The sequence below is a fragment of the Streptomyces sp. NPDC005820 genome (assembly GCF_040630255.1).
Classification (GTDB): domain Bacteria; phylum Actinomycetota; class Actinomycetes; order Streptomycetales; family Streptomycetaceae; genus Streptomyces.
Genome location: NZ_JBEXXE010000008.1, coordinates 169,862 through 227,532, shown reverse-complemented (window position 1 = coordinate 227,532; position 57,671 = coordinate 169,862). Strand labels below are relative to the sequence as shown.

Here is a 57,671-nt window from a genome sequence, read left to right as displayed (position 1 = left end):
CGCCCCCAGGAATCGGGGGAGACCGACGTCGTCGGCCTCCAGGTCGTCACCGTCGGCTCCCGCATCGGCGAGGAGACCGCCAAGCTCTTCGCGTCCAACTCCTACCGCGACTACCTCGAGCTGCACGGCCTGTCCGTCCAGCTCGCCGAGGCCCTCGCCGAGTACTGGCACGCGCGCGTGCGCTCCGAACTCGGCTTCGCCGGCGAGGACCCCGCCGAGATGGAGGACATGTTCTCCCTGAAGTACCGGGGCGCCCGCTTCTCCCTCGGCTACGGCGCCTGCCCCGACCTGGAGGACCGCGCGAAGATCGCCGACCTGCTGAAGCCCGAGCGGATCGGCGTCCACCTGTCCGAGGAGTTCCAGCTCCACCCCGAGCAGTCCACGGACGCCATCGTCATCCACCACCCCGAGGCGAAGTACTTCAACGCACGGTGACACCCGTGTCACTGAGCACACTGATCCGATAAGTCGTACACTGGTCGGTCCACTGCAGGCCGGTTCCCCAGCGGGAACCGGCCTGCTCGTCCCTCAAAGGAGGTATGTGGATGACCAGCACGGTTCCCGCGCCCCTGACCCGTACGGCCGAAGGCTCGGCACTCCAGGCGGTGCTCCTCGACATGGACGGCACCCTGGTGGACACCGAGGGCTTCTGGTGGGACGTCGAGGTGGAGATCTTCGCCGGCCTCGGCCACGCCCTCGACGACGCCTGGCGCCATGTCGTGGTCGGCGGCCCCATGAGCCGCAGCGGCGGGTTCCTGATCGAGGCGACCGGGGCCGACATCACCCTCGCCGAACTCTCCGTCCTGCTCAACGAGGGCTTCGAGGACCGCATCACCCGCGCCCTGCCCCTGATGCCGGGAGCCGCCCGGCTGCTGGCCGAGCTCGCGGAGCACGAGATCCCCACGGCCCTCGTCTCCGCCTCCCACCGCCGCATCATCGACCGCGTCCTGGCCTCGCTCGGCCCCCAGCACTTCGCGCTGACCGTCGCCGGCGACGAGGTCGCCCGCACCAAGCCGCACCCCGAGCCGTACCTCTTCGCGGCCGCCGGCCTCGGCGTGGACCCCGCCCGGTGTGCCGTCGTCGAGGACACCGCGACCGGGGTCGCCTCGGCGGAGGCGGCGGGCTGCCATGTGGTGGCGGTGCCCTCCGTGGCCCCGATCACCGCCGCCGCCCGGCGCACCGTGGTGACCTCGCTGGAACAGGTCGACCTGCCTTTTCTCCGCGGTCTGATGCCCCTGTGACTCCGCTCCGATGATCACCGCCGCGATCATGGGTGATCCGCTCGATGACGGAATTCGCAGCACTCGTTCACCGAGCGTGCACCGCCGATAGCAAGTAATTCGGCGGATGTGCGCACGGGGGAATCGCACGGCGGAATTCCGATCTTCGGTAACGGTTGAATTTCGGACCGGCGCAGACTGTTGACGGTGTGACCTTCCCCACGTCAGGCGCGGCCGACGGGGGGTCCCCTCTGTGCCCGGACGCCGTGTAAGGGGTGTTCTGCCGCGCCTTTGTGTCCCGATTGATGGACAGCTGCGCCGATCGTTCCGCTCGTGATTTTTCAATGCGTTCGCATACGGTTTCGCTGCGTGATGGGCTTTCAACTCCGGTCGCGGCGAACCCTCGTGCCGGTCCGGACTAATCTCGTCGCGGAACATCACCCCTATCCCCGTGATCCGCTGCGACAACCTTGCATGCCGGGTACACGGACCGACAGCTCTGGAGAAACTCGAGCATGAACCGCAAGACTTTGGTGCTGCCGGCCGTGGTCGGTCTGCTCGCGCCCGTACTCGCCGCCTGCGGCGGGGCCGACAGCGGGAGCGGCGGCGGCGACGCCATCGTCGTGGGCACCACCGACCGGTTCACCGCCACGAAGGCCGAGCCCGCACCGCTCGACCCCGCCTACGCCTACGACGTCGGCACCTGGAACATCCTGCGCCAGACCGTGCAGACCCTGATGATCGTGCCCAAGGGCGACGGCGACCCCGTCCCCGAGGCGGCGCAGTCCTGCGGATTCACCGACAGCGGCAACGAACGCTACGCCTGCAAGCTCCGTGACGGCCTGAAGTTCGCCAACGGCGACGCCATCACCGCCGCGGACGTCAAGTTCTCCATCGACCGCGCCCGCGCCATCAAGGCCGACACCGGTGTCTTCGCCCTGCTGTCCACCATCGACACCGTCGAGACGCAGGGTGACAACGAAGTCATCTTCCACCTCAAGACCGCCGACGCCACCTTCCCGTACAAGCTGTCGACCCCTGTCGCCGGCATCGTCAACCCCGACGACTACGAGAAGGACAAGCTCCGCGACGGCTTCGAGGTCGACGGCTCCGGCCCGTACACCCTGAAGGCCGAGACCGACGGCGACGCCATCACCAAGGCCGTGTTCACCAAGAACCCCACCTACAAGGGGACGCTGAAGGTGAACAGCGACGAGGTCGACATGGTCTCCTACGACGACGCCGACGCCATGGACACCGCCCTCGAAAAGGGCGACATCGACCTGATGACCCGCACCATGTCCCCGGAGCAGATCAAGAAGCTCTCCGAGGCCTCCGCCGACAGCGACATCGACATGGTCGAGCTCGCCGGCCTCGAGATCCGCTACCTGGCCTTCAACACGGACGCCCCCGTCGTGAAGACCAAGGCCGTGCGCCAGGCGATGGCCCAGGTCATCAACCGCAACGAGTTGGTCTCCCAGGTCTACGGCTCCCAGGCCGAAGCCCTCTACTCGCTCGTCCCGGCCTCCGTCACCGGACACTCCAACGCCTTCTTCAACAAGTACAGCGACCCGAGCGTCACCAAGGCCAAGGCCCTGCTCGCCGCCGCCGACATCACCACCCCGGTGAAGCTCACGCTGAACTACACGACCGACCACTACGGTCCGGCCACCAAGCAGGAGTTCGAGCTGCTGAAGAAGCAGCTCAACGACAGCGGCCTGTTCGACGTCACCATCAAGGGCACCGCCTGGGACACCTTCGCCCCCGCCGAGCGCAAGGGCAAGTACGCCGTCTACGGCATGGGCTGGTTCCCCGACTTCCCCGACGCGGACAACTTCCTCGCGCCGTTCCTGGACAAGGACAACACCCTCAACTCCCCGTACAGCAACAGCGACATCATCAACAACCTGATCCCGCAGTCCCGCCGGGAGGCCGACCGCGTCAGCGCCGGCAAGAGCCTCACCGAGATCCAGGACATCGTCGCCGACGACGTCCCGATCCTCCCGCTGTGGCAGGGCAAGCAGTACATCGCCGCCAACACCGACATCACCGGCACCGCGTACGTCCTCAACTCCTCCGCCACGCTCCAGCTGTGGGAACTCGGCCGAGGCGTGAGCAACTGAGGGAACCCTTCCGGTCGAGTGATACGTTCGTTCGCGGCCGGGGCCCGGGACGGTGCCCCGGTGTGACGGGACCAGACGACAAGGTATTTCGTGAATATCCGTAACCAGTGGCCGGTCCTGCCCATCGTGGCGGGACTGGCCTCCGGCATGTTGACCGGCTGCGGCACCCAGACCGGGGGCTCGGACGGCGACGGCTCCACCGTGGTGCTCGGGATGTCGGACGACGTCCTCGCCACGGACCCGGCCTCCGGCTACGACCCCGGATCCTGGATGCTGTTCAACAACGTCTTCCAGTCGTTGCTCAGCTTCCCCAAGGGCGGCACCGAACCCGAGCCCGACGCGGCGAAGGAATGCTCCTTCACGGACCGGCAGACCAAGGTCTACCGCTGCACCCTCAAGGACGGCCTGAAGTTCTCCAACGGTGACGACCTCACCTCCGAGGACGTCAAGTTCTCCTTCGACCGCATGCTGAAGATCAACGACGACAACGGCCCCGCCGTCATGTTCCCGATGCTCGACAAGGTCGCGACACCGGACGCCAAGACCGTCGTCTTCACCCTGAAGGTCCCCGACGCCACCTTCCCCAGCAAGCTCGCCTCCGGCGCCGGCTCCATCGTCGACCACAGGAAGTACGACGCCGACGGCCTGCGCAAGGACGGCGGCGCCGTCGGCTCCGGCCCCTACACCCTCGACTCCTTCGACGAGGACCAGGCCGTCTTCTCCGTCAACGAGAACTACCGCGGCACCGCGGGCGACCCTCAGAACAAGGGCGTCACCCTCAAGTTCTTCGGCGGCGACCAGAAGGCCCTCAAGAAGGCCCTCCTCGACGGCGACATCGACATCGCCTACCGCGGCCTCACCGCCGCCGACATCGCCGACATCGACGCCGGCACCGGCGAGGGCGCCGAGGTGGTCGAAGGCAGCAGCGCCGAGGTCCAGCACCTCGTCTTCAACACCGCCGACCCCGTCACCGGAAAACTCGGCGTCCGCCGGGCCATCGCCTACCTCATCGACCGCGAAGCCCTCATCAGGGACGTCTACGAAGGCACCGCCGACCCGCTCTACTCGATCATCCCGGCCGGCATAGCGGGCCACAACACCGCCTTCTTCGACCGCTACGGCGCCCGCCCCTCCCGGGCCAAGGCCGCCGCCGCACTCCAGGACGAGGGCATCACCGGGAAGGTGAAACTCACCCTCTGGTCCACCCCGTCCCGCTACGGCCCCGCCACCGACCAGGAACTCAAGACCGTCGCCGCCCAGCTCAACGCCAGCGGCCTCTTCGACGCCGACGTCAAGTCCGTCCCCTTCGACCAGTACGAGAAGGACATCGCCGACGGCAAGTACGGCGTCTACGTCAAGGGCTGGGTCCCCGACTTCCCCGACGCCGACAACTTCACCGCGCCCTTCTTCGGCGACGGCAACGTCCTCGCCAACAACTACACCAACAAGACCATCACCGGCACGCTCATCCCGCGCACCGCCGCCCAGAGCGACCGCACCGCCACCGACGCCGACTACTCCACCCTCCAGGACATCGTCGCCGAGGAACTCCCCGTCCTCCCGATCTGGCAGGCCAAGCAGTACGCCGTCGTCGGCGAGAACGTCTACGGCCTCGAGAACTGCCTCGACGCCTCCACCGTGTTCCGCTTCTGGGAACTCAGCAAGGGCTGACCCCCGGCAGACACGACGAAGGGCGCCCCCGCTCGGCAGGGGCGCCCTTCACGTCGTACCCTCGCGCCCTACTGCTGCGCGCCGGGCCGCACCAGACCGCTCTCGTACGCGTACACCGCGGCCTGCACCCGGTCGCGCAGCCCCAGCTTCGTCAGCACATGCCCCACATGCGTCTTCACCGTGGTCTCACTGACGAACAGATCGGCCGCGATCTCCGCGTTCGACAACCCCCGCGCCACCAGCTTCAGCACCTCCACCTCACGGTCCGTCAGCGTGTGCAGCGTGTCCGGCACCGGCTCGTCGCCCGACGGCAGATGCGTGGCGTACTTGTCCAGCAGCCGGCGCGTGATGCTCGGCGCCAGCATCGCCTCACCCGCCGCCACCACCCGGATCGCCTGCACCAGTTCATGGGCGGGCGCGTCCTTCAGCAGGAACCCACTGGCCCCCGCCCGCAACGCCTCCACCACGTACTCGTCGAGGTCGAACGTCGTCAGCACCAGCACCTTCGCCGGCCCGTCCCGCCCCGGTCCGGTGATCTGCCGGGTCGCCTCAACCCCGTCCATCCGCGGCATCCGGATGTCCATGAGCACCACATCGGGCTGCAACGCCCGCACCTGGTCCAGGGCCTGCAGACCGTCTCCGGCCTCACCGACGACCGCGAGGTCCTGCTCCGCCTCCAGGATCATCCGGAAGCCGGTACGCAGCAGCGGCTGGTCGTCGACCAGTAGGACGCGGATGGCCACGTGAGTCTCCTTCGCTAGTCCGGCCCCATTCTGCCCTGCTCGGTGTCACCGGACGCCGCCGCCCTCACCGGCAGCGGGTACGGCGGGGGAGTACCGCCGAACTCCGGACAGTGCGCCTGGTGATCGCACCAGCCGCACAGCTTCGTCGGCCGTGGCCGCCACTCACCCGTCTCGGTCGCCTCCCGGATCGCCTCCCACAGCGCCAGCAGCCGACGCTCCACCCGCTCCAGATCGGCGAGATCGGGATCGTAGGTCAGCACATCCCCGCTCCCGAGGTAGACCAGCTGGAGCCGCCTCGGCAGCACGTTCTTCAGCCGCCACACCACCAGCGCGTAGAACTTCATCTGGAACAACGCGCCGTCCGCGTACTCCGCGCGCGGCGCCTTGCCCGTCTTGTAGTCAACGATCCGCACCTCGCCGGTGGGCGCCACGTCGACCCGGTCGATGATCCCGCGCAGCCTGAGCCCCGACTCCAGCTCCGCCTCCACGAACAGCTCCCGCTCCGCGGGCTCCAGACGCGTCGGATCCTCCAGCGTGAACCAGCGCTCCACCAGCGCCTCCGCCTCGGCCAGCCAACCCGCCATCCGCACACCGTCCGGATCGTCGGCGAACAGCTCCACCACCTCCGGCCGCGTCTGACGCAACCGGTCCCACTGCCCCGGAATCAACGCCTTCGCCCGCGGCGCCGTCCGCTCCGCCGCCGGCGCGTCGAACAACCGCTCCAGCACCGCGTGCACCAGCGTGCCCTTGGTCGCCGCCGGACTCGGCTTCTCCGGCAACCGGTCAATCACCCGGAACCGGTACAACAACGGACACTGCATGAAGTCCCCGGCCCGAGAGGGCGACAGGGAGGCCGGCGCCACGGCGGGCCTGACCGGTACGGGTGCGGGCGCAGCTTCGGGCGAGGGCGAGGGCGAGGGCACGAGGCCCGATGCGCCCTGGCCCGAGAGGGCCGGGCCGGCAACAGCTTCGGGCCCGTCGGCCGCCGCGTCATTGCCGGACACCGTGGCCGGCGTGCCCGCATCGGACGCGCTGGCTCCCGGCGCCGGTTCGGGCCCGTCGGTCGCCGCGTCACTGTGGGACACCTCGGCTGGCGTGCCCGCTTCGGACGCGCCGACCCCCGCGACCGGTTCGGGCCCGTCGGTCGCGGTGCTTCTGCCGGACGTCCTGGCTGCCTCGCCCCCGCCGGACGCAAGCCCGGCCCCCGCCCCGGCCTCCGGCGCGGCCACCCCCGCCCCCACCTCCGGTCCGGCCTCGGCGCTCGCCTCCGCCCGGGCCGACTCCTCCGCGTCCCCGCCCTCGACGCCCGCCCCGCCGGCGCCCTCGCTGCTGCTGTCCATGCCTCAGACCATACGGCCCGCCACTGACAGTCACCCAGCCCCGGCCCGCCCACCCGGCGACGAGCGGGGAAACACGGGGGGTGCCGGGGCGGAACGCGTCACGACGGCCGCATACCATCGGTCACAGACCCTTCCGCCCGGCAGGAGCGGGAGACGCTTCGAACGAGGGGACATCGTGGTGGAAAGCGGCGGGAGCGGGCGGCCGCGGCCGGACAACGAAGAGTCGGCCGAGCACCCCGTCACACCAGCCCCCCAGGCCACCGCCCCGGAGCCCGAGGGCCCGGCCCCTTCCACGCCTCCCACGGAGCCCGCACCGGCCCCGTCCGAGGGGCAGAGGAGCGGAGCCGAGCCGCCCTCCGACGCGTCGGCGCCGGAAGCACAGCCTTCGAACGGGCGAGCGGAGGGGGAGCAACCCTCCGCCGAGCGGACGGGCGACGCGGAGTCGCCGGACACCCCGACCGCCGACGCCCCACCCGCCGCCGCTCCGACCACCGACGCACCCACCACCGACGCACCCACCACCGACGCCCCACTCACCGCCGCCCCCACCACCGACGCCCCACCCACCGCCGCCCCGCCCTCGGCCTCCGCGCCCACCGAGCCGCCCGCCGCGCCCGCGCCGCAGAGCCCCGACGCGGGAGGCGCCGGCCACGACGCACGCGCCGCCGCCCCCGGCGACGAGCCCGCCTCCCACGACGTACCCCCCACAACCCCCGCACCCCCGCACCCCACCCAGAACAGCGACCACGTCCGGGCCCACGCCCACGCGCACGCCCACGACTCCGGCGCCGCCCAGCCCCCCGCCCCCGTCGGCATCAAGGGCCCCCCGCCCCAGCGGCCCCCGGAGCAGCCCCGAGGCGGACTGCTCATGGGGCGGCCCTTCGGCGTGCCCGTCTACGTGGCGCCCAGCTGGTTCCTCGTCGCCGCCCTGATCACCTGGGTGTTCGGCGGACAGCTCGACCGCGTCCTGCCCGAACTCGGCGCCGCCCGCTACCTGGTCTCCCTCTTCTTCGCGGTCGCCTTCTACGCCTCCGTCCTCATCCACGAACTCGCCCACACCATCGCCGCCCTCCGCTTCAAACTCCCCGTCCGCCGCATCCAGCTCCAGTTCTTCGGCGGCGTCTCCGAGATCGAGAAGGAAGCCGAGACCCCCGGCCGCGAGTTCTGGCTCGCCTTCGTCGGCCCCCTGCTCTCCCTCGTCCTCGCCGGCGTCTTCTACGCCGCCATGCAGCCCGTCGAACCCGGCACCGTCCCCGGCGTCCTCCTCGCCGGCCTGATGATCTCCAACCTCATCGTGGCCGTCTTCAACCTCCTCCCCGGCCTCCCCCTCGACGGCGGCCGCATGCTCCGCGCCGTCGTCTGGAAGATCACCGGCAAACCCATGACCGGCACCATCGCCGCCGCCTGGGTCGGCCGCGCCCTCGCCGTCTCCGTCCTCATCGGCCTCCCCCTGCTCACCCAGTCCGGTGCCCTCGGCTCCAGCGCCGAGGACAGCGTCGGCATGGACACCGTCACCGACGCCCTGCTCGCCGCCATCCTCGCCGCGATCATCTGGACCGGCGCCGGCAACAGCCTGCGCATGGCCCGGCTCAGGGAACACCTCCCGGAACTGCGCGCCCGCACCCTCACCCGCCGCGCCGTACCCGTCGAGACCGACACCCCCCTCTCCGAGGCCCTGCGCCGCGCCAACGCCGCCGGCGCCCGCGCCCTCGTCGTCGTCGACGCCCACGGCGAACCCCTCTCCCTCGTGCGCGAGGCCGCCATCGTCGGCGTCCCCGAACACCGCCGCCCCTGGGTCGCCGTCAGCGGCCTCGCCCAGGACCTCACCGACGGCATGCGCGTCTCCGCCGAACTCGCGGGGGAGGACCTCCTGGACGTCCTGCGGGCGACCCCGGCCACCGAATACCTCGTCGTCGAGGAGACCGGCGAGATCTACGGCGTCCTGTCCGCCGCCGACGTCGAACGCGCCTTCGTCAAAGCCATGGCCCGCCCCTCCTAGAGCACCCTCCCACCCGTGGTCGGCGGCCCCGCCAAACGCCGGTAGGCTGTTCACATGTCCGAACCGACCGGTGCCGCCCGCAGGCGCGGGCCCTTCAAGGTCGGGGACCAGGTTCAGCTGACCGACCCCAAGGGCCGCCACTACACGTTCACGCTCGAGGACGGGAAGAACTTCCACACCCACAAGGGTTCCTTCCCGCACGACGAGCTGATCGGCGCTCCCGAGGGCAGCGTTGTCCGCACCACCGGTAACGTCGCCTACCTCGCGCTGCGCCCCCTGCTCCCCGACTACGTCCTGTCCATGCCCCGCGGGGCAGCCGTCGTCTACCCGAAGGACGCGGGGCAGATCCTCGCCTTCGCCGACATCTTCCCCGGCGCCCGCGTCGTCGAAGCCGGCGTCGGCTCCGGCTCGCTCAGCAGCTTCCTGCTGCGCGCCATCGGCGACCAGGGCATGCTGCACTCCTACGAGCGCCGCGAGGACTTCGCCGACATCGCCCGACAGAACGTCGAGCGCTACTTCGGCGGCCCCCACCCCGCCTGGCAGCTCACCGTCGGCGACCTGCAGGACAACCTGAGCGACACCGACGTCGACCGCGTCATCCTCGACATGCTCGCCCCCTGGGAGTGCCTCGAGGCCGTCTCCAAGGCCCTCGTCCCCGGCGGCATCCTCTGCTGCTACGTCGCCACCACCACCCAGCTCGCCCGGACCGTCGAGTCCATCCGCGAGATCGGCTGCTTCAACGAGCCGACCGCCTGGGAGACGATGATCCGCAACTGGCACATCGAGGGCCTCGCCGTCCGCCCCGACCACCGCATGATCGGCCACACCGGCTTCCTGCTCACCGCCCGCCGCCTCGCCGACGGCGTCGAGCCGCCCATGCGCCGCCGCCGCCCCGCCAAGGGCGCCTACGGCGAGGACTACGCCGGCCCCAACGCCGACGGAGGCAACGGCCGCTGACCCGGCCTTCGCACCACGGACAACGACAGGGCGCCGTGGCCGAGTTCCCGCAACCATCCGGGAACTCGGCCACGGCGCCCTCACCTTGACCCCGCACCATTGCCGTTCGGCATCCCGCACCCCGCCGTTCCGCCGCCCTGTGACGTGTGGCACGATGCTGGCCACCCCCCACCTCCACCGGCACAGCCACCCCAGGAGACGCTCCTAGTGCAGCAACCCGCCGTCCCGGAATTGGCACACACCCACACCCGGCCCATCCACTGGGTCGCCACCGCCACCGCGGTGGCCGGCGTCGTGGCCCTCTCCTCGATCCTCCAGCCCGGACCCGCGACGGCAGCCCAGGCCTCCCCGCCGCACAGCGGCACCACCCCCGCCCCCTCGGCCACCGCCCCCGCCACCACCGGCGTCGACTTCCCCCTCGACTGCGGCCCCACGGTCAAGCCGATCGTCATGCGGAAGGCCGACGGAGACCTCGACGGCGACGGCAGGCCCGAAACCGTCGCCGCCGTCCACTGCGACGCCCCCATGGGCACCCCGCCCGACGGTGTCTACGTCCTTGCCCAGGCCGCGGGCAGCACCCACGCGCGCGTGGTCGCCACCCTCGTCGACCCCAAGGACCGCACCAACGTCACCACCCTCACCGTCACCGACGGTGCCGTCCTCGCCACCCTCCTCGGCTACTCCTCGGCGGACGTGCCCAGTTGCTGCCCCGACCTCAAGGACAGCGTCAAGTGGCAATGGAAGGACGACAGGTTCATCCGCTCGACACCCGCCGGCGCCCACAGCGTCTGAATCAGGCCAGTACGCCCTGTGAGAAATCAGACAACCCTCACGGCCCGTACCTGAACGGTCACTCCGCGTCCGGGCCGTACACCTCGACCCTGTCCGAAACGCGACGTACATGAATGCACTCGCCCGGACACTCCCGCACCGAGTCCACCACGTCCGTCAACAGCGGCAACGGCACCGGCACCGTCGCCCCCTTGGCCTGCAGCAGCTCGTCCTGCGCACTCTTCACATACGCCAGCCCGTCGATGTCCAGCTCGAACACCTCCGGCGCGTACTGCGCGCAGATGCCGTCACCGGTACAGAGATCCTGGTCGATCCAGACCTCCAGCGTCTCCGCGCCGACACCGGCCTCCTGCTGCACGCTCATCTCTCCTGCCGTTTAGTGCCGAGCCGTACGGGAACGATGCAGGCTCTGACGGGTGTTGAACACTTCGACCCTACCCCCGCCCGCTTCCCAATCATGTTCGGTGGGTATTCCCCTGGCGTGAGGGAGAGCGCAAGGGTGAAGATCGGACACACCCCGACAGTCTTTGTGATCTAGGGGTTTCAATCGACACCCGCCCAGGTAGGGTCTGGAAGCGTCCAGCTCCCCTTGGAGGAGGTGAGGACCGTGGCAGCCCACGACGACGACATGAACCGCGGCATCCGCCCGGGACGAGGGTCCGACGACCCGTCCGGGCAGATTGCCTACCTTGAGCAGGAGATCGCCGTCCTGCGCCGCAAGCTCGCCGACTCTCCGCGACACACGAGGATTCTCGAAGAGCGGATCGTCGAGCTGCAGACCAACCTGGCCGGCGTGTCCGCACAGAACGAGCGACTCGCGAACACGCTCCGTGAGGCCCGCGACCAGATCGTGGCCCTCAAGGAAGAAGTCGACCGGCTCGCACAGCCCCCGGCCGGCTTCGGCGTCTTCCTCGTGGCGAACGAGGACGGCACGGCCGACATCTTCACCGGAGGCCGCAAACTCCGCGTGAACGTCAGCCCCAGCGTCGAGCTCGACGAGCTCCGACGCGGCCAGGAACTGATGCTCAACGAAGCGCTCAACGTGGTCGAGGCCATGGAATTCGAGCGGGTCGGGGACATCGTCACCCTCAAGGAGATCCTCGAGGACGGCGAGCGCGCCCTGGTCGTCGGGCACACCGACGAGGAACGGGTGGTCAGGCTCGCCGAGCCGCTGTTGGACGTCACCATCCGCCCCGGCGACGCCCTCCTGCTCGAACCCCGCTCCGGCTACGTCTACGAGATCGTCCCCAAGAGCGAGGTCGAGGAACTCGTCCTCGAAGAGGTCCCCGACATCGGGTACGAGCAGATCGGCGGCCTCGGCGGCCAGATCGAGGCCATCCGGGACGCCGTCGAGCTCCCGTACCTCTACCCCGACCTGTTCAAGGAGCACGAACTGCGCCCGCCCAAGGGTGTGCTCCTCTACGGGCCCCCCGGATGCGGCAAGACGCTCATCGCCAAGGCCGTCGCCAACTCGCTGGCCAAGAAGGTCGCCGAGGTGACCGGAGTGGCCGCCGGCAAGAGCTTCTTCCTCAACATCAAGGGCCCCGAGCTCCTGAACAAGTACGTCGGTGAGACCGAGCGCCAGATCCGCCTCGTCTTCCAGCGAGCCCGCGAGAAGGCCAGCGAGGGCACCCCTGTCATCGTCTTCTTCGACGAGATGGAATCCCTCTTCCGCACCCGCGGCTCCGGCGTCAGCTCGGACGTGGAGAACACCATCGTCCCCCAGCTCCTCGCCGAGATCGACGGCGTCGAGGGCCTGCAGAACGTGGTCGTCATCGGCGCCTCCAACCGCGAGGACATGATCGACCCCGCCATCCTGCGCCCCGGCCGCCTCGACGTGAAGATCAAGATCGAGCGCCCGGACGCCGAAGCGGCCAAGGACATCTTCGGCAAGTACCTCACCGAACGCCTTCCGCTGCACTCCGACGACGTCGGCGAACACGGAAACGACAAGACCACCACCGTCCAGAGCATGATCCAGACGGCAGTGGAACACATGTACGCCGAATCCGAGGAAAACCGCTTCCTGGAAGTCACCTACGCCAACGGCGACAAGGAAGTCCTCTACTTCAAGGACTTCAACTCCGGCGCCATGATCGAAAACATCGTGGGCCGCGCCAAGAAGATGGCGATCAAGGACTTCCTCGAAAAGAACCAGAAGGGCCTCCGCGTCTCCCACCTCCTCCAGGCCTGCGTGGACGAGTTCAAGGAGAACGAGGACCTGCCCAACACCACCAACCCCGACGACTGGGCCCGGATCTCCGGAAAGAAGGGCGAACGGATCGTCTACATCCGTACCCTCATCACCGGAAAGCAGGGCGCGGACACCGGACGCTCCATCGACACGGTGGCGAACACCGGACAGTACCTGTAAAAGAACAGGGCGGCTGCGGGTGCCCTCCACGGGTACCCGCAGCCGACTGCTTTTCAGGCCACGGCTGGAGCAAGGCAATGACGCAAATGATCTCCCCACCGGCACAGAGGCGTTCTAGGCTCTTTCCTACCGCCGGGTTGCGCAGTGCGGAGAGGACGGGCACCGCACCCGCACCGGAGCACCACCGGTATCTGAGCGGCGCCCACGACCGAGGGTGCCGCCGGGCAAGGAGGGCCGCATGACCGTACGGCGAGTAATGGGCATCGAGACGGAGTACGGCATCTCCGTCCCCGGCCACCCCAACGCCAATGCCATGCTCACCTCGTCCCAGATCGTCAACGCCTACGCCGCGGCGATGCACCGGGCCCGCCGGGCCCGCTGGGACTTCGAGGAGGAGAACCCGCTACGGGACGCCCGAGGCTTCGACCTCGCCCGCGAGGCCGCCGACGCCAGCCAGCTCACCGACGAGGACATCGGCCTCGCCAACGTGATCCTCACCAACGGCGCCCGCCTCTACGTCGACCACGCACACCCCGAATACAGCGCCCCCGAGGTCACCAACCCCCGCGACGCCGTCCTCTGGGACAAGGCCGGCGAACGGATCATGGCCGAGGCCGCCGAACGCGCGGCACAGCTCCCCGGCGCCCAGCCCATCCACCTCTACAAGAACAACACCGACAACAAGGGCGCCTCCTACGGCACGCACGAGAACTACCTGATGAAGCGGGAAACCGCCTTCTCCGACATCGTGCGCCACCTCACGCCCTTCTTCGTCTCCCGCCAGGTCGTCACCGGCGCCGGCCGCGTCGGCATCGGCCAGGACGGCCATGAACACGGCTTCCAGCTCAGCCAGCGCGCGGACTACTTCGAGGTCGAGGTAGGCCTGGAGACGACGCTGAAGCGCCCGATCATCAACACCCGCGACGAGCCCCACGCCGACGCCGAGAAGTACCGCCGCCTCCATGTGATCATCGGCGATGCGAACCTCTCCGAGATCTCGACCTACCTGAAGCTGGGCACGACGGCCCTGGTCCTCTCCATGATCGAGGACGGCTTCATCGCGGTCGACCTGGCCGTCGACCAGCCCGTACGCACCCTCCACCAGGTCTCCCACGACCCGACGCTGAAGAGGCTGGTCACCCTCCGCAGCGGCCGCACACTCACCGCGGTGCAGCTCCAGATGGAGTACTACGAGCTGTCGCGCAAATACGTGGAGGAGCGCTTCGGCGCCGACGCCGACGACCAGACCAAGGACGTCCTGGCCCGCTGGGAGGACACCCTCACCCGTCTGGAGAACGACCCGATGAGCCTCGCCGGCGAGCTGGACTGGGTCGCCAAGCGGGAGCTCATGGAGGGCTACCGCCGCCGTGACGGCCTCGACTGGGACGCGGCGAAGCTCCACCTCCTGGACCTCCAGTACGCCGATGTACGGGCCGAGAAGGGCCTCTACAACCGTCTCGCGGCCCGCGGGCGCATGAAGCGGCTCCTGGACGAGCCGGAGGTCGAGCGGGCCAAGGCCAAGCCTCCGGAGGACACGCGCGCGTACTTCCGCGGCCGCTGCCTCGAGCAGTACGCCGACGACGTCGCCGCCGCCTCCTGGGACTCGGTCATCTTCGACCTCCCGGGCCGCGACTCCCTCCAGCGCGTCCCAACCCTGGAACCGCTTCGCGGAACGCGAAATCACGTCAAGGAGCTCCTGGACCGCTGCCGCACGGCAGAAGACCTGGTCAAGGTCCTGTCGGGCGGCTGAGCGGGCTCGAGGAAGCTCTCCCGCGGCGGGGTGGAAACCCCGCCGCAAGGGAATCATCGAGGTGGGCCTCGTACGTTGGAACAACTACGGGGCCGATGTCGGACCCTCCTTGTAGGGTCTGATCATCACCGATCGGCAGGAAGCCGACCTGCCGAACATGTCGGGCGAACTGAGCGGGGTGAGGGTTATGGCGACCAAGGACACCGGCGGCGGCCAGCAGAAGGCGACGCGCTCCACGGAGGAGGTCGAGGAGCAGACGGAAGAGGCACAGGCTTCCGGCGACCTCAAGGAGCGCCACGAGAAGCTGAGCGACGACGTGGACTCCGTCCTCGATGAAATCGACGATGTCTTGGAGGAGAACGCAGAGGATTTCGTTCGAAGCTTCGTTCAGAAGGGTGGGCAGTAGGCGACTTTCTCCTTCGAATCGAAGGTGGCGGGGGATTCGAGGTTGGGGACCGAGGATGGCGTGAAGCGCTGCTCGCGGTGCAAGGAGCACAAGCCGCGAGCGGCGTTCGCGCAGAACAAGTCGATGCGTGACGGACTGCAGGCCTACTGCCGGGAGTGCGCATCTGCGTACCACCAGCAGCGGCAAGTCGCCAAGGGGCGCAATGTTCGTCCGCGAGTGGACGCGCCGCCAGGGCACAAGTACTGCCGCACCTGCGGCGAGATCAAACCGCACAGTGAGTGGACGCGGAATCGAACGGCTTCTGATGGTCTGGCGACGCTCTGCAAGTCGTGCAAGGCGGTGAAGGGGCGCCAGAGGCATCTGGAGCGAAACTACGGCCTCACCGAAGCCGAGCGTGACGCCATGGTCGCCTCGCAAATGGGGCTCTGCGTGATCTGCCTGAAAGCTCCCGCCGTACATGTGGATCATTGCCATCAGACGGGTAGGGTCCGTGGCGTACTGTGCTTCAACTGCAATTCGGCCATCGGCAAGTTGGGAGACGATCCCGACGCAGTTCGTCGGGCAGCCGCCTACCTGGAAGGAACTCCGTGGAAGCCAACACTCGTAGCACCGGGCGTCTACCAGCTGCCTTCCTGACGCCTGGGTCCTCGTCCTTCATGGACTTCCTGTCCGAGCACCAGCCCGAGATGCTCCCGGGCAACCGGCAGCTGCCGCCCACGCAGGGTGTGATCGAGGCGCCGCACGGGACGACCATCGTGGCCGTGACGTTCCCCGGGGGCGTGGTGCTCGCCGGTGACCGGCGGGCCACCATGGGCAACGTCATCGCCCAGCGGGACATCGAGAAGGTGTTCCCGGCCGACGAGTACTCCGCCGTCGGTATCGCCGGCACCGCCGGTCTGGCCGTGGAGATGGTGAAGCTGTTCCAGCTGGAGCTGGAGCACTTCGAGAAGGTCGAGGGGGCCCAGCTCTCCCTGGAGGGCAAGGCGAACCGGCTGTCGACCATGATCCGCTCCAACCTCGGCATGGCGATGCAGGGGCTGGCGGTCGTGCCGCTCTTCGCCGGCTTCGACGTGGACCGCGGCAAGGGCCGCATCTTCTCGTACGACGTCACCGGCGGCCGTTCCGAGGAGCACAACTACGCGTCCACGGGCTCCGGCTCGATCTTCGCGCGCGGCGCGATGAAGAAGCTGTTCCGTGACGACCTGAGCGAGGAGCAGGCCACGACCCTCGTGGTGCAGGCCCTCTACGACGCGGCCGACGACGACTCGGCGACCGGTGGTCCCGATGTCGCGCGCCGGATCTATCCGATCGTCACCGTGATCACCGAGGACGGCTTCCGCAGGCTCACCGACGACGAGTCCTCGGAGATCGCCCGTTCGATCCTCGAGCGCCGGCTGCAGCAGCCGGACGGCCCGCGGGCCGCCCTGCTGTAGCGCGGCCCGGTTCTTGTTGCAGGTGATCCAGTGACTTCGACAGAAAGGGACGGATAACCGGTGTCGACGCCGTTCTATGTCTCACCCCAGCAGGCGATGGCGGACCGCGCGGAGTACGCGCGCAAGGGCATCGCCCGTGGCCGCAGCCTGGTCGTGCTGCAGTTTGCCGACGGCATCGTGTTCGTCGGCGAGAACCCGTCCCGTGCGCTGCACAAGTTCAGCGAGATCTACGACCGGATCGGCTTCGCGGCCGCCGGCAAGTACAACGAGTACGAGAACCTGCGGATCGGCGGCGTGCGGTACGCCGATCTCCGTGGGTACACCTATGACCGCCACGACGTGACCGCGCGTGGTCTGGCGAACGTGTACGCCCAGACGCTGGGCACGATCTTCTCCTCGGCGGGCGAGAAGCCGTACGAGGTGGAGCTGGTGGTCGCGGAGGTCGGTGAGACCCCGGACGGTGACCAGATCTACCGGCTGCCGCACGACGGGTCGATCGTGGACGAGCACGGTTCGGTCGCGGTGGGCGGCAACGCCGAGCTGATCAGCAACTATCTCGACCAGCGCCATCAGGACGGGATGACGCTGGCGGAGGCGCTCAAGCTGGCCGTGCAGGCTCTGTCCCGTGAGTCGAACGGCACGCAGCGGGAGATTCCGGCGGAGCGGCTGGAGGTCGCGGTGCTGGACCGTACGCGTCCGCAGCAGCGGAAGTTCAAGCGCGTCGTGGGGCGTCAGCTGGCGCGGCTGCTGGAGGCGGACGGCGCGGCGACGGAGGCGGAGAGCTCCGAGGAGGAGGACTCCGGGGAGGAGTAGTCCGACCGCGGAGCCCTGCGCGCGCTCACCCTTTCTGTGCCCCGGCCGGGTCGACCGCCGGGGCACAGGGCGTTTCAGGAGGCGCCTGGTGGGGCTGTGGAGCCTCGTACGACGAGGTGGACGGGGATGTCCCCGGCGTCGGGTGTGCGGCCGTCCAGGACGGCGAGGAGGGTGTGCATGCCGCGTTCGCCGAAGAGCTCGGCGTCGAGGCGGACGGTGGTGAGCTCGGGGTCGAGGGCGGTGGCGAGGGCGAGGTCGTCGAGGCCGGTGACGGAGAGGTCGTCGGGGATGCGCAGGCCGAGGCGGCGGGCGGCTTTGTAGGCGCCGGCGGCGAGTTTGTCGTCGTCGCAGACGACGGCGGTGGGGCGGTGGGCGCCCGGAGCGCTGAGGGCGGCCTCGGTGGCGGCCAGGGCGCCCTCGATGGAAATCGGTGCCGGGGCGGTCCGCAGGGAGGTTCCTGGGGCGGCTGCGAGGCGTGTGGCGAGTTCGCGGGCGCGGACCTCGAAGGTCCAGGAGGGCACGTCGGCCGCGAGGTGCAGGAAGCGGCGGTGGCCGAGGCCGAGGAGGTGGTCGGTGACCTGGCGGATGCCGTCGGCGATGTCGAGGTTGACGGTGGCGGCGCCGAGGCTGCCGGCGGGGTCGCTGTCGAGCATGACGAGGGGGAGCTGGTCGCCGCGGATGGCGGTGAGGGCGTCGGCGGCCATGGAGGAGGCGATGACGCCGTCGAGGGCGGCCTGGGCGGAGGCGAAGGGGTCGCGGGCGGGGCCGACGCCTTCGGGGGAGGGGTAGAGGACGACGCCGAAGCCGTGGTCGGCGGCGACGCGGGCGGCTCCGGTGTAGACGCCGGCGAAGAATTCGGTGGTGAGGACGGGGACGACGAGGAGCACGGTGCGGGTGCGGCCGAGGCGGAGGTTGCGGGCGGCGAGGTTGGGCCGGTAGCCGAGGTCGCGTGCCGCCTGTCGTACGCGTTCGGCGGTGGCCTCGGCGACGCGGCCGCGCCATTTGTCGCCGAGGACCAGGGAGACGGCGGCCTGGGAGACCCCGGCGGCCTGGGCGACGTCACGGCTCGTGGGGCGGGTGTTGCGTTGTGCCACCGTCCGCGTGCTCCTTCGTCTGGACTCGTGAACAGCGCACATGGTACGTATGACGAACGACGTTATACGTAAAACCTCTGACGGGCGGGTGGGCGATGGCCACGGGGTACGGGGAGATCCTCAGGGCGCGGCACGCGGCCCGGCTGCTGGTCGGCACACTGGTCGGCCGGCTGCCGAACGCCACGTCCGCCATCGCGATCGTGCTGTTCGTGCGGGCCGAGGGGGGCACGTACGGCCTGGCGGGCGCGCTGGTCTCGGTGTACGGCGTCGCGAGCGCCGTGGGGCAGCCCGTGCTGGGCCGACTGGTGGATCTTCACGGGCAGCCGCGCGTCCAGCTGCCCGCCGCGCTGGTCTCGGCCCTGGCGATGGCCCTCTTCGCGTTCTCCGGTACGGATCCGCTGCCGCTCGCCCATGCCGCCATGGTGGTCGGCGGGCTCTTCACTCCGCCGCTGGAGGGCGGGCTGCGGGCCCTGTGGCCGTCGGTGCTGCGTCGGGAGGAGCAGGTGCCGGCGGCGTACGCGATGGACGCGGTGGCGCAGGAGGTGATGTTCACGGTCGGGCCGCTGCTGGTGACCTTGTGTGCCTCGCTGTGGTCGGAGCGGGCGGCGCTGCTCGTCATGAACGGCGTCGGGGTGCTCGGGGCGCTCTCGGTGGTCGTGTCGCCGCCCTCGCGCGCGTGGCGCTCCGCTCCGCGCGAGGCGCACTGGCTGGGGGCGCTGCGCTCGCCCGCCCTGCTGGTGCTGCTGGGCGCGCTGCTGTTCGTGGGCATCGCGATGGGGTCGATCACGGTGGCCGCGGTGCCGTACGCGGACGGTCACGGCGGTGACGCGGTGTACGGCTGGCTGATGGCGGCGCTGGGGCTGGGGGCGCTGGCCGGAGGCCTGGCGTACGGGGCGCGGGAGTGGGCGGGCGCGCCGGAGCGGCGACTGCGGGTGCTGGTGGCGTTTCTGGCGGTCTGTTACGTGCCGCTGATGCTGATGCCGGGCGCGGTGGCCATGGTGGCGCTGGCGACGTTGGCGGGGGTGTTCCTGGCGCCGGTGCTGGCCTGTGCGTTCGTCATCGTGGACCGGCATGCGCCGAGGGGCACGGTCACGGAGGCGTTCTCCTGGCTGGTGACCACCTTCACGGTGGGCGCGTCCGTCGGGACGGGTGTCGCGGGGCCGGTCGTGGAGGCCGGTGGCGCCGTTTGGGGGTTTGCGGTGCCGGGTGTCGCGGGCGGTGTGTCCTTGCTGGTTTTGCTGGTCACAGGGCGGGTACTGGTGGCACCGGCCGGAAGTGGGGTGGTTGCGGCTTCATCGGAAAATGATCCGAACCGTGCTGCCGAACCCCGTTTCAGTTCAGGTGATCGGGCGTAATGTTCAGTCATGGACCGCCGCATTTTCGGGCTGGAGAACGAGTACGGCGTCACGTGCACGTTCAGGGGACAGCGCCGCCTGTCGCCTGACGAGGTGGCGCGGTACCTCTTCCGCCGTGTCGTGTCATGGGGCCGTAGCAGCAATGTCTTTCTGCGGAACGGCGCCCGCCTGTATCTCGACGTGGGTTCGCATCCGGAATACGCCACACCGGAATGCGACAACGTGACCGAGTTGGTCACCCACGACAAGGCCGGCGAGCGCATTCTCGAAGGACTCCTGGTGGACGCGGAACGACGCCTGCACGAGGAGGGAATCGCGGGCGACGTCTACCTCTTCAAGAACAACACGGACTCGGCGGGCAACTCCTATGGTTGTCACGAGAACTATCTGGTGGCCCGGCACGGGGAGTTCTCCCGGCTCGCGGACATCCTCATTCCGTTCCTGGTGACCCGCCAGCTGCTGTGCGGCGCGGGCAAGGTGCTGCAGACGCCCCGTGGGGCGGTGTACTGCGTCAGCCAGCGGGCGGAGCACATCTGGGAGGGCGTCTCCTCGGCGACGACCCGTTCCCGGCCGATCATCAACACGCGCGACGAGCCGCACGCGGACGCGGAGCGTTACCGTCGGCTGCACGTCATCGTGGGCGACTCGAACATGTCCGAGACGACGATGCTGCTGAAGGTCGGCGCGACGGATCTGGTGCTGCGCATGATCGAGGCGGGCACGGTGATGCGGGATCTGACCCTGGAGAACCCGATCCGGGCGATCCGCGAGGTCAGCCATGACATCACGGGCCGGCGCAAGGTGCGGCTGGCGAGCGGGCGTGAGGCCTCGGCGCTGGAGGTGCAGCGCGAGTACTACGAGAAGGCGGTGGACTTCTGCGAGCGCCGCGGGATCCGTACGGGCACGGTCGAGCAGGTCCTGGAGCTGTGGGGCCGTACGCTGGACGCGATCGAGGCCGAGGACCTGGACCGGATCGGCACCGAGATCGACTGGGTGATGAAGTACAAGCTCATCGAGCGGTACCGGGCCAAGCACAACATGACGATGTCGCATCCGCGCGTGGCGCAGATAGACCTCGCCTACCACGACATCCACCGTCGTCGTGGTCTGTACTACCTGCTGGAGCGCAAGGGCCAAGCGACGCGGATCTGCAACGACTTGAAGATCTTCGAGGGCAAGTCGGTGCCGCCGCAGACCACTCGGGCGCGACTGCGCGGCGACTTCATCCGGCGGGCGCAGGAGCAGCGCCGGGACTTCACGGTGGACTGGGTGCATCTGAAGCTCAATGACCAGGCGCAGCGCACCGTCCTGTGCAAGGACCCGTTCCGTTCGGTGGACGATCGGGTGGAGAAGCTGATCGCCGGCATGTGAGCGCCGGAACGCAACACGGGCGCCGTACGTTTCCCGTACGGCGCCCTTCTCACGCCGTAGAGTTGCGCGCACGCCCTTCACAAGATCGACCGATTACGAGGCCTTCATCGTGCGCCGACGCTCCCTTCTCCTTGCCGCCGTTCCCGCAGGGCTGGTCACGCTCTCCGCCTGCGGGGACGACAAGTCCGACTCGAGCAAGGCGAGCGCGGACGCGTCGCCCTCGGCCTCCGAGGCGTCGGCGGCGCCCGCGCCGAAGATCGTGGACGGTCCGCTGCCGGCCATCACGGCGGGGACGAAGTTCGGTGAGAAGCCGACGGTGGCCAAGGGCAGCGGTGATCCGTCGGACCAGCTGGCGGTGAAGATGGTGATCGCGGGCGGTGGCAAGACCGTCGCGGAGAAGGATTTCATCTGGGCCAACTACCTGGGGCAGATCTGGGCCACCGGGAAGGTCTTCGACAACTCCTACGACCGTAAGACGCCGCTGTTCATCCAGCTTGCCGAGGGCAGCATCATCGACGGCTGGCGCTATGCCCTGACCGGCAAGAAGGTGGGCAGCCGGGTGGAGTTCTCGGTGCCCCCGACCTGGGGTTACGGCAAGGAGGGCCAGTCGCAGGCCGGGATCAAGGGCACCGACACGCTGGTGTTCGTGGTGGACCTGGAGGGCACCTTCAACGCCAAGAGCTCCGCCAAGGGCACGGACGTCCCGCAGGACGACGCGAAGCTGCCGAAGGTCGGCACGAACACCGACGGCAAGGCGCCCTCGGTCGACATCCCCAAGGTGGACCCGCCGACGAAGCTGGTGGCGACCTATGTGATCGAGGGCGACGGCGAGGAGGTCGCGGCCGACAGCACGGTGGTCGTGCAGTACCAGGGCTTCGTCTGGGACACGAGCAAGGAGTTCGACTCGTCGTACGCCCGCAGCGCGCCCACGTCGTTCTCGCTGCAGCAGGTCGTCAAGGGGTGGGCGCAGGGGCTGGCCGGCAAGAAGGTGGGCAGCCGGGTCCTGATCGTGATTCCGCCGTCGCTGGGCTACGGGGACAACCCGCCGAGTGGCAGCGGTATCGAGAAGGACTCCACGATGGTGTTCGTGGTCGACCTCCTCGCGGCGTCCTGACGCCGTCCGGGATGAAAGACTGTGCGTGTTGCCTTTCCGTAGACAAGCAGTAGACAAGCAGGAGCAGTGACGTGAGCAACGAGAAGCCCGAGATCGACTTCCCCGAAGGCGCGCCCCCGGCGGACCTCGAGATCAAGGACATCTGGGAGGGCGACGGCGAGGTTGCGCAGGCCGGTCAGACCGTCACCGTCCACTACGTGGGTGTCTCCTTCAGCACCGGTGAGGAGTTCGACGCGAGCTGGAACCGTGGCGCGCCGTTCCGCTTCCCGCTGGGTGGCGGCCGTGTCATCAAGGGCTGGGACCAGGGTGTGCAGGGCATGAAGGTCGGCGGCCGCCGCCGGCTGACCATCCCGCCGCACCTGGCCTACGGCGACCAGAGCCCCACCCCGGCGATCAAGCCCGGTGAGACGCTGATCTTCGTCGTGGACCTGATCGCCGTCTGACGGTCGGGCGACAGTCGTCCGAGAGTCGTTCACGACTCGTCCGATCGGCCGTGACCGGCCGTGACCAGCCGGGGTCCATGCCTGCGCGGGCATGGACCCTCGGCTTTTGCCGGGGGACCGCGGGGCGGTACGGTCGTCGATCGTAAGCACCATAGGGGAGGCGAAGGGCGTCGATGGCCATTGCCAAGGCCGAGCGGCTGATGAACCTCGCGCTGTGCCTGCTGGGGACGCGCAGGCCGTTGAGCAAGCGTGAGCTGCGCGACTCGATCGAGGCTTACGTCGAGGCCTCCGATTCCGGTGCCGCTAGCGACGACTCCTTCAACCGCATGTTCGAGCGGGACAAGGACGATCTGCGCGAGCTGGGCCTGGTCATCGAGACGGTGGAGAGCCTGGACGGCGAGATCGGCTATCTGGCGCGCCGGGACAGCAACCGGCTGCCGCCGATCACGCTGGACGCCGAGGAGGCCGCCGCTCTCGGGCTGGCCGCGAAGGTGTGGCAGCAGGCCCGGCTCGCGGGAGCGGCCAGTGGCGCCCTGCAGAAGCTGCGCGCGGCCGGGCTGCCCGAGGACGTCGACCCGTACGAGGCGCACGGCGCGCTGGAGCCCAGGATCCCCGTGCACGAGGCGGCGTTCGAGCCGCTGATGCTGGCCTGCCGGGACCGCCGGCCGGTGGTGTTCGACTACCGCAAGGCCACCGCCGCCCGTCCCGAGCCCCGCCATGTGGAGCCGTGGGCGCTGGAGTGCTGGCGCGGTCACTGGTATCTGGCGGGTTTCGACCGGGACCGGGGTGCCGAGCGGGTGTTCCGGCTGTCGCGGATCACCGGCAAGGTCCGCTCGCGCGGGGCGAGTTTCACCGCGCCGGTCCCCGATGTCGTCACCGTCCGGGAGACCGTGGCGAGCTGGGCGGGGGAGACCGCGGACCGTAGCGCGCTGATCCGGCTGCGCACCGGTGCCGGGTACCCCTTGCGGGCGAAGGCCACGGCCGTCCGGGAACTCGGGGACGGGTGGGACGAGTTGGAGATTCCGTACGGGCACGGGCTGGACGCCTGGCTGGTGGAGTTCGGGCCGGACGTGGTCGTCCTGGAGCCTGCGGAGCTGCGGGCGGACGTCGTGGACCGGCTGCGGGCCGTGGCCAAGGGCTGAGGGGGAGCGGAGCAAGACAGTGGCAGGCAAACCGGTCAGGCCGGCGAACGCGATCGACCAGACCCGGCGGATGCTCTCCCTGGTGACGTATCTCAGGGAGCGCCCGGGGGCGCGGATCGAGGACGTGGCGCGCGCCTTCGGCATCACCGAGGACGAGCTGGTCTCGGATCTCGATGTGCTGCCCATGTGCGGCACCAGCTTCCGCGGCGGCGATCTGCTCGACATCGACACCGACGGCGAGCGCATCTGGTGGCACAACCCGGCGGCGCTGGGCGCGGAGGCCGCGGAGCCGCTGCGGCTGGCGGCCGACGAGGCGACCGCGCTGCTCGTGGCCGCCCGCGCGGTGGCGACGCTGCCCGGTCTGCGGGAGGGCGACCGGCAGGCGCTGCTGCGGGCGACCGCGAAGGTGGAGGCGGCGGCCGGCGAGGCGGCGGGCGCGAGTGCCCGGCTGTCGGTGACGTTCGAGTCCGAGGGCGGCGTCTTCGCGGACGTCGACCGGGCGATCTCCGAGCGCCGCAGGCTGTGGATCCGCTACTACTCGCCCGCCCGCGACGAGCTGAGCGAGCGCGAGATCGACCCCATCCGGCTGGTCAGCGTGGGGCACACGTATGTGGAGGCCTGGTGCCGCCGCTCCGAGGCGCGGCGCACGTTCCGGCTGGACCGGGTCGCCGAGATCAAGATCCTCGACGAGCCGTCGGTGCCGCCGGAGATCGAGCTGCGGGACCTGTCGGAGGCGCTGGTGCAGCCGGCCGCCGAGGACCCGGAGGTCGTGGTCGAGGTCGGTCCGGGCGGCCGCTGGGTCGCCGAGTACTACCCGCACGACAGCGCCGATGAGCTTCCCGACGGCGGGCTGCGTATCACTCTGCGCACGCCCGACCCGGCCTCGCTCCGGCGGCTGGCCCTGCGGCTCGGCCGCGACGGCCGGATCGTCTCGCCGCCGGACCTCGCCGACAGGGCCCGCCGCGCCGCCCGCGACGCGCTGGCCGCGTACGACGGCATCGAGGCGCGGGAAGCCGCCGGCGGCGTCGAGGCGCCGGGTGCGGCCGACGCGGCGGGGGCGCCCGGCGCGGCCCACGGGACCGGGGCGCGGGGAGCGGGCGACGACCCGTCCGCTCCCGGCGACGGAGGGCGCGACGGAGGGCGCGGTGGCCTGGCCGGCGGCGGCCCGGCCGAGGCGTCGGCCGGTGTGCGGTACGACGGGCGGTTCGAGGGTCGGTTCGAGGGGCGGGAGCAGCTGTGAGCGAGTCGGTGGCGTCCGGTGCGCGGGGCATCTCGGTGGCTTCGGCGTTCGCGGGGATGCGGAGTGTGGGCCCGGTGACGTTCCGGGCGGGCTGCCCGGACTGCCGCGGCTGTTTCGAGCTGGCGGCCGGCGCCCTGCGCCTGGCCATCGGCGCCACCAGCCACACCACGTTCTACTCCTTCACCTGCCCCGACTGCGGGGCGGCCGTGCGCAAGCCGGCCGGTGAGCGGATCATCGAGCTGCTCCTCGGCGGCGGGGTGCGGACCCTGCGGCTGCACGCGCCGTAACAGGGTCTAGGCTCGGCTCATGTTCTGGCCGATGTTCGCGGTAGCCGTGGGTTTCGTGGGTCTCGCCGTGCTCGCGGTGCTCGCCGTCCGGGTCTTCGTGGAGGCGCAGCGCCTCGGCCGGCAGGTCACGGAATCCGCCCGCCGGATCAGCCGGGCCGCCGAGGAGCTCGAGCGGGCGTCGGTGAGCGCGGCCGGGGCTGTGGACGCGCTGTGAGCAGCGCTGTGGTGACCCTGGCGTGGGGCTGTGGTGGTTCTGTGAGTCCGGCGCCGAATGCGTTTTGGGCCACTTCGCCCTCCCGCCGTGGCACCGGGGGCGGGTAGTGTGCAGATCGCGGCCCGGAGAACGAGGCCCGGACCGCGGACCGGGAGTACGCACGGGGATTGCCTCACGTTCACCCCTGAGCGTTACGATCGCTGCCAGCACGATCGTTCGGACACCTGTCCGACCGGTCGGACAGCGCAGCACCCCCACCCAGTCGCCTCGGTGAGAAGGTAAAGACTTATGTTCGGACGGCTCGGCGCCCCCGAGATCATTCTGATCCTCGTCGTCATCATCCTGCTGTTCGGCGCGAAGAAGCTTCCGGACATGGCCCGCTCGCTCGGCAAGTCCGCGCGCATCCTCAAGAGCGAGGCCAAGGCGATGAAGGAAGAGGGCAACAGCACCGCCACCCCGGCGGGCCCGCCGAACACCGGCGAGCAGCCTCCCGCGCAGCGCACCATCCAGGCCGCCCCCGGCGATGTGACGAGCTCCCGCCCGGTCACCGAGCCGACGGACACGACCAAGCGCTGACGCAGGGCCGGTGACCTCCGGCCCGCCGTACGAGATGGGAACGTGGGTTGCTGAAGTCTGCCCGCAAGGAGGAGAAGGACCCCGAGGGGCGGATGCCCCTCGCGGATCACCTTCGTGAGCTGCGCAACCGGCTCGCCAAGGCGATGCTGGCCATCGTCCTCGTGACGGTCGTGGCCGCCTTCTTCTACAACGACATCATCAACTTCCTCACCAAGCCGATCCTCGACTCGGTCGGCTGTGGGAAGACATTCGAGCAGATCGCGACCGCGCTCAAGGACGGCGACGACGTCAACAAGTGCGCGAGCATCACGATCAACGGTCTGCTCGCGCCGTTCACGCTCGCCCTTCAGGTCTCCCTGATGGCCGGCATCGTGTTCGCCTCCCCGGTCTGGCTCTACCAGCTGTGGGCCTTCATCGCGCCGGGACTGCACAAGCACGAGCGCAAGTATGCCTACGGGTTCGTCGGCACCGGCGTACCGCTCTTCCTGGGCGGCGGCTACTTCGCCTACCGGGTGCTGCCGACCACCGCGAAGGTGCTGATCGACTTCACCCCGGGCGGCGTCAACAACCTGCTGCCGCTGGACGACCTGCTGCAGCTGGTCACGCGCATGGTCGTGGTCTTCGGCCTCTCCTTCGAGCTGCCGCTGCTGCTCGTCATGCTCAACATGACCGGCATGGTCACCGGCGCGCGCATGCTCGGCTGGTGGCGCGGAATGATCATCGGCATCACGGTCTTCGCGGCCGTCGCCACCCCCAGCACGGACCCCATCTCGATGCTGGCCCTCGCCGGTCCGATCTGGATCCTGTACTTCGGCGCGACCGCCTTCTCGCTGCTGAACGACCGTCGCAGGCGCCGGCGCGACGCCCTGGCCCCCGCCGACGACGAGGCCTCCGAGCTGGATCTGACCCCCGAGGCGATCGGCGAGGTCGAGTCCGTGTCGGCGAGCCGCGCCCTGCCGGAACAGGCGGGCCCGGAACGCGTCAACGGATACGACGACGTCACCTGATCCCCTGACGCCCGAGCGGCCGGCGCGCACACCCTGCGCGGCCGGCCGCTTCTGCGTCCCGGCGCGCGCTGTGGCCGGGGCAGTACGCACAGTAGGCCCCTGAACTGCGCGATCACAGGTTTCACAGCCGCTGATCGGGATATTGATCGTCCTGTTGTCACAGGCTCCCGGTACGCTCGAAAGCACGATGACAGACGACCTCTCCCCGGCCGAGCGGTACGCGGCGGCGCGCAGTCGTGCCGCCGAGCAGGCCACCGCGCTCGCTTCCTTCCGCGAGATGTACGACTTCGGTCTCGACCCCTTCCAGATCGAGGCCTGTCAGGCACTCGAGGCGGGCAAGGGCGTCCTGGTGGCCGCCCCTACCGGCTCCGGCAAGACGATCGTGGGCGAGTTCGCCGTCCACCTCGCCCTGCAACAGGGCAAGAAGTGCTTCTACACGACACCCATCAAGGCGCTGTCGAACCAGAAGTACTCCGATCTGTGCCGCCGTTACGGCGCCGAGAAGGTCGGCCTGCTCACCGGCGACAACAGCGTCAACTCCGACGCCCCGGTGGTCGTGATGACCACCGAGGTCCTGCGGAACATGCTGTACGCCGGCTCGCAGACCCTCCTCGGCCTCGGTTACGTGGTGATGGACGAGGTGCACTACCTCTCCGACCGCTTCCGGGGCGCCGTATGGGAGGAAGTGATCATCCACCTCCCCGAGTCGGTCACCCTGGTCTCCCTCTCCGCGACCGTGTCCAACGCCGAGGAGTTCGGCGACTGGCTGGACACCGTCCGCGGCGACACCGAGGTGATCGTCTCCGAGCACCGGCCCGTGCCGCTGTTCCAGCACGTGCTCGCCGGACGGCGGATGTACGACCTGTTCGAGGAGGGCGAGGGCCACCGCAGGGCGGTCAACCCCGACCTCACCCGCCTGGCCAGGATGGAGGCCAGCCGGCCCTCCTACCAGGACCGCAGACGCGGCCGCAACACCATGCGCGAGGCGGACCGGGAGCGCGAGCGCAGACAGCGGTCCCGGGTGTGGACGCCCGGCCGCCCCGAGGTCATCGAGCGGCTCGACGCCGAGGGCCTGCTGCCCGCCATCACCTTCATCTTCAGCCGCGCCGCCTGCGAGGCCGCCGTCCAGCAGTGCCTGTACGCCGGACTGCGGCTCAACGACGAGGACGCGCGTGCCGAAGTGCGCGGCCTCGTCGAGGAGCGCACGGCCGCGATCCCCCGCGAGGACCTGCACGTCCTCGGCTACTACGAATGGCTGGAGGGCCTCGAGCGCGGTATCGCCGCCCACCACGCGGGCATGCTGCCGACGTTCAAGGAGGTCGTCGAGGAACTCTTCGTCCGCGGGCTGGTCAAGGCCGTGTTCGCGACCGAGACCCTCGCGCTCGGCATCAACATGCCCGCCCGGTCCGTGGTCCTGGAGAAGCTCGTCAAGTGGAACGGCGAGCAGCACGCCGACATCACCCCCGGCGAGTACACCCAGTTGACGGGTCGTGCGGGGCGGCGCGGCATCGACGTCGAGGGCCATGCCGTGGTGCTGTGGCAGCGCGCCATGAACCCCGACCACCTCGCGGGACTGGCCGGCACCCGCACGTACCCGCTGCGCTCCAGCTTCAAGCCGTCGTACAACATGGCGGTCAACCTGGTCGAGCAGTTCGGGCGGCACCGCTCGCGGGAACTGCTGGAGACCTCCTTCGCGCAGTTCCAGGCGGACCGCTCGGTCGTCGGGATCTCCCGGCAGGTGCAGCGCAACGAGGAGGGCCTCGAGGGCTACAAGGCCTCGATGACCTGCCACCTCGGCGACTTCGAGGAGTACGCGGGGCTGCGGCGCGAACTCAAGGACCGGGAGACCGAGTTGGCCCGGCAGGGCGCGTCCGAGCGCCGGGCCGAGGCGGCGGTCGCCCTGGAGAAGCTCAAGCCGGGCGACGTCATCCATGTGCCGACGGGCAAGTACGCCGGTCTGGCGCTGGTCCTGGACCCGGGGCTGCCGGCCGGGCGGGCCAACGGGCACCGCGGCTTCGAGCAGCACGACGGGCCGCGCCCGCTGGTCCTGACGGCCGAACGCCAGGTCAAGCGGCTGGCGTCGATGGACTTCCCGGTGCCGGTCGAGGCGTTGGAGCGGATGCGGATCCCCAAGTCCTTCAACCCGCGCTCCCCGCAGTCCCGTCGGGACCTGGCGTCCGCGCTGCGCACCAAGGCCGGGCACATCCCGCCGGAGCGGGCCCGCAAGAAGCGGTCGCAGGCCGCCGACGACCGTGAGATCGCGCGGCTGCGGACGGCGATCCGCGCGCATGCCTGCCATGGGTGCGCCGAGCGTGAGGACCACGCCCGGTGGGCCGAGCGGTACCACCGGCTGCTGCGGGACACCTCACAGCTGGAGCGGCGGATCGAGGGGCGGACCAACACCATCGCCCGGACCTTCGACCGGATCGTCGCGCTGCTGACCGAACTCGACTATCTGCGGGGCGACGAGGTCACCGACGACGGCAAGCGGCTGGCCCGCCTCTACGGCGAGCTGGATCTGCTGGCCAGCGAGTGTCTGCGGGCCGGGGTGTGGGAAGGGCTCGGCCCCGCCGAGCTGGCCGCCTGTGTCTCCGCCCTGGTCTACGAGGCGCGGGTCGGGGACGACGCGATGGCGCCGAAGCTGCCGTCCGGCAAGGCCAAGGCCGCGCTGGGGGAGATGGTCCGGATCTGGGGGCGGCTCGACGCCCTGGAGGAGGACTTCCGGATCAACCAGACCGAGGGGGTCGGGCAGCGTGAGCCCGATCTCGGGTTCGCCTGGGCCGTGTACATGTGGGCGTCCGGGAAGGGGCTCGACGAGGTGCTGCGGGAGGCGGAGATGCCGGCCGGCGACTTCGTGCGGTGGTGCAAGCAGGTCATCGACGTGCTGGGGCAGATCTCCGCCGCTGCTCCTGTGGAGGGCTCGACCGTGGCCAAGGCCGCGCGGAAGGCCGTCGAGCAGGTGCTGCGCGGGGTCGTCGCCTACTCGTCGGTGGGCTGAGACCGGCAGCGGGAGGGGGAGCACCGCGCAAGATTTGCGCAAGGTGCTCCCCGGACCATCGGGGCATCACCGCCGAGCGGCCGCTCGGCGGTCGGCGAATGCCCGAGGGAGACCATGCCCATGTCCCTGCCCAAGTCCCTGCGTCTGCGCAGTTCGTTCGTCCGGGTCGCGGCCGTCACCGCGGCCGTCGCTGGCGGTCTGACCCTGTCCGCCCCCACCGCCAGCGCCGCCGTGGGGGACACCGCCCCCTCCTGCGTGAACCGCACGGTGTACTCCACGCCGGCCGGCTTCGACGTGCTGCTGCAGAACAAGTGCGCCAGCCAGATGAGCGTCAAGGTCATCGTGGACTACGGCGGCGACAGCAACTGTTACGTCATGGCCAAGGGCACGGTCCAGGTCTTCGTGTACGAGGGGGTCTTCGGCAGTTACGGCAAGACCGTCCTGTGCTGATCCTTCCGGTACGACCGCCAGCCCCCGTACCGCGTGATGTCCTCGGCGTCCGTCAGGGCGCCCGGTTCGCACAGGAAGCCGGGGACCGCGGTGCCGTCCGCCAGTTCCACCCTGCCCAGGGTCATGGGACGGGGGAGGGACGCCAGTAGGCGGCCCAGCCCCTCCGCGGGGAGGCGCCAGATCTCGACCTCGATTTCTGCGCCTCCCTGTTCCGTGTGCACCAGGCCCGGCTTCGGCGGTGTCGTGTCGAGGGCGTGCAGGCGGTAGACCGGGGCCGTGGTCGTCGTGCGGTCCAGCCGGGCGCCCAGGGACAGGAGTTGGGGGTTCAGGGGCTGGCCCGTCAGATGGGCGCCTACCACCGCCAGGCGGGTCTCCGGCTGGAGCCGTCCGGCGATGTGTGCCAGGCGCTCGTCCGTGTGGGCCGGGCCGATCAGCATCACGCCGAACGGGAGGCCGTTCACCTCGCCGGCCGGGACGGCCACCGCGGCCAGGTCGAAGAGGTTCGTGGAGTTGGTGAAGCGGCCCAGGCGGGCGTTGGCGCCCAGCGGGTCGGCGGCGACCTCGGCGAGGGTGGGGTGGCCGGGGGCGGTGGGCAGGAGGAGGGCGTCCGCGTCGGCCAGTCCGGTCAGGGCGCGGGTGCGCAGGGCGGCCAGGCGGTCCTGGTCCGCGAAGAGGCGGTGGGCCGGGATGTCCCGGGAGCGGGTGATGATGCCGGCGACGGTGGGGTCCAGGCCGACACCGCCCGCCTCGGTCAATTTATCGACAAAGGCGCCTACGGCGGTGTAGCGCTCGGCGACGAACGCGCCCTCGTAGAGCATCGCGGCCGCCTCGGTGAACGGGGTGAGGTCGAGCGGGCGGATCTCGGCCCCGGACGCCTCGAGGTGCCGTACCGCCGACTCGTAGGCCTGCGCCCAGCCCTCGTCCAGCTCGCCGAGCTGGGTGAGCGGGGGGACCGCGATGCGCCAGGGTCCGGGGGCGCGGGCGGGGACGGACGCGGGGACCGGGCCCGTCGTCATGTGGGACAGGGCCTGTTCCGCCTCCGGGAGGGTGCGGGCGAACACCGTCACACAGTCGAGTGAGGCGCAGGCCGGGACCACGCCCTCGGTGGGGACCAGGCCCCGGGTGGGTTTGAGGCCGACGATGCCGTTGAAGGCGGCGGGGACCCGGCCGGAGCCCGCCGTGTCGGTGCCGAGGGCGAAGTCGACCAGGCCGAGGGCGACCGCGACGGCCGAGCCGGAGCTGGAGCCGCCACTGATCCGTGAAGGGTCGACGGCGTTGCGTACCGCCCCGTGCGGGGAGCGGGTGCCCACCAGGCCCGTCGCGAACTGGTCCAGGTTCGTCGTGCCCAGGAGCAGGGCGCCCGCCGCCCGCAGACCGGCGACCACGGGGGCGTCGGCGGCGGGGTGGTAGGCGTACGCGGGGCAGGCCGCCGTGGTGGGCAGGCCCGCCACGTCGATGTTGCCCTTGGCGGCGAAGAGACGGCCCGCCAGCGGGAGGCGCTCGCCCCGCGCCACGCGGTCGTCGAGGGCACGGGCCTCCGTCTCGACCTCGTCCCTCGTGCGCAGGTCGATCCAGATCTCCGGCCGGTCGACCGCCTCGATGCGGGCGTAGGCGGCGCGGACGCGGGAGAGTGTGGTGGACATCGCCTGTTCCTCTTTCATTTCGCGGCCGGGGCCAGGACGAGCAGCGCCGTCCCCGCCTCCACCTGGTCGCCGGGGCGGGCCAGGATCTCCGCCACCACGCCGGCCGTCGGGGCGTGCACCCTGGACTCCATCTTCATCGCCTCCAGCGCGAGCAGCGGCTGCCCCGCCGCCACCTCCTCGCCCGGCGACACGTTCACCTGCCAGACCGACGCGGCGAACTCGGCCTCGATCAGCCGGCCGCCCGCCGGGACGGTCACCTCGGCCGGGGGCGCGGGCGGCGCGGCCGCCGCCTCGGCGCGGGCGAACTCGCCCGCCGCCTCCCACGCGTCCCGCTCGGCCGCGAACGCCGTCCGCTGCCGCTGCCGGAACTCCGCGATGGACTCGGCGTGTTCGGCCAGGAAAGCCTGGTGGTCGGTCAGGGAGAAGGTGCCCTCCTCGATACGCGGCGCGAACCGGCCGGAGACCAGGTCGGCGCGCAGGTCGAGGAGTTCGTCCGCGTCGACGGGATACCAGCGGATCCGGTCGAAGAAGCGCAGCAGCCACGGGAAGCCCGGCTCGAACGCGCCGCGCTGCTGCCACGGCGACCACACCTGGGTCGTACGGCCCACGAACTGGTAGCCGCCGGGACCCTCCATGCCGTAGACGCAGAGATAGGCGCCGCCGATGCCGACCGAGTTCTCGGCCGTCCAGGTGCGGGCGGGGTTGTACTTCGTCGTCACCAGGCGGTGGCGGGGGTCGAGCGGGGTGGCGACGGGGGCGCCCAGGTAGACGTCCCCGAGCCCCAGGACCAGGTACTCCGCCTCGAAGACGGTGTCGTAGACGTCCGCGACCGAGGCGAGGCCGTTGACGCGGCGGATGAACTCGATGTTCCACGGGCACCAGGGCGCGTCCTCGCGGACCCCCGCCATGTAGCGGGCGATGGCCTCGCGGGTCGCCGGGTCGTCCCAGGACAGGGGGAGGTGGACGGTGCGGGAGGGGACGACGAGTTCGTCCGTGGGCGGGAGGGCGCGCGCCATCCGCCGTACCGCCGTGAGGAGTTCGTGCTGGGGGAGACGTGCCGGATCCGTCCGGATCTGGAGGGAGCGGATGCCGGGGGTGAGGTCGCCGACGCCCGGCAGGGCGGCCGCGGTGACCGCCTCCATCAGGGCGTGGACGCGCATCCGCAGGGCCAGGTCCAGCTGCATCGGGCCGAACTCGACCAGCAGGTTGTCGTCGCCGCTGCGGCGGAAGGTGACATCGCCGTCCCGGGCGAGGATCCCGCCGTCGACGATCGCGGGGCGCGCCGCGCCGTGCCCGTCCACGGGCCGGAACCGGACCGTGTCGCCCGGCCGCAGCTGGCCGAGCTTCCAGCGTTCGGAGCTGAGGACGGTCGCCGGGCACACGAACCCGCCGAGCGAGGGGCCGTCGGGGCCGAGGAGCACCGGCATGTCGCCGGTGTAGTCGACGGCGCCGACGGAGTACGGGGTGTCGTGGATGTTGGACGGGTGCAGACCGGCCTCGCCGCCGTCGGTGCGTGCCCAGCGCGGCTTGGGGCCGACCAGCCGCACCCCGGTGCGGGCCGAGTTGAAGTGGACCTTCCAGTCGGCGGCGTAGAAGTCGCGGATGTCGTCCTCGGTGAAGAACTCCGGTGCGGCGTGCGGGCCTTCGACGGCGCCGAGGTGCCAGACGGAGGTGAAGGACGGACGGTCGGTGACCGGGGTGCCCTCGGTGACCCCGCCGCCGTGCAGGACGTCCCCGGTGCGCAGGGCGCGGCCGCCGTGCCCGCCGAACCGGCCCAGGGTGAAGGTGCTCGCGCTGCCGAGGAAGGACGGCACGTCCAGGCCGCCCGCGAACAGGACGTAGGTGCGCAGACCGTGCTCGGCCGGCGCGCCGACCTCCAGCACGGCGCCCGCCGGGACCGTCACCGGCTCCCACTGGGGCACCGGGGTGCCGTCGACCGTCACCGGGGCCGGGGCGCCGGTCACGCACACGGTCGTGGGGTGGGTGAACCGCAGCGAGGGACCCTGGAGGGTGCATTCGAGGCCGGGGGCGCCCTCGGGGTTGCCGAGCGCCCGGTTGCCGAGCCGGAAGGAGCGGTCGTCCATCGGGCCGGACGGCGGGACCCCGACCTGCCAGTACCCGGTGCGGCCGGGCCGGTCCTGCACGGTGGTGAGGGTGCCGCCGGCGACGACCTCGATCCGCGGGGTCGGGTCGTGCACCTCGGCGAGGGTGGCCGTCGAGTGGGTCGCCGTGGTGAACCGCGGGTCCGCGAGCGCCGCCCGCACCAGCCCCAGGTTGGTCTCGATGCCGTCGACACGGGTGCGGGCCAGCGCCTCGTCAAGGCGGCGCAGCGCTTGGGCGCGGTCGGCGCCGTGGGCGATCACCTTCGCGAGCATCGGATCGTACGCCGTCGTGACCTCGGTGCCGGTCTCCACCCAGCCGTCCACGCGGACGCCGGCCGGGAACTCCACCCGGGTCAGCAGGCCCGCGCCGGGCCGGTGGTCGCGGCTCGGGTCCTCGGCGTAGATGCGGGCCTCGACGGCGTGTCCGCGCGGGGGTCCCGGGTCGCGGACGACGTCCTGCTCGCCGCGCGCCAGGCGCAGCATCCAGGCGACGAGGTCGACGCCGTAGATCTCCTCGGTGACCGGATGTTCCACCTGCAGGCGGGTGTTGACCTCGAGGAACCAGGCCTCCTCGCGGGCCGCGTCGTAGACGAACTCGACGGTGCCGGCGGAGCGGTAGCCGACGGAGGCGCACAGATCGCGGGCGGAGGCGGCGAGTCGCCGTCTCACGTGGTCGGGCAGGCCGGGGGCGGGGGCCTCCTCCAGGACCTTCTGGTTGCGGCGCTGGAGGGAGCAGTCGCGGTCGCCGAAGGTGACGACCTTCCCCTCGCCGTCGCCGAAGACCTGCACCTCGACATGGCGGGCGTGTTCCACGAGCCGTTCCAGGAAGACTCCGGCCGAGGAGAAGGAGGCGGCGGCGACGCGCTGGACGCGTTCCCAGGCGTCGGTGAGTTCCCCGGGGGAGCGGCAGGCGGACATGCCGATGCCTCCGCCGCCGCCCGTGGCCTTGAGCATGACCGGATAGCCCACCGCCTCGGCCCGCGCGAGGGCCTCGGGGAGGTCCGGCAGCAGTCCGGTGCCCGGGGCCAGGGGCACCCCGGCCGCCTGCGCCGCCGCACGGGCCGTGTGCTTGGCGCCGAACAGCTCCAGCTGCTCGGGGGTCGGACCGACGAAGACGATCCCGGCGTCGGCGCAGCGGCGGGCGAAGGCCGCGTCCTCGGAGAGGAAGCCGTAGCCGGGGTGGATGGCGCCCGCGCCGGTGTCCTTGGCGGCCTTCAGGACGAGGTCGGCGTCGAGGTACGACTCCTTCGCGGGCGCCGGGCCGAGCCGTACCGCCTCGTCGGCCAGCCGGACGTGCGGGGCCGAGCGGTCGGGGTCGGCGTACACGGCGACGGTGCGCAGGCCCAGTTCGCGGGCGGTGCGCAGGATGCGGACGGCTATCTCGCCCCGGTTGGCGACGAGCAGCTTGGAGAAGGTCATCCGGCGCTCCCCGTGATGGTCATCTCCACCGCCGTCGGCTCGAAGCCGTTGCACGGGTTGTTGATCTGGGGGCAGTTGGAGACCAGGACGAGGACGTCCCGTTCGGCGCGCAGGGCGAGGGAGAGGCCGGGGGCGGAGAGGCCGTCGACGATGCCGAGGGTGCCGTCCTTCTCGACGGGCACGTTCATGTACCAGTTGATGTTGGAGACGAGGTCCCGCTTGCCGAGGCCGTGCCGGGCGCCCTCGGCGAGGAAGTTGTCCACGCACGCGTGCTGGGCGTGCGTGTGGTGGCCGTAGCGCAGGGTGTTGGACTCCTTGGAGCAGGCGCCGCCGACGGTGTCGTGGCGGCCGACCGCGTCGGCGGTCACCGTCATCAGCGGGGTGTGCTCGTTGGACATGAGCACGCTGCCGGTGGTGAGGAAGATGCCGCCCTGGGCGTGGATCGTGTCGGGGGCGCTGTAGCGCACGGACGTGTCGTGGGCGTCGTACACGAGGAAGTCGACGGCCTGGTTGCCGTGCAGGTCGGTGACGGTGAGCGTCTCGCCCTGGCGGACGATCGCGGACCAGGCGGCGCGGGCCGGGACGACGGTCTTCATACGAGCCCCCTCGCGGTGAGGAATTCGGCGGTGTTGAGGAAGGCGCGGCGGCCTTCGGGGGTGGCGTCCCACAGTGGGTCGCCCGGCCGGGTGGGGGCCGCGCGCCAGGCGAGGACCTCCAGCGGGGTGCTGAGGTAGTCGGGGCGGGGGTCGCTCGGGTGCGGGACGTTGGCGATGAGGACGGTGAGGTCCTGTTCGGCGCGCAGGGTGACGCTGCCGCCGGGGCCCGCCGAGCCGGTGAAGTCGAGGGTGCCGTCCTCGCGTACCGCGACGCCCTGGAAGAAGGAGAGGGAGGGCGGCAGGTCGCGGGGTTCGAGGCCGTTCTTGGCGGCGGCCAGCTTGAACAGCTCGCGGCCGGCGGGGGAGGGGCCCTGGGGGGTGCCGTCGCCGTAGCGTGCGGTGTTGCGGGCGAGGGTGGAGGTGCCGGCGAGGGCGTCGTGCCGGCCGGACGTGTCGGCGATCAGGGAGGCGAGGACGCGGCCCTGGTCGGACAGGAGCAGCACGCCCTCGCCGAGGTAGGCGTTCCACTGGACCTTGACCGTGTCGGCGACGTTCAGCCGCTCCCAGGGGCGGCCGTCCACGTACAGCAGCAGATGGGCGCAGGCGTCGCCGCGCAGGTCGGTCAGGCGCAGTTCGGTGCCGCGGGCGAGGACCCGGTGGGTGTAGTTGCCGCCCGCCACGGTCTCGGCCCACACCAGGTGGCCCGCCTCGCAGGGCGGGGCCGGCCAGTCGGCCGCCGGGACGACGGGCATGGCCTCGGCCCGGGTGCCCTCCTGGGCTCGGGCGTGGGCGCGTGCCCCGTACGTGGTCGCTGTCGCCGCCATCGCGGGCCTCCCTCTGACGGGGGTAATTTCTGTCGCTTGACAGAAATTAGGGCCGGGTCGGGTCGCCGGGATTGCGGGTCCGTTGCCACCCGGTTACCGAGCCCTCACCGGCAGCCCTCGCGAAGATCGCCGTACGCTGCCTTGTGCGAGGATCGAATGCATGGGGACGAACCACGCAGGCGAGGGACGCGGCGGACGCCGGGTCGGCAGGCCGCGGGCCGCGCAGCGGCCGGACAGCGGCCTTGAACCGCGCGCCGAACTCCTGTCCGCCGCCGCGGAGTTGTTCACCACGCGCGGTTACGCCGCCACCACCACCCGGGCGGTCGCCGAGCGGGCCGGTATGCGCCAGGCCTCGATGTACCACTACGTCTCCGGCAAGGAGGAACTCCTCGCCGACCTGCTGGAGTCCACCGTCACGCCCTCGCTGACCTACGCCCGCGCGCTGCTCGCCGACGACGGGCGGGCGGCCGAGGAGCGGCTGTGGGAGCTGTGCCGCACCGACGTGGAACTGCTGTGCGGCGGGCCGCACAACCTCGGCGGGCTCTATCTGCTGCCCGAGGTGCGCACCGAGCGGTTCGCCGGCTTCCATGCGGTGCGCGCCGAACTCAAGGACGCCTACCGGCAGTTGATCGCCGCGACGGCGGTGGGCGGCGGGCTCGCCAAGGGCGAGCTGGATCTGCGGACCGATCTGGTCTTCGGGCTCATCGAGGGCGTCATCCTCGTCCACCGTTCGGATCCCGAGCGGCCCGTCTCCGACTTCGCCCGCGCCACCGCCGACGCGGCGCTGCGCATCACCGGGGCCTGAACACCGCCTGGGAGTGACCGGCTCACCCGTCCGGGCGGGCCGCTTCTCGCACACCCGTGCACCATTACCTTACGTGTTCGACTGGTGCCTGAGTGTGTAAATGGGCTGAGGTTACTCCACTCGCACGGCCGGTTTCAGAGGGTTGCCGAATATGACACAGCGATGATCCGGTCGGACTAAGCTCGCCCGCGGCGCACCGAGTTGCGGTGTATTCGTGCGTCTGTTCCCAAATGCTCTGAAGATACCGACAGATCCCTACAGAGGGTGCCCACATGGTGAGTGTTCAGTCCCCACCCGGTCGCCGAGAACTTTCCTTCGCCCGACTGCTGTTGCTGCCGGCGATACTGATGGCCGCGGTGACCGGAGCCGCCGTCGCCCTGGTGGCGGGGCAGGCACGGCTCACCGTCGGCGTCTGCGGAGCCGTGGCCACCCTGCTCATCACCGCGGCGGGGGCCGACGCCCGGCGCCGCCGCCGCCGGCTCTGGGAACTGCTCGCGGCGTCGGAGCAGCGCGCCGCCCACCTCGAGATGCGCCTCGCCGCCCAGCAGGACGAGAACAAGTTCATCGCCAAGGAGCTGGTCCCCCTCGCCGTGGAATGGGTCCGCGGCGGAAATTCCCCCGAGGAGGTGATGCACCACCTGGGTGAGCGTGAACCGTTCTTCCGCGAGATCGGCGACGGACAGCGCGCCCTCGTCAAGAGGTTCCTCGACGCCCTCGACTACGAGAACGCCCTGCGCGACTCCCTCCAGCGCGCCTTCGTCAACGTCGCCCGCCGCGTCCAGGCGATCGTCCATCAGCAGTGCGCGGAACTGCGGGAGATGGAGGAGGACCACGGACGCAACCCCGAGGTCTTCGACGACCTGCTCCGCATCGACCACGGCACCTCCATGATCGGCCGCCTCGCCGACTCCATCGGCGTCCTCGGCGGCGGCCGCCCCGGCCGCAGCTGGCCCAAGCCGGTCCCGCTCTACAGCGTGCTGCGCGGCGGCATGTCCCGGATCCTGGAGTACCCCCGCATCAAGCTGAACTCCATCGCCAAGGTCAACATCCGCGGCATCTCCGTCGAACCCCTGATCCACGCGATCGCCGAACTCCTCGACAACGCCACCCGGTTCTCGCCGCCGCAGTCCAAGGTGCACGTCAACGCCGTCGAGGTGCAGACCGGCATCGCCATCGAGATCGAGGACTCCGGCGTCAGCCTCAGCGAGGAGGCCCGCGCCAAGACCGAGCGGATGCTCGACGACGCCATGCGCGGCGTCACCATGCAGGACCTCGGCGGCGCCCCGCGCCTCGGCCTCGCCGTCGTCGGCCGGCTGTGCACCTCCTTCAACCTCCAGGTGTCGCTGCGCACTTCGGCGTACGGCGGCGTCCGCGCCGTCCTCGTCGTGCCCCGCGAGATGATGACCAACGAACCGGCACCCGGCTACGCCCACGGCATCGGCGCCGGCGCCGCGCAGATCGACCTGAGCAACCTCGAGGGACCCAAGCGCCCGCCCAAGCGGCGCCGGCCCACCAACCCGAAGATCCCGGCCAACGTCTCCCTCGAGGACGACGTGCCCGTGATCACCGAGTGGACCGACAAGGGCCTGCCGCAGCGCCGCTCCAAGGCGATCGTCCCGATCAGCCAGCGCTACGCCGAGGCGTACGCCGCCCAGGAGGCCGCCGAGCGCGCCGAACGCGAGGGCAAGCCCGACCCGTTCGCCCAGGCCCGGCCCGAACCGCCCAAGCCCAAGAAGAAGAAGCAGGAACCCGGAGTGGCCTTCGAGGCCTTCTGGGAGGGACTGAAGAAGATCGCCCCGCCGGGCGTGCACCCCACCGACTTCACCCGCAACCCCACCGCATACCTGCACCTGATCGAAGACAAGCCCAAGCCGCCCGAGGCCGACGACGAAGGGGACCTCACGTGATCCAGCAGCGCCAGAACTTCGACTGGGTGCTCAAGGAGCTCTACGACGGCGTCCCGGGCATCGAGATGATCGTCGTGCTCTCCTCCGACGGTCTGCGCATCGCCCGCTACGCCGGTGAACCCGACGCGGCCGACCGCGTCTCGGCCGCCTGCGCGGGCATGCAGAGCCTCGCCACCGCCATCGCCCAGGAGATGGAGTGCGTCGAGGGCGACATGAACCTCATCATGATCGAGATGGACGGCGGCTACTTCTACATGATGTCCGCCGGCGCCAACGCCTATCTCGCCGTCCTCTCCGACGTCTGCTGCGAACCGGGCCGGATGAGTGCCTCCATGCGCGACCTCGTCGTCCGCATCGGCGCCCATCTGACCAGCCCGCCCCGCCGCAACGGGCAGACCGTATGACGCCTCCGCAACGCCGGCGGCGCCAACCCCTGCCGCCCCCGCCCCCCGCACCGGTCCCGCCCCCGGAATCCCCCGAGGACGGGGAGAAGCAGCCCGAACGGCTCTACACGATCACGGGACCCGACGGGGAGCGGGCGCCGCTCGACCTCGTGACGTTAATCGTGGCGTGTGCCGAACCCTCCTCGTCCGCCACCCCCGAACAGACCGTGGTGCTGCGCATGTGCGCCGCCCCCCTGTCGGTGGCCGAGGTGTCCGCCTACCTCGGCCTGCCGTTCAGCGTGGTGACGGTCCTGCTCACCGAGATGCTGGCGGCCGAACTGGTCCAGGCACGCGCCCCGATCGTCCGGCAGAAGCTCCCCGACCGATCCCTGCTCGAAGCGGTGATGCATGGACTTCAAAGGCTCTGACACGGTCCCTGGCCCACGGGCCGAGGACCAGCTCCCGCAGACCACCACGGCCGCGGCGAAGATCGTCATCGTGGGCGGCTTCGGCGTCGGCAAGACGACCATGGTCGGCGCCGTCAGCGAGATCAAGCCGCTGACCACCGAGGAGACCATGACCCAGGCCGGGATCGGCGTCGACGACGACTTCGGCTCCGACACCAAGACCGCCACCACCGTGGCCATGGACTTCGGGCGCATCCGCATCACCGACAAGGTGGTGCTCTACCTCTTCGGCACGCCCGGCCAGGAACGCTTCTGGTTCCTGTGGAACGGCCTCTTCGAAGGCGCCCTCGGCGCGGTCGTCCTGGTCGACACCCGCCGCCTGGAGGTCAGCTACGAGGTCATGGGACGGCTGGAGGAGGGCGGAGTGCCCTTCGTCGTCGCCGTCAACACCTTCCCCGACGGCCCCCGTTACCCCCTCGACGACCTGCGGGCCGCCCTCGACCTGGCCCCCGACGTGCCGATCGTGGAGTGCGACGCCCGCCGCCGCGCCTCCAGCCGGGACGTCCTGATGACCTTGATGCGGTTCCTGCACACCCTCTCGCTCAGGGGCAGCCTCACCTGACCCCCGAGCCACCCCTGCTCACCCCCCCCGACAACGGATCCCCCACAGTTTCGGAGCGACCCCTGTGACGCCTGAACACCCCACGACGACCGGACCCCGCGACCTCGCCCTGGACCCGCCGCCCGGCTGCCCCGCCCACGTCAAGGGGCCCGGCGGACTGACCCGGCTCTACGGCCCCGGCGCGGAGGACCTCGGCGCGCTGTACGAGCAGCTGCGCGAGCAGTACGGCCCCGTGGCGCCCGTCCTGCTCCACGACGACCTGCCGATGTGGATCGTCCTCGGTCACGCCGAGAACCTGCAGATGCTGCGTACGCCCTCGACGTTCACCAAGGACACCCGGGAATGGGCGCCGCAGCGCGACGGCAAGGTCAGGCCCGACCACCCGTACATGCCGCACATCGCCTGGCAGCCCATCTGCGCCCACGCCGAGGGCGAGGAGCACAAGCGGCTGCGCAGCGCGGTCACCGCGGCCATGGAGACCCTCGACGAGCGCAGTGTGCGCCGGTACATCTACCGGGCCACGCAGACCCTGGTCAACCGCTTCTGCGAGGAGGGCCGGGCCGACCTGGTCCGCCAGTTCGCCGAGCACCTCCCGATGGCCGTGATGTGTCAGCTCCTCGGCATGCCCGACGAGTACAACGACAAGATGGTCGCCTGCGCCCGGGACGCGCTCAAGGGCAGCGAGACCGCCGTCGAGAGCCACGGGTACGTCGTCGACGCGCTGAGCCGGCTCACCACCCGCCGCCGCGCCGAACCCGCCGACGACTTCACCAGCCATCTCATCGCCCACCCGGCCGGACTCACCGACGACGAGGTCCGCGAACACCTGCGTCTGGTGCTCTTCGCCGCCTACGAGGCCACCGTCAACCTGCTGTCCAACGTGCTGCGCATGGTCCTGACCGACCCGCGCTTCATCGCCCGGCTCAACGGCGGCGAGATGACCGTGCCCGAGGCGGTCGAGCAGTCCCTGTGGGACGAACCGCCGTTCAGCACGATCTTCGGCTACATCGCCAAGCAGGACACCGAGCTGGGCGGCCAGCGCATCCGCGCCGGCGACGGGCTGTTCTTCGCGCCCGCCCCCGGCAACGTCGACCCCCGGGTGCGCCCCGACCTCTCCGCCCACATGCGGGGCAACCGCTCCCACCTCGCCTTCGGCCGGGGCCCGCACGAGTGCCCGGGGCAGGACATCGGCCGTGCCATCGCCGACGTCGGCGTCGACGCGCTGCTGTCCAGGCTGCCGGACATCCAGCTCGCCTGCGACGAGGACGAGCTGCGCTGGACGACGTCGATCGCCTCCCGGCACCTGGTGGCGCTGCCCGTGGACTTCGACCCGAAGCCCCAGCAGGACGTCAAGCTCAGGCCGACCCACGCGGCGGTCGTCCCGCCGCAGCGCGCCTTCCGCCCGCTGAACATCGACCCCAGGCCCGCGCCCCCCGCCCCCGAGCCGGTGACCGCCCCGCAACCCGTGCCGCCCGCCCCGCAACCCGCCCCGCAGCCGCCCCGCCGCCTCGGCGCCTGGCAGCGGTTCCTGCTCTGGTGGCGGGGCTACTGAGCCACCACGACTCGGCGGCTACGCGGCCCAACGGGCGTACGACACCCAGGACTCCAGCGCCCTGCCACTGCGCAGCCGGTGCTCCGCGCCGGTGACCGGATCGGTGAACTCCAGCTCCCGCGCCAGCAGTTGCAGCGGGCGCCGGAAGTCACCGGCCGGCCCGGGCGGGGCGACCTCCGGGTAGAGGGGATCGCCGAGGATCGGCACGCCCAACGCGCACATGTGTACGCGCAGTTGGTGGGTCTGACCGGTGTGGGGGACCAGCCGGTAGCGGGCCAGTCCGTCCGCCCGGTGCTCGACCGGCTCGATGTCGCTGACCGCGTTCGGCTCCCCCGGCACCTCGAACGCGGTCAGCGTGCCGCGCTCCTTCACGATCCGGCTGCGCACGGTCACCGGCCACGCCCGCGCCGGATCGTAGGGGGCGACGGCCTCGTACACCTTGCGCACCCGCCGGTCGCGGAACAGCGTCTGATAGGCGCCGCGCTCCTCGGGCCGGACGGTGAACAGCACGAGCCCGGCGGTGAGCCGGTCCAGGCGGTGCGCGGCGCCCAGGGCGGGGATGCCGAGTTCCCGTCTGAGCCGGGCCAGCGCGGTCTCGGTGACATGGCTGCCGCGCGGGGTGGTGGCCAGGAAGTGCGGCTTGTCCACGACGACGATGTGCTCGTCGCGGTGCACGATCTCCAGCGGGAACGGCACCGGCACCTCGGCGGGCAGCTCCCGGTGGAACCACACGAACATGCCCGGTACGTACGGGGCGTCCGGCGCCACCGCCGCCCCGTCGGCGCCGACCACCAGCCCGGCCCGCAGCATCCCGTCGACGACCCCGGCGCCCGCCCCGCTGAGCCGCTCCACCAGATGGTCCCGGACGGTGACCCAGTCCCCTTCGCCAGGCAACCGCACCCGCACCGGATCGATCCCGTCGCGCTGCGGCAGGGGGGAGGGCGGGGGAGGGGTACGGCGTCTCATCGCAGTCCAGGGTACGGGGGCGGGGCAGGGCGTCGACGGCGTGCTCGGGCGAGGCCGGGGCTGGGGCCGGGCAGGGCTGGGCGTGGCCGGGACGCGGGGCCGGGGCGTGGGGCCGGAAAACCCGTTGGCCGGTCAGGGGCCCGTTGGCAGGATGCGCGTCATGCCCTTCACCACCGATCCGGTGCTGCCGACCGGAACCCTGTCGAACTCCCCCCAGCCCGTCCTCCCCACCGGAGACGGACTGGTCCTGCGCCCCTGGCGGGCCGAGGACGCCCCCGTCGTGCACGCCGTCTTCCAGGATCCGCTGATGCACCAGTGGCACATCAGGTCGGCCGACTCCCTGGAGGAGGTCGCCGGCTGGATCGAGGAGTGGCAGCAGGCCTGGAGCGGTGAGCGCAACGCGCAGTGGGCCGTCGTCGACGCGGACACCGACCGGGTGCGGGGGCGGGTGGCGCTGCGCGAGATCCTGCTGAGCGAGGGCACGGCCGAGATGGCGTACTGGACCGCGCCGCAGGCCCGTGGCGGGGGCATAGCGGCCCGTGCCACGACGGCGCTCGCCCGCTGGGCCCTCGACGAGATCGGCTTCCACCGCCTGGAGTTGATGCACGCCACCGGCAACAACGCCTCCTGCCGCGTCGCCGTCAAGGCCGGCTTCACGCTGGAGGGCACCAAGCGCAGCGCCGTGCTCCACCAGGACGGCTGGCACGACATGCATCTGCACGCACGCGTGCAGGGCGACTGAGCCGGCCGCCCTCCACGCGCACGAGGTCTGCCTCTAGGACACCGGCTTCCGGGCCCGGTACGCCCGGAAGGCCACGCCGACCGCGAGTGTGGCGGCGAGGAACAGCACGGTGAACCACTGGAAGTACCAGTGGCCGCCCGCCGGGTCGTACACCGCGGCTCGGGGCCAGGCCAGGTTGACGGTCATCAGCAGGCCGTAGAGCAGGGCGAGGGCGTTGACGGGGATGCCCCAGCGGCCGAGGGAGAACAGCGGGGCGCCGGTCTCGTCGGTGCCGGCCGAGGAGAACCCGCCGCGCAGCCGGCGTACCAGCAGCGGGCCGGTGACCATCGCGTAGGCCAGGTACAGCATCACGATGCAGGTGGTGCCGATGGCGAGGAAGGCGTCCGGCGAGGCGAAGTTCAGCAGGAGCAGGGCCGCCGCGAGGACGCCGACGACGAGGGCGGGGGCGCTCGGCATGCCGGTGCGCGGGTTCACCCGGGCGAGGCGTGCGGAGAACGGGAGCCGGCCGTCGCGGGCCATGGAGAACAGCATCCGGCAGGCCGCCGTCTGGATGGCGAGCGTGGCCACCGCGATCGCGACCACCACGTCCGCGAGGAGCGCCTTGCCGACGCCGTCGCCGAGGCTGCTGGTGAGGACGTAGGAGAGTCCGTCGACGCCGAGGCGCCCGTCGGTGAGGCTGGGGGCGGCGAGCAGTCCGCCGAGCACGATCAGTCCGCCGAGCAGTCCGGCGGCGCCGAGCGCGGTGAGGATCGTACGGGGCGCCGTACGGCGGGGGTTGTGGGTCTCCTCGCTCATCTCGCCCGCGCTGTCGAAGCCGATCATCACGTAGGCGGCGGTGAACGAGCCCACCGCGAGCGCCCCGAACAGGCCCGACTGCGCGGCGCCGGTGGTGTGGAAGGTGATGCCGGGCGTGCGCTCGGAGTGGGTGAGCAGCAGGACGACGATGAGGACGGCGCCGATGATCTCGGCGGTCACGCCGACCCGGTTGATCACCGACATCACTCGGTTGTCGACGACGTTCACCAGGGTGGTGAGGGCCAGCAGGACCACGCCGAGCACCGCCGCGTTGGCCGCGCCGTCCGGGGAGACGGGCGAGGCGTCGGTGCCGATCAGCTGGAAGCCGGGCCAGATCGCCGGCAGCACCATCTGCAGGGCGAGCGCCGCCGCCGCGACGACGACGATCTGCCCGATCACCATGATCCAGCCGGCGAACCAGCCGAACGACGGCGTCGACAGCCGCGACGACCACTGGTAGATCGCGCCGGAGATCGGATAGCGGGCCGCCAGTTCCGCGAAGCAGGCGGCCACCAGCAGTTGCCCGACCAACACCACCGGCCAGGCCCAGAAGAAGGCGGGGCCGCCGAAGGCGAACCCGAAGGCGAAGAACTGGAAGACGGTGGTCAGGACGGAGATGAAGGAGAACCCCGCGGCGAACGAGGCGTACCGGCCCAGGCTGCGGTGGAGCTCCTGGCGGTAGCCGAACTCCGCGAGGGAGCGGTCGCCGGCCGGGTGGCCGGCGGGGGCGGGGGAGTGCGGCGGGTCGGGGCGTACGTCGGCGGGGGAGCTGGTCGTCACGGCGGCACCTGCCTTGGGCGCGAATTCCTGTCGGGCGACAGAAATTAGGGACGCCCTGTTTCGCAGGTGTCACGCCGTCATGTCCGGGGCGGGCCCAACTCCTCACGCTCCCCCGGCGGGAGGGCTACGCGGCCGGTGCCGCGCCCTCCTGCTCGGCCTCCACGCGCGCGTTCCACTCCCGCTTCGCGGCCTGCCAGCCGTCCTCGTTGTGGCCCAGCCGCCAGTAGCCGGAGATCGACAGGTCCTCGCGCGGGATGGCCAGGTCGACGCGGAGCAGTCGGCGCAGTTCCTTCACGGCCGCCGCCTCGCCGTGCACGAACGCCTGCACACGCCCCTCGGGGAACTCCAGCGCGTTCACGGCCTCGACGAGCCGCTCGCCGACCGGCCGGCCGTCGCGGTGCAGCCAGACGACCTCCACGTCGGAGTCGATCTTCTGCTCCTCCTCGGGGCCGTCGACCTCGATGAAGGCGTGCGCCACCGCGCCGGAGGGCAGCGACTCCAGGGCGGCCGCGATCGCGGGCAGGGCGCTCTCGTCACCGGCGAGCAGATGCCAGTCGGCGGCGGTGTCGGGGGCGTACGCGCCGCCGGGGCCCATGAAACGGACGGTCTCGCCCGGCTGGACGCGCGCCGCCCACGGCCCGGCCAGGCCCTCGTCGCCGTGGATCACGAAGTCCAGGGTCAGCTCACGGTGTTCGGGGTTCCAGGCCCGCACGGTGTACGTCCGGGTCACGGGCCACTGCTCGCGCGGGAACTCGGCGCGGATCCGCTCCAGATCGAAGGGCTCCGGGTAGGTCACGCCCTCGGGGCCGAAGAGGAGTTTCACGTAGTGGTCCGTGCAGGTGCCCGCCGAGAACTCGGCCAGGCTCTCGCCGCCGAGCACCACGCGCTGCATGTGCGGGGTCAGCCGTTCGGTGCGGACGACCTGCGCGGAGTGGGGCTTGCGCGGCTTCCGTGCCGGACGTTCTGCCATGACGGCCTCCCATGTTCTATGGTTAGGTTTACCTAAGTTAGCATCTCTCCCCCCGGTGATGCCTCTCTTGGGAGAGGTGGATTCACCTCTCTTGTCGAGGATGGCTTTCCGTCGTCGCACATGTCATTCCGTACGGCGAGAACAATGCTTACGCCCCGGACGCCCCGGACGCCCCCGCCGCCCCGGCTGACCCGGACGCGCCCAGCGTGAGCAGCAGCCGCTGCAGCGACCCGCCGAGCCCCCAGCGCGCCGCGAGCTCCTCCAGTGTCGCCCCGTCCCGCGGCGCGTGGGGCAAAGAAACGTTCACGTCCGGCAGCGGGACGTCGCCGGCGACCCGGACCACCTTCGGCGCGACCGCGACGTACGGCCGCGCCTCGTCCAGCCGCTTGCGCTGCGAGGGGGTGAGCTTCGCCTTCGGGTCGTCGACCGCCGCCATGATCCCGGCCAGGTCGCCGAACTCGGCCAGCAGCTTGGCCGCCGTCTTCTCCCCGATGCCCGGCACCCCCGGCAGTCCGTCGCTCGGGTCGCCGCGCAGCAGCGCCAGATCCGCGTACCCGGGCCCGTCGACGCCGTACTTCTCGCGCAGCCACTCCTCGTCGGTCGTCTGGAGGGTGCCCACGCCCTTGAGCGGGTACAGCACCCGCACCCCGCGCGCGTCGTCCACGAGCTGATACAGGTCGCGGTCGCCGGTGACGATGTCGACCGGGCCCGTCGCCCGCGCGGTGAACGTGCCGATCACGTCGTCCGCCTCGTACCCGGCGACGCCGACGCGCGCGATGCCCAGCGCGTCCAGGACCGCCTCGATCACCGGCACCTGCGGCGAGAGCGTGTCCGGCACCTCCTCCTCGTCCGGGCCCGCCGGACGCTCCTCGGCGACGCGATGCGCCTTGTAGGAGGGGATCAGGTCGACCCGCCACTTCGGGCGCCAGTCGGCGTCCATGCAGGCCACCAGCTCGTCGGGCCGGTGGTCCTTGACCAGGCGGTCGATGAAGTCGAGCAGTCCGCGCACGGCGTTCACCGGCGTGCCGTCCGGGGCCTTCACGGAGTCCGGGACGCCGAAGTAGGCGCGGAAGTAGAGCGAGGCGGTGTCGAGGAGCATCAGTCGTCCGGTCACGACTCGCATCATGCCGCACGGGTGCCCCGGTGACCGGCCGGTATTCACTCCCGTGGCAGGTGTGAACATCTCCCACGCGGCTTGTGCGGCATGGCTTGTGAGCTGGGACACTTGTGCGTTTGTCGCCCATGGGCCAGGGCAGGCGCGGCCCCGGAGCGGCATCGGGTTGCACCAGCACACGCCGACGCCCTCCGTCCCTGTCCCCGAACGAGTGGGTAAGCGTGTCAGCGAGGCTTGAGGCCGAAGATCTCTTCAAGGTGTTCGGCGGACGACAGAGCGGACGACAGAACCAGGCGAACGAGGCGGTCGAACGGCTCCGCGAGGGAGCCGCACGGGAGGAACTGCGCGCCGACGGCACCACCGCCGCCGTCATCGACGCCTCCTTCACCGTCGACCCCGGCCAGATCTTCGTCGTCATGGGCCTGTCCGGCTCCGGCAAGTCCACCCTGCTGCGCATGCTCAACGGACTCCTCGAACCCACCGCCGGACGCGTCCTCTTCGACGGCCGCGACCTCACCGCCCTGAGCGGCCGTGACCTGCGCGAGGTCCGCGCCCGGAAGATCAGCATGGTCTTCCAGCACTTCGCGCTCTTCCCGCACCGCAGCGTCCTCGACAACGCCGCCTACGGCCCCACCGTCAGCACCCCGGACAAGATCACCAACAGAGTCACGGCATTGCCCTTGAGGCACTGGGGGAGTGTGGGCCTCGCCCGCGCCCTCGCCACCGACGCCGACCTCCTCCTCATGGATGAGTCCTTCAGCGCGCTGGACCCGCTGATCCGCCGCGACATGCAGGACCAGCTCCTCACCCTCCAGCAGACCCTGAAGAAGACCATCGTCTTCATCACCCACGACCTCAACGAGGCCATGCGCCTCGGTGACCGCATCGCCGTCATGCGCGACGGCCGGATCGTGCAGACCGGCACGGCCGAGGACATCCTGCTGCGCCCGGGGAACGACTACGTGGCCTCCTTCATCCAGGACGTCGACCGCTCCCGGGTGCTGACCGCCTCCGCCGTCATGGACCCCCACGTCCGCGGCGACGAGGCCGACTGCGGCTGCGAGACCGCGACCCCCGACACCCCGTTCACCGCGCTGTGCGCGCTCAGCGCCCGGCTGTCCCACCCGGTCGCCGTCCTCGACGGCGGGCGCGGGCTCGTAGGGGTCGTGCCCAGGCGCCGCCTGGTCGGTCTCCTCGGCGACACGGACGGCGAGGCCATGACGTGCGACCACGGGGAGAAGGTGACCGCCCGTGCCCAGGCTGCACCTCGGCGACTGGGTCGACTCCGGCGTCGCCTGGCTCGTCACCCATCTCTCCTGGCTCTTCGACGCGGTCAGAACGGTCATCGAGGGCATGTACGACGGCCTCGACGCCGTGCTCACCGCCCCCCGGCCGCTGCTGCTCGCGGGCATCCTCGCGATGCTGGCCTGGTGGCTGCGCGGCCTGGTCGCGGGCGTCCTAGCCTTCGCCGGGTTCGCGCTGATCGACTCCCTCGCCCTGTGGGACGAGGCGATGTCGACGCTGTCCCTGGTGCTCGTGGCGACCGCCGTCGCGCTGGTGATCTCAATCCCCCTGGGCATCCGGGCGGCCCGCTCCCAGCCGGTCGCCGCGGCCCTGCGCCCCGTGCTGGACCTGCTGCAGACCATGCCGTCGATGGTCCTGCTGATCCCCGCGATCCTGTTCTTCGGCATGGGCGTCCCGGCCGGAGTCGTCGCCACCCTGATCTTCGCGCTCGCGCCCGGCGTCCGCATGACCGAGCTGGGCATCCGCCAGGTCGACGCCGAACTCGTCGAGGCGGCCGAGGCGTTCGGCACGACACCCCGCGACACCCTGTTCCGGGTCCAGCTGCCGCTGGCCCTGCCGACCATCATGGCGGGGGTCAGCCAGGTCATCATGCTCGGCCTGTCCATGGTCGTCATCGCCGGCATGGTCGGCACCGGCGGCCTCGGCGGCGCCGTGAACGAGGCCATCGGCCAGCTCGACATCGGCCTCGGCTTCGAGGCCGGCCTCGGCATCGTCGTCCTCGCCATCTACCTGGACCGCATGACGGGCGCCCTCGGCACCCGGATCTCCCCGCTGGGCCGGCGTGCCGCCGCCCGGGCCCGGACGAGCGTGTGGGCGCACCGCCCCCGCCCGGCCGTCGCCCTCTCCGGGGTGGCCGTCCTCGCCCTGGTGGCGGGCGGACTGGGGATCCTCGGCCCCTCCTCCGGCGGCGCCGCGGCCTCCGCCACGAACGTCGGCAAGGGCCGGGAGATCGGCATCGGCTACATCCCCTGGGACGAGGGCATCGCCTCCACCTACCTCTGAAAGGAACTCCTGGAGGAGCGCGGCTTCAAGGTGAAGACCACCCAGTACGCCGCCGGCCCCCTCTACACCGGCCTCGCCACCGGGCAGATCGACTTCCAGACCGACTCCTGGCTGCCCACCACCCATGCCGAGTACTGGAAGAAGTACGGCGACCGGCTCGACGACCTCGGCCGGTGGTACGGCCCCACCTCACTGGAGCTCTCCGTCCCCTCGTACATGAAGGACGTGAACTCCCTCGCGGACCTGAAGGCGCACGCCTCCGAGTTCGGCGGGCGGATCACCGGCATCGAGCCCAGCGCCGGAATGATGGGCCTGCTCGAGGACAAGGTCCTCGAGGAGTACGGCCTCGACGGCGAGTACGAGGTCGTCGACGGCTCCACGCCCGCCATGCTCGCCGAGCTGAAGCGCGCATACGCCAGGAAGCAGCCGATCGTCGTCACCCTCTGGTCGCCCCACTGGGCCTACAGCGAGTACGGCCTCAAGAAGCTGAAGGACCCCCAGGGCGCCTGGGGCGAGGGCGACGGCGTGCACACCCTCGCCCGGCGGGGCTTCGCCGCCGACCAGCCCGAGGTCGGCGCCTGGCTCAAGGACTTCCGGATGACGGAGGACCAGCTCACCGGCCTGGAGGCACAGATCCAGAAGGCCGGCAAGGGCAAGGAGCAGGACGCGGTCCGCAGCTGGCTGAAGGAGCACCCCGGTCTCGTCGACCGCTGGGTCCCGGTGGCCGGAGCCGGGCGCGGGAGCCGGGCGGCCGGGTGATCTGACAGCCCCGTCACCGCCTGTCGAGGGGCGGGCACCGACGTACGACGCGACGCGTACGGCGGGCCCGCCCCTCGTGGCGTCTCCCCAGCTGAGACGTTCCTTCGCCACGGCATGGATCCGGCCAACCACGCAGAGCCACCCTCGGGCCTGGGGTGAGGTGCTTGCGAAGCCGGGGACGAGCGGGAACACTCTCGGCCGTTCGCGCATTGAACCGGAAAAGCGGAGGGCGAGTGAGCGCCCGGTGACCCGGGCGGGCCGTTCCGCTGGCGCGATCTGTGGGGTGGTGTGTCACCTGGTGTGTCCTCGATGTGACGGGCACATGAAACGGTTTGCCGAACATGCGTAGGGTGCAGACAACTCTTCAGAGCACCTACCGGTCCGACGAGCGAAGGAGGGAGCCGGAGCGATGGGCGACCACAAAGAACAGCCTCCGCGGGTCGGCGCGGCCGTACGGCGGCGACGCCGGGCCCTGGACCTCACCCTCGCCGTCGTGGCCGAGCGCAGCGGCCTGTCGGTCCCCTTCCTGAGCCAGATCGAGAACGACCGGGCCCGGCCCAGCACCAGCTCCCTGGAGAAGCTCGCCGACGCCCTGCGCACCACGGCCGTCGAGCTCCTCGCCGCCGCCGACCCGGCGTGCAGCGTGGACGTCGTGCGCGCGGAGGTCACCGAGACCCCGGGACCCGAACCCCGCTCCCGCTCCCTGGTCCGCGGCCATCACCAGATGCACGCCACCGAGTTCACCGGCGACCACGAGGCCGGCCGCGAATTCCAGTACCGCAACGACCAGTTGATGTACGTCGCCGACGGCGCCGTGGAGATCGAGGCGGAGGGCCGCGCCTACCGCCTCGGCCGGGGCGACACCCTGTATCTGACCGGCGGGGTCCGCCACCGCTGGCGGGCGACCGTCCCGGACACCCGGGTGGTCGTCGTGGCCGTCGCGGAGCACATCGAGGCGGTCCGGAACCGGAAGCGCTGAGGCCCGTGCGGATCGTCTCCCTGGTGCCCTCCCTGACGGAGGCGGTGGCCGTCTCCGTGCCCGGCGCGCTGGTCGGGGCCACCGACTGGTGCAGCCATCCGGCCGACCTCGAGGTCACCCGGATCGGCGGCACCAAGAACCCCGACGTCGCCCGCGTCACCGCCCTCGCGCCCGACCTGGTGATCGCCAACGAGGAGGAGAACCGCGAGCCGGACCTCTCCGCTCTGCGCGCGGCGGGCGTCGAGGTCCTGCTCACGGAGGTGCGGGACGTCCCGCAGGCCTTCCGGGAGCTGGCCCGCGTCCTCACGGCGTGCGGGGCGCGGTCCCGGCCGCGCTGGCTGGACGAGGCGGAGGCGGAGTGGGCCGCGCTGAAGGAGCCGGAGACCCGCCTCTCGGCCGTCGTACCGATCTGGCGCCGCCCCTGGATGGTGCTGGGCCGCGACACCTTCGCCGGGGACGTGCTGGCCCGCCTCGGCGTCGACCACCTCCACACGCACCACGAGGACCGCTACCCGAAGATCGCCCTGGACGAGCTCCGGGCGGCCGCCCCCGATGTCGTCGTGCTCCCCGACGAGCCCTACCGCTTCACCCCCGACGACGGCCCAGAGGCCTTCCCCGGACTGCCCTGCGCGCTCGTCAGCGGACGGCACCTGACCTGGTACGGCCCCTCGCTCGCCGAGGCTCCCCGGGCGCTGGGCGAGGCCCTGCGAGCAGCGCTCCGCTGAGCAGCCCCCGGACGGTGTGCGCGGCGACGACGCCCCAGGCGCCCACGAGGACGGCGTACAGCACGACCGCGAGCACGTCGTAGACGACCAGCCCCGCGTACCGGGCCAGGGCCGCGGCACCGGTCGTGCACGTCCCGACCGGGAACGTGAACGCCCACCACGACATCGTGAACCCCATCCCCTCCCGGCGGGCCCGTGCCACCTGCGCCCCGGCCAGGCACAGCCACAGCAGGGCGAACCCCATCACCGGCACGCCGTACAGCACGGCGAACACCGCGAAGGCCCGGTCCTGCGGCCCCGGTACGACCCCCGGCGCCGCCTCCGCGATCCGGCCGACGGCGGTGGTGGACTGGCCGAGCGGGCCGAGGACCAGGAACAGGGCCGGGGTGAGCGCGGGCGGCAGCGGGCCGCCGGTCAGCAGCCGTCCGAACACCACGGGGAGCAGCGCGAGCGTGGCCAGCAGACTCAGTCCGAACAGCGCGAGACACGCGAGAAGCAGGGTCGCGCGGGCCTGACCGGGCGGCAGATACGGCACGAGCGCCGGCCCCGAGGCGGCGGACACCATGGGCGCGACGAGCGGCAGCAGCCACACCGGCGTCGGCTCCGCCGCGTGGGGGCGTACGGCCATGAGGTACGGCACGGCGACGGCCGCCGCCAGCGCCACGACCGTACCGGCGACGAACAGCACGGCGTCGACGGCGACCGAGGGCCCGGTGCCGATCCAGTCCCGCCCGACCGTGAGGGCACCCCCGCCGACGGCGAGCAGCGCCATCGCGAGACAGCCGTAGAAGGGCGCCGTCGCCGGGTCGAGGAGATCGGCGCGGGCCCGGTCGCGGTGGTGGCGCCAGTGCAGGGCGCGGGCGGCGAGGAGGGTCAGCAGAAGGGCCAGGGAGAGCGCCCACAGCGCGGCGCAGGCCGGGCGCAGCCCCGGGGGCCGCACCGGCAGGGCGGCTCCGGCCGTGCCGACGATCGCGGTGCCCATCACCGTGGCGTACCAGTTCGGCCCGAGGTGCCGGAGGGCGGCGTGCGCGGGCCGGGAGGCGAGGGGCGGCGGAAGGGCGACGGTGACCATGGCCTCCACGGTCGTGCCCCCCTGGCGCGCGGACCAGGGACGACCTTGCCATGGGGGCATAAACTCGGCTTATGGGCAACGGTTCTCTCGCGCATCGCGTCCCGGACCTCGGGGCGCTGGAACTGCTGCTGGCCGTGGCCCGGCTGGGCAGTCTGGGGGCGGCCGCGCGCGAACTGGGCATCACCCAGCCGGCCGCGAGCAGCCGGATCCGCTCCATGGAACGGCAGCTCGGGGTGGCGCTGGTGGACCGTTCGCCGCGCGGGTCCCGGCTCACCGACGCGGGCGCGCTGGTGACGGACTGGGCACGGCGGATCGTGGAGGCGGCGCAGGCCTTCGACGCCGGGGCGCAGGCGCTGCGGGACCGGCGGGACTCGCGGCTGCGGGTGGCGGCGAGCATGACGATCGCGGAGTATCTGCTGCCGGGGTGGCTGGTCGCGCTCCGGGCGGGCCGCCCCGACACGGCGGTGTCCCTGCACGCCGGGAACTCGGCCGCCGTGGCGGAACGGCTGCTGTCCGGGGAGGCCGACCTCGGCTTCGTGGAAGGGCTCACGGTCCCCGCCGGTCTCGACTCCGCGGTCATCGCCCACGACCGGCTGATCGTCGTGGTCGCACCCGGACATGCCTGGGCCCGGCGCCGACGCGGGCTGGCCGCCGCCGAGCTGGCCGCCACTCCGCTGATCCTCCGGGAGAAGGGCTCCGGCACGCGCCAGGTCCTGGACCGGGCGCTGGGCGGACTGGCCCGCCCCCTGATCGAGCTCTCCTCGACGACGGCCGTGAAGGCGGCCGCGGTGAGCGGGGCCGGTCCCGCGGTGCTGAGCGAACTCGCGGTGGGCGAGGAGCTGTCCCTGCGGCGCCTGGTGGGCGTCCCGGTGGAGGGGCTGACGCTCGCCCGCGAGCTGCGAGCGGTGTGGCCGACGGGACACCGCCCCACGGGACCGGCGAGGGACCTGCTCTCCCTGACCCGACACTGACAAAAGCGTTGGCCGTCGGTGGTGTGTGGTCGTCACCATGTCGCCATGGCCACCCCCGCCCCACCCGCCGAGGGCACCCGCACCCCCTGGGAAGCCCTCCCCGCCCCCGTCCGCACAGCCGTCGCCGAGCTGCTCGGGGCCCCCGTCACCCACGCCGCCACCCAACCCGGCGGCTTCTCCCCGGGCGTCGCCGCCCGCCTCCGCACGGCCGCGGGCCACCGCGCCTTCGTCAAGGCGGTCAGCGCCCGCACCAACCCCCACAGCCCCGACCTCCACCGCGCCGAGGCCCGCAACGCGGCGGCCCTCCCGGCCACCGTCCCCGCCCCCCGGCTCCTCGGCTCCTACGACGACGGCACCTGGGTCGCCCTCGTCTTCGAGGAGGTCCCCGGCCGCCAGCCCCATGTCCCCTGGCACGAGGCCGAGTTGCGCCGCGTGCTCGACGCGGTGGCCCACCTGAGCCGCGCCCTCACCCCCGCCCCGCTCCCGGCCCCGTCCGCCGCCGAATCGCTCACCGGGTCCTTCGCGGGGTGGGAGAGGCTGACCGCACCCGAGGCGGAGCCCCTCCGCGCCCGCCTCGACCCCTGGACCCGCGACCGGCTCGCGGCCCTCGCCGACCTCGCCGCGGACTGGCCGCGGGCCACCGCCGGCGACACCCTCGCCCACGGCGACCTGCGCGCCGACAACATCCTGCTGACCGCCGACGACCGCGTCGTCTTCGTCGACTGGCCGCACGTCGTACGCGCCGCCCCCTGGTTCGACCTGCTGGTCATGCTGCCCTGTGTACGGGCCCAGGGCGGACCGGACCCGGAGGAACTGTTCACCGCGCACCCCTGCGGCCGGGACGCGGACCCGGACGCGGTGACCGTGGCCCTCGCCGCGCTGGCCGGCTACTTCGTCGAAGCCTCGCTGCGCCCGTCCCCGCCCGGTCTGCCCACGCTGCGCGCCTTCCAGCGGGCCCAGGGCGAGGCGGCCCTCGCCTGGCTCAGGGGGCGGTGGCAGCGGTCGTAGCGGTCATGGCCGCCTCGACCAGCGCCCGCATCACCCGCAGGTCCTCACCCATCTCCGGATGCCACTGCACCCCGAGCACCCAGCCGTCGGCGGCGGGCAGCTCCACCGCCTCCACGGTCCCGTCCGCCGCGTACGCGCCCGGGATCAGACCGGTGCCGAGGCGGTCGACGGCCTGGTGGTGGTACGTGGGGACCGAGCTCTCCTCCGGCACGGCGGCGGCGTACCGCGTGCCCGGGACCGGCTTGACCGGGTGGCTGCCGAACACCCCGACCACCTCCGCGTGCCCCTCGATGTGCTGGGTCAGCGTGCCGCCGAGCGCCACGTTCAGCAGCTGCATGCCCCGGCAGATGCCCAGCAGCGGTACGCCCGCCGCCAGCGCCGCGTCGATCAGGGCGAGTTCCCACGCGTCCCGCTCCCGGGCCGGCGGGCCGGTACGGGGGTCGCGCTCGGCGCCGTAGCGGACCGGGTCGACGTCCGGGCCGCCCGCGATCACCAGGCCGTCGAGACGGGCGACCGTCGCCGCCGCGTGCTCCGGAGCGTCCGGCGGCAGCATCGCGGCCAGTCCGCCCGCCCGCTGCACCAGCCGCGGATAGCCGGCCGGCAGCAGCGCGGCGTCCAGCTCCCACACGCCCCAGCGCGCCCCGGCCGCCAGATACGTACTGACCCCGATCAGCGGCCGCACGCCGTCCGCCATGTGCCCTCCAGCCCCCGCAATGGAATTCCCCGCAATGGACTTCCGTCAGACCAATACATCATCTCACGCCAGGAATCCCCGGAGCAGCGCCGCCGTCCCCGCGCAGTGCTCCCGCATCATCTCCCGCGCCCCGTCCGCGTCCCCGTCCAGCACCGCCTCGACCAGGGCGAAGTGCTGCCGCTGCGAGTGCTCCAGGTTGCGCACAAGCAGCGGGATGCAGTCGAGCAGGTCGTTCACCGTCGCCCGGACCGCCGCGTACCGCGCCGTCAGCGAGGGGGAGCCGCACAGCTCGGCCAGCGTGAGATGGAGCAGGGTGTCCAGTCGCCGGTAGTCGGCCAGGGGGGCGTCGGCGGTCCGGGCGAGGGCGTCGCGCAGCCGGTCGGCCTGCTCGCCGGTCAGCCCGTGCGCCGCGCACAGTCCCGCCGCGCCCACCTCGAGCACCTCGCGGAACCGCAGGACGTCCTCGATGTCGACCTCGGCGATCCGGCGCCGCAGCTCGTCCTCGCCGCCGGCGTCCGCGCGCGGCAGCACGAACGTTCCGCCGTACCGCCCCCGCCGGGACTCCACCAGCCCCTGGTCCTGGAGCACCTTCAGCACCTCGCGCAGCGTCACCCTGC

50 protein-coding genes and 3 pseudogenes (2 of these 53 running past the window's edge) are annotated in these 57,671 nt (G+C 71.4%); 38 read left to right on the top strand and 15 right to left on the bottom strand.

What is annotated here, in order from left to right:
- The 4 genes from metH to ABZ464_RS12610 all read left to right on the top strand — a co-directional run.
- Positions 1-435 carry the 3' portion of a methionine synthase gene (gene metH / locus ABZ464_RS12625; protein WP_359274911.1) on the top strand. It extends 3,081 nt beyond the left edge of the window, so 435 of the gene's 3,516 nt are visible here — the last part of the coding sequence; its start codon lies off the left edge, out of view; it ends in the stop codon at positions 433-435.
- A 110-nt stretch (positions 436-545) separates the two neighbouring features.
- Positions 546-1,241 (top strand): HAD family phosphatase, encoded by a 696-nt coding sequence (locus ABZ464_RS12620; RefSeq protein WP_359274908.1) that lies wholly within the window; start codon positions 546-548, stop codon positions 1,239-1,241.
- A 494-nt stretch (positions 1,242-1,735) separates the two neighbouring features.
- Positions 1,736-3,343: an ABC transporter substrate-binding protein gene (locus ABZ464_RS12615; RefSeq protein WP_359274905.1), complete on the top strand. Its 1,608-nt coding sequence runs from the start codon at positions 1,736-1,738 to the stop codon at positions 3,341-3,343.
- A 90-nt stretch (positions 3,344-3,433) separates the two neighbouring features.
- Entirely contained in the window at positions 3,434-5,014 is a 1,581-nt protein-coding gene (locus tag ABZ464_RS12610) for an ABC transporter substrate-binding protein (RefSeq protein ID WP_359274903.1), read from the top strand.
- A gap of 68 nt (positions 5,015-5,082) precedes the next feature.
- On the opposite strand, the gene ABZ464_RS12605 is transcribed toward ABZ464_RS12610, so the two are convergent.
- Positions 5,083-5,757: a response regulator transcription factor gene (locus tag ABZ464_RS12605; protein ID WP_359274901.1), complete on the bottom strand. Its 675-nt coding sequence runs from the start codon at positions 5,755-5,757 to the stop codon at positions 5,083-5,085.
- A 14-nt stretch (positions 5,758-5,771) separates the two neighbouring features.
- Complete coding sequence (locus ABZ464_RS12600; RefSeq protein ID WP_359275031.1) at positions 5,772-6,680, bottom strand: RecB family exonuclease; 909 nt, start codon at positions 6,678-6,680, stop codon at positions 5,772-5,774.
- Positions 6,681-7,272: 592 nt separating this feature from the next.
- Here ABZ464_RS12600 and ABZ464_RS12595 point away from each other — a divergent pair.
- From ABZ464_RS12595 to ABZ464_RS12585, 3 genes are all read left to right on the top strand, one after another.
- The gene (locus tag ABZ464_RS12595; RefSeq protein ID WP_359274897.1) at positions 7,273-9,096 is read left to right on the top strand and encodes a site-2 protease family protein; all 1,824 of its coding nucleotides are present in this window, start codon (positions 7,273-7,275) and stop codon (positions 9,094-9,096) included.
- Positions 9,097-9,150: 54 nt separating this feature from the next.
- Positions 9,151-10,053, top strand: a complete 903-nt coding sequence (locus tag ABZ464_RS12590) for a tRNA (adenine-N1)-methyltransferase (protein WP_340382011.1) — start codon at positions 9,151-9,153, stop codon at positions 10,051-10,053.
- A 207-nt stretch (positions 10,054-10,260) separates the two neighbouring features.
- Positions 10,261-10,845: a hypothetical protein gene (locus ABZ464_RS12585; RefSeq protein ID WP_359274895.1), complete on the top strand. Its 585-nt coding sequence runs from the start codon at positions 10,261-10,263 to the stop codon at positions 10,843-10,845.
- A gap of 58 nt (positions 10,846-10,903) precedes the next feature.
- On the opposite strand, the gene ABZ464_RS12580 is transcribed toward ABZ464_RS12585, so the two are convergent.
- Positions 10,904-11,209, bottom strand: coding sequence for a ferredoxin (locus tag ABZ464_RS12580; protein WP_359274892.1), 306 nt, complete (start codon positions 11,207-11,209; stop codon positions 10,904-10,906).
- A 243-nt stretch (positions 11,210-11,452) separates the two neighbouring features.
- Between ABZ464_RS12580 and arc the strand changes: the two genes are divergently transcribed.
- From arc to prcA, 6 genes are all read left to right on the top strand, one after another.
- The gene (gene arc / locus ABZ464_RS12575; RefSeq protein ID WP_359274890.1) at positions 11,453-13,219 is read left to right on the top strand and encodes a proteasome ATPase; all 1,767 of its coding nucleotides are present in this window, start codon (positions 11,453-11,455) and stop codon (positions 13,217-13,219) included.
- Positions 13,220-13,457: 238 nt separating this feature from the next.
- The gene (dop, locus tag ABZ464_RS12570) at positions 13,458-14,969 is read left to right on the top strand and encodes a depupylase/deamidase Dop (RefSeq protein ID WP_359274887.1); all 1,512 of its coding nucleotides are present in this window, start codon (positions 13,458-13,460) and stop codon (positions 14,967-14,969) included.
- Between the two features lie 187 nt (positions 14,970-15,156).
- Positions 15,157-15,375 (top strand): ubiquitin-like protein Pup, encoded by a 219-nt coding sequence (locus ABZ464_RS12565; RefSeq protein ID WP_358995145.1) that lies wholly within the window; start codon positions 15,157-15,159, stop codon positions 15,373-15,375.
- A gap of 42 nt (positions 15,376-15,417) precedes the next feature.
- Positions 15,418-16,011 carry an endonuclease VII domain-containing protein gene (locus tag ABZ464_RS12560; protein ID WP_359274884.1) on the top strand — a complete coding sequence of 198 codons (594 nt, stop codon included), beginning with the start codon at positions 15,418-15,420 and terminating at the stop codon, positions 16,009-16,011.
- Positions 15,963-16,808: a proteasome subunit beta gene (gene prcB, locus ABZ464_RS12555; protein WP_359274882.1), complete on the top strand. Its 846-nt coding sequence runs from the start codon at positions 15,963-15,965 to the stop codon at positions 16,806-16,808. Before ABZ464_RS12560 ends, prcB begins: the two co-directional genes overlap by 49 nt.
- A gap of 60 nt (positions 16,809-16,868) precedes the next feature.
- Positions 16,869-17,621, top strand: a complete 753-nt coding sequence (prcA, locus tag ABZ464_RS12550; RefSeq protein WP_359274879.1) for a proteasome subunit alpha — start codon at positions 16,869-16,871, stop codon at positions 17,619-17,621.
- Positions 17,622-17,695: 74 nt separating this feature from the next.
- Here the strand turns inward: prcA and ABZ464_RS12545 are convergent, their stop codons facing one another.
- Positions 17,696-18,715 carry a LacI family DNA-binding transcriptional regulator gene (locus tag ABZ464_RS12545; protein ID WP_359274877.1) on the bottom strand — a complete coding sequence of 340 codons (1,020 nt, stop codon included), beginning with the start codon at positions 18,713-18,715 and terminating at the stop codon, positions 17,696-17,698.
- A 95-nt stretch (positions 18,716-18,810) separates the two neighbouring features.
- On the opposite strand from ABZ464_RS12545, the gene ABZ464_RS12540 reads away from it, so the two are divergent.
- The 12 genes and pseudogenes from ABZ464_RS12540 (at position 18,811) to ABZ464_RS12485 (ending at position 30,912) form a co-directional block, all read left to right on the top strand.
- Entirely contained in the window at positions 18,811-20,070 is a 1,260-nt protein-coding gene (locus ABZ464_RS12540; RefSeq protein ID WP_359274874.1) for an MFS transporter, read from the top strand.
- A 9-nt stretch (positions 20,071-20,079) separates the two neighbouring features.
- A complete protein-coding gene (pafA, locus tag ABZ464_RS12535; RefSeq protein ID WP_340382033.1) occupies positions 20,080-21,441 on the top strand; it encodes a Pup--protein ligase in 1,362 nt (453 codons plus the stop codon).
- Positions 21,442-21,550: 109 nt separating this feature from the next.
- Complete coding sequence (locus tag ABZ464_RS12530; protein WP_359274871.1) at positions 21,551-22,555, top strand: FKBP-type peptidyl-prolyl cis-trans isomerase; 1,005 nt, start codon at positions 21,551-21,553, stop codon at positions 22,553-22,555.
- Positions 22,556-22,626: 71 nt separating this feature from the next.
- Positions 22,627-22,998, top strand: a complete 372-nt coding sequence (locus ABZ464_RS12525) for an FKBP-type peptidyl-prolyl cis-trans isomerase (protein ID WP_359274868.1) — start codon at positions 22,627-22,629, stop codon at positions 22,996-22,998.
- A 173-nt stretch (positions 22,999-23,171) separates the two neighbouring features.
- Positions 23,172-24,140 carry a WYL domain-containing protein gene (locus ABZ464_RS12520; protein ID WP_359274866.1) on the top strand — a complete coding sequence of 323 codons (969 nt, stop codon included), beginning with the start codon at positions 23,172-23,174 and terminating at the stop codon, positions 24,138-24,140.
- Positions 24,141-24,159: 19 nt separating this feature from the next.
- Positions 24,160-25,164: pseudogene (locus tag ABZ464_RS12515) on the top strand (WYL domain-containing protein); the annotation flags it as partial.
- A gap of 212 nt (positions 25,165-25,376) precedes the next feature.
- Positions 25,377-25,667: a hypothetical protein gene (locus ABZ464_RS12510; protein ID WP_359274863.1), complete on the top strand. Its 291-nt coding sequence runs from the start codon at positions 25,377-25,379 to the stop codon at positions 25,665-25,667.
- A gap of 19 nt (positions 25,668-25,686) precedes the next feature.
- Positions 25,687-25,881, top strand: coding sequence for a hypothetical protein (locus ABZ464_RS12505; protein WP_359274860.1), 195 nt, complete (start codon positions 25,687-25,689; stop codon positions 25,879-25,881).
- A gap of 288 nt (positions 25,882-26,169) precedes the next feature.
- The gene (tatA, locus tag ABZ464_RS12500) at positions 26,170-26,457 is read left to right on the top strand and encodes a Sec-independent protein translocase subunit TatA (RefSeq protein ID WP_359274858.1); all 288 of its coding nucleotides are present in this window, start codon (positions 26,170-26,172) and stop codon (positions 26,455-26,457) included.
- Positions 26,458-26,504: 47 nt separating this feature from the next.
- The gene (tatC, locus tag ABZ464_RS12495; protein ID WP_359274855.1) at positions 26,505-27,464 is read left to right on the top strand and encodes a twin-arginine translocase subunit TatC; all 960 of its coding nucleotides are present in this window, start codon (positions 26,505-26,507) and stop codon (positions 27,462-27,464) included.
- Between the two features lie 142 nt (positions 27,465-27,606).
- Positions 27,607-30,462 carry a DEAD/DEAH box helicase gene (locus ABZ464_RS12490; protein ID WP_359274852.1) on the top strand — a complete coding sequence of 952 codons (2,856 nt, stop codon included), beginning with the start codon at positions 27,607-27,609 and terminating at the stop codon, positions 30,460-30,462.
- 120 nt (positions 30,463-30,582) lie between these two features.
- A complete protein-coding gene (locus ABZ464_RS12485) occupies positions 30,583-30,912 on the top strand; it encodes a beta-Ig-H3/fasciclin (protein ID WP_359274849.1) in 330 nt (109 codons plus the stop codon).
- Here ABZ464_RS12485 and atzF read toward each other — a convergent pair.
- The 4 genes from atzF to ABZ464_RS12465 are packed head-to-tail and all read right to left on the bottom strand — an operon-like array spanning position 30,888 to position 37,496.
- Positions 30,888-32,555 (bottom strand): allophanate hydrolase, encoded by a 1,668-nt coding sequence (gene atzF / locus ABZ464_RS12480; protein WP_359274846.1) that lies wholly within the window; start codon positions 32,553-32,555, stop codon positions 30,888-30,890. The two genes, ABZ464_RS12485 and atzF, sit on opposite strands and share 25 nt — an antisense overlap.
- 14 nt (positions 32,556-32,569) lie before the next feature.
- Positions 32,570-36,076, bottom strand: coding sequence for a 5-oxoprolinase/urea amidolyase family protein (locus ABZ464_RS12475; protein WP_359274843.1), 3,507 nt, complete (start codon positions 36,074-36,076; stop codon positions 32,570-32,572).
- On the bottom strand, positions 36,073-36,672 hold the full coding sequence (locus ABZ464_RS12470) for an urea amidolyase associated protein UAAP2 (RefSeq protein WP_359274840.1): 600 nt from the start codon (positions 36,670-36,672) through the stop codon (positions 36,073-36,075). Before ABZ464_RS12470 ends, ABZ464_RS12475 begins: the two co-directional genes overlap by 4 nt.
- On the bottom strand, positions 36,669-37,496 hold the full coding sequence (locus ABZ464_RS12465) for an urea amidolyase associated protein UAAP1 (RefSeq protein WP_359274838.1): 828 nt from the start codon (positions 37,494-37,496) through the stop codon (positions 36,669-36,671). The genes ABZ464_RS12470 and ABZ464_RS12465 overlap by 4 nt, the downstream gene beginning before the upstream one ends.
- 160 nt (positions 37,497-37,656) lie before the next feature.
- On the opposite strand from ABZ464_RS12465, the gene ABZ464_RS12460 reads away from it, so the two are divergent.
- From ABZ464_RS12460 to ABZ464_RS12435, 6 genes are all read left to right on the top strand, one after another.
- Positions 37,657-38,301 (top strand): TetR/AcrR family transcriptional regulator, encoded by a 645-nt coding sequence (locus ABZ464_RS12460; protein WP_359274835.1) that lies wholly within the window; start codon positions 37,657-37,659, stop codon positions 38,299-38,301.
- Between the two features lie 272 nt (positions 38,302-38,573).
- Positions 38,574-40,208: an ATP-binding protein gene (locus tag ABZ464_RS12455; RefSeq protein ID WP_359274832.1), complete on the top strand. Its 1,635-nt coding sequence runs from the start codon at positions 38,574-38,576 to the stop codon at positions 40,206-40,208.
- The gene (locus tag ABZ464_RS12450; RefSeq protein WP_055638917.1) at positions 40,205-40,612 is read left to right on the top strand and encodes a roadblock/LC7 domain-containing protein; all 408 of its coding nucleotides are present in this window, start codon (positions 40,205-40,207) and stop codon (positions 40,610-40,612) included. The genes ABZ464_RS12455 and ABZ464_RS12450 overlap by 4 nt, the downstream gene beginning before the upstream one ends.
- Positions 40,609-41,019: a DUF742 domain-containing protein gene (locus ABZ464_RS12445; protein ID WP_359274829.1), complete on the top strand. Its 411-nt coding sequence runs from the start codon at positions 40,609-40,611 to the stop codon at positions 41,017-41,019. The genes ABZ464_RS12450 and ABZ464_RS12445 overlap by 4 nt, the downstream gene beginning before the upstream one ends.
- Entirely contained in the window at positions 41,000-41,620 is a 621-nt protein-coding gene (locus tag ABZ464_RS12440) for an ATP/GTP-binding protein (RefSeq protein ID WP_359274826.1), read from the top strand. Before ABZ464_RS12445 ends, ABZ464_RS12440 begins: the two co-directional genes overlap by 20 nt.
- 64 nt (positions 41,621-41,684) lie before the next feature.
- A complete protein-coding gene (locus tag ABZ464_RS12435) occupies positions 41,685-43,172 on the top strand; it encodes a cytochrome P450 (protein WP_359274823.1) in 1,488 nt (495 codons plus the stop codon).
- Positions 43,173-43,190: 18 nt separating this feature from the next.
- Here the strand turns inward: ABZ464_RS12435 and ABZ464_RS12430 are convergent, their stop codons facing one another.
- The gene (locus ABZ464_RS12430; RefSeq protein ID WP_359274820.1) at positions 43,191-44,138 is read right to left on the bottom strand and encodes an RluA family pseudouridine synthase; all 948 of its coding nucleotides are present in this window, start codon (positions 44,136-44,138) and stop codon (positions 43,191-43,193) included.
- A gap of 160 nt (positions 44,139-44,298) precedes the next feature.
- Here ABZ464_RS12430 and ABZ464_RS12425 point away from each other — a divergent pair, with 160 nt between their 5' ends.
- The gene (locus ABZ464_RS12425) at positions 44,299-44,880 is read left to right on the top strand and encodes a GNAT family N-acetyltransferase (RefSeq protein WP_359274817.1); all 582 of its coding nucleotides are present in this window, start codon (positions 44,299-44,301) and stop codon (positions 44,878-44,880) included.
- 33 nt (positions 44,881-44,913) lie between these two features.
- Here the strand turns inward: ABZ464_RS12425 and ABZ464_RS12420 are convergent, their stop codons facing one another.
- The 3 genes from ABZ464_RS12420 to ABZ464_RS12410 form a co-directional block, all read right to left on the bottom strand.
- On the bottom strand, positions 44,914-46,455 hold the full coding sequence (locus ABZ464_RS12420; RefSeq protein WP_359274814.1) for an amino acid permease: 1,542 nt from the start codon (positions 46,453-46,455) through the stop codon (positions 44,914-44,916).
- Positions 46,456-46,579: 124 nt separating this feature from the next.
- Entirely contained in the window at positions 46,580-47,425 is an 846-nt protein-coding gene (locus tag ABZ464_RS12415) for a siderophore-interacting protein (RefSeq protein ID WP_359274811.1), read from the bottom strand.
- 148 nt (positions 47,426-47,573) lie between these two features.
- Complete coding sequence (locus ABZ464_RS12410; protein ID WP_359275028.1) at positions 47,574-48,548, bottom strand: 5'-3' exonuclease; 975 nt, start codon at positions 48,546-48,548, stop codon at positions 47,574-47,576.
- Between the two features lie 212 nt (positions 48,549-48,760).
- Between ABZ464_RS12410 and ABZ464_RS12405 the strand changes: the two are divergent.
- The 4 genes and pseudogenes from ABZ464_RS12405 to ABZ464_RS12390 form a co-directional block, all read left to right on the top strand.
- Positions 48,761-49,741 (top strand): annotated as a pseudogene (locus ABZ464_RS12405) (ATP-binding cassette domain-containing protein); the annotation flags it as partial.
- Between the two features lie 49 nt (positions 49,742-49,790).
- Positions 49,791-51,605, top strand: a pseudogene (locus ABZ464_RS12400) (ABC transporter permease/substrate binding protein).
- A gap of 409 nt (positions 51,606-52,014) precedes the next feature.
- Positions 52,015-52,584 (top strand): XRE family transcriptional regulator, encoded by a 570-nt coding sequence (locus ABZ464_RS12395; RefSeq protein ID WP_359274808.1) that lies wholly within the window; start codon positions 52,015-52,017, stop codon positions 52,582-52,584.
- Positions 52,585-52,589: 5 nt separating this feature from the next.
- Positions 52,590-53,309 carry a helical backbone metal receptor gene (locus tag ABZ464_RS12390; RefSeq protein ID WP_359274806.1) on the top strand — a complete coding sequence of 240 codons (720 nt, stop codon included), beginning with the start codon at positions 52,590-52,592 and terminating at the stop codon, positions 53,307-53,309.
- Here ABZ464_RS12390 and ABZ464_RS12385 read toward each other — a convergent pair.
- Positions 53,221-54,381 carry a TDT family transporter gene (locus ABZ464_RS12385; RefSeq protein WP_359274803.1) on the bottom strand — a complete coding sequence of 387 codons (1,161 nt, stop codon included), beginning with the start codon at positions 54,379-54,381 and terminating at the stop codon, positions 53,221-53,223. The two genes, ABZ464_RS12390 and ABZ464_RS12385, sit on opposite strands and share 89 nt — an antisense overlap.
- Positions 54,382-54,452: 71 nt before the next feature.
- Here ABZ464_RS12385 and ABZ464_RS12380 point away from each other — a divergent pair, with 71 nt between their 5' ends.
- A complete protein-coding gene (locus tag ABZ464_RS12380) occupies positions 54,453-55,352 on the top strand; it encodes a LysR family transcriptional regulator (protein WP_359274800.1) in 900 nt (299 codons plus the stop codon).
- 45 nt (positions 55,353-55,397) lie between these two features.
- A complete protein-coding gene (locus ABZ464_RS12375) occupies positions 55,398-56,360 on the top strand; it encodes a phosphotransferase (protein ID WP_359274797.1) in 963 nt (320 codons plus the stop codon).
- Here the strand turns inward: ABZ464_RS12375 and ABZ464_RS12370 are convergent.
- A complete protein-coding gene (locus ABZ464_RS12370) occupies positions 56,335-57,054 on the bottom strand; it encodes a gamma-glutamyl-gamma-aminobutyrate hydrolase family protein (RefSeq protein ID WP_359274794.1) in 720 nt (239 codons plus the stop codon). The two genes, ABZ464_RS12375 and ABZ464_RS12370, sit on opposite strands and share 26 nt — an antisense overlap.
- Positions 57,055-57,117: 63 nt before the next feature.
- Positions 57,118-57,671, bottom strand: partial view of an FCD domain-containing protein gene (locus ABZ464_RS12365; protein ID WP_359274791.1) — the 3' portion only. The gene runs 181 nt beyond the window's last position; the window shows 554 of its 735 coding nt (coding positions 182-735); the start codon falls outside the window, past its right edge; the stop codon is at positions 57,118-57,120.

Bases quoted from the DNA above. Each gene is read 5' to 3' on its own strand.
- ABZ464_RS12395 (WP_359274808.1), top strand. From the start codon at position 52,015: ATGGGCGACCACAAAGAACAGCCTCCGCGGGTCGGCGCGGCCGTACGG.
- ABZ464_RS12460 (WP_359274835.1), top strand. From the start codon at position 37,657: ATGGGGACGAACCACGCAGGCGAGGGACGCGGCGGACGCCGGGTCGGC.
- ABZ464_RS12380 (WP_359274800.1), top strand. From the start codon at position 54,453: ATGGGCAACGGTTCTCTCGCGCATCGCGTCCCGGACCTCGGGGCGCTG.
- ABZ464_RS12375 (WP_359274797.1), top strand. From the start codon at position 55,398: ATGGCCACCCCCGCCCCACCCGCCGAGGGCACCCGCACCCCCTGGGAA.
- dop (WP_359274887.1), top strand. From the start codon at position 13,458: ATGACCGTACGGCGAGTAATGGGCATCGAGACGGAGTACGGCATCTCC.
- ABZ464_RS12425 (WP_359274817.1), top strand. From the start codon at position 44,299: ATGCCCTTCACCACCGATCCGGTGCTGCCGACCGGAACCCTGTCGAAC.
- ABZ464_RS12470 (WP_359274840.1), bottom strand. From the start codon at position 36,672: ATGAAGACCGTCGTCCCGGCCCGCGCCGCCTGGTCCGCGATCGTCCGC.
- atzF (WP_359274846.1), bottom strand. From the start codon at position 32,555: ATGTCCACCACACTCTCCCGCGTCCGCGCCGCCTACGCCCGCATCGAG.
- ABZ464_RS12430 (WP_359274820.1), bottom strand. From the start codon at position 44,138: ATGAGACGCCGTACCCCTCCCCCGCCCTCCCCCCTGCCGCAGCGCGAC.
- ABZ464_RS12445 (WP_359274829.1), top strand. From the start codon at position 40,609: ATGACGCCTCCGCAACGCCGGCGGCGCCAACCCCTGCCGCCCCCGCCC.
- ABZ464_RS12455 (WP_359274832.1), top strand. From the start codon at position 38,574: ATGGTGAGTGTTCAGTCCCCACCCGGTCGCCGAGAACTTTCCTTCGCC.
- ABZ464_RS12465 (WP_359274838.1), bottom strand. From the start codon at position 37,496: ATGGCGGCGACAGCGACCACGTACGGGGCACGCGCCCACGCCCGAGCC.
- tatA (WP_359274858.1), top strand. From the start codon at position 26,170: ATGTTCGGACGGCTCGGCGCCCCCGAGATCATTCTGATCCTCGTCGTC.
- ABZ464_RS12475 (WP_359274843.1), bottom strand. From the start codon at position 36,076: ATGACCTTCTCCAAGCTGCTCGTCGCCAACCGGGGCGAGATAGCCGTC.
- ABZ464_RS12505 (WP_359274860.1), top strand. From the start codon at position 25,687: ATGTTCTGGCCGATGTTCGCGGTAGCCGTGGGTTTCGTGGGTCTCGCC.
- ABZ464_RS12540 (WP_359274874.1), top strand. From the start codon at position 18,811: ATGGCCACGGGGTACGGGGAGATCCTCAGGGCGCGGCACGCGGCCCGG.
- ABZ464_RS12620 (WP_359274908.1), top strand. From the start codon at position 546: ATGACCAGCACGGTTCCCGCGCCCCTGACCCGTACGGCCGAAGGCTCG.
- ABZ464_RS12590 (WP_340382011.1), top strand. From the start codon at position 9,151: ATGTCCGAACCGACCGGTGCCGCCCGCAGGCGCGGGCCCTTCAAGGTC.
- ABZ464_RS12615 (WP_359274905.1), top strand. From the start codon at position 1,736: ATGAACCGCAAGACTTTGGTGCTGCCGGCCGTGGTCGGTCTGCTCGCG.
- ABZ464_RS12415 (WP_359274811.1), bottom strand. From the start codon at position 47,425: ATGGCAGAACGTCCGGCACGGAAGCCGCGCAAGCCCCACTCCGCGCAG.
- ABZ464_RS12370 (WP_359274794.1), bottom strand. From the start codon at position 57,054: ATGGCGGACGGCGTGCGGCCGCTGATCGGGGTCAGTACGTATCTGGCG.
- pafA (WP_340382033.1), top strand. From the start codon at position 20,080: ATGGACCGCCGCATTTTCGGGCTGGAGAACGAGTACGGCGTCACGTGC.
- ABZ464_RS12385 (WP_359274803.1), bottom strand. From the start codon at position 54,381: ATGGTCACCGTCGCCCTTCCGCCGCCCCTCGCCTCCCGGCCCGCGCAC.
- ABZ464_RS12440 (WP_359274826.1), top strand. From the start codon at position 41,000: ATGGACTTCAAAGGCTCTGACACGGTCCCTGGCCCACGGGCCGAGGAC.
- ABZ464_RS12520 (WP_359274866.1), top strand. From the start codon at position 23,172: ATGGCCATTGCCAAGGCCGAGCGGCTGATGAACCTCGCGCTGTGCCTG.
- ABZ464_RS12410 (WP_359275028.1), bottom strand. From the start codon at position 48,548: ATGCGAGTCGTGACCGGACGACTGATGCTCCTCGACACCGCCTCGCTC.
- ABZ464_RS12485 (WP_359274849.1), top strand. From the start codon at position 30,583: ATGTCCCTGCCCAAGTCCCTGCGTCTGCGCAGTTCGTTCGTCCGGGTC.
- ABZ464_RS12565 (WP_358995145.1), top strand. From the start codon at position 15,157: ATGGCGACCAAGGACACCGGCGGCGGCCAGCAGAAGGCGACGCGCTCC.
- ABZ464_RS12580 (WP_359274892.1), bottom strand. From the start codon at position 11,209: ATGAGCGTGCAGCAGGAGGCCGGTGTCGGCGCGGAGACGCTGGAGGTC.